Origin of the sequence: Parasynechococcus sp. (assembly GCF_045559935.1) — a bacterium.
Classification (GTDB): domain Bacteria; phylum Cyanobacteriota; class Cyanobacteriia; order PCC-6307; family Cyanobiaceae; genus Parasynechococcus.
Window position 1 is genome coordinate 166,426 of record NZ_JBJLJL010000007.1, and the last position, 57,671, is coordinate 224,096.

Sequence of the window (57,671 nt, forward strand, 5' to 3'; positions counted from 1 at the left end):
CTGTCGCAGTTCAATCAATGCCATTCCACCACCTGAGCACTGGACACAACCCCGGAGCTGAATCTAGGGAGAGCTCAGATGGCCTGGATCTGCAGCAGCAGAGCCCGGACCTGCTGATCGAATCCCGAGGCAAGACCGGTGCGGCTGAGAACAAGCAGCAGACAGATTCCGAACAGATAGAGGATCGACCAACGGAACAGCCCCTTGGCGCCGGTGAGGCTGTCGGGGTCCTGGGCCAGACGCCGCACCATCTGCAGCAGTCGACCGTTGAAGGGCAGCAGCATCAGGCCGTAGAAAATCCCACCGGTCGGCAGCACCAGAGCCCCCGCGCTGCTGAGGGCCACGGTCGCCCAGCCGTAACGACGGATGGCACGAGCCGTCACCACCGGGCCTTTCACCACAGGCAGCATGGGAATGCCGACAGCTCTGTAGTCCTCTCTCAGCAGCAGAGCGAGAGCCCAGAAATGGGCCGGGGTCCAGACCATGACCAGAGCGAATAGCCACCAGCCCCCCAGACCGATGTGGCCGGTGGCCGCGGCCGCACCCACCAGAGGCGGGATGGCTCCAGCGACGCCGCCGATCACGATGTTCTGGGTCGTGCGGGGCTTGAGCAGAGCGGTGTATAGGAGCACATAGCTGCAGAGACCGAGCAGGCTCAGCCCGGCTGCCAGACAATTGACGCCGCTCACCAGCAGCATCGCCGCCGCCAGGGTGCAGGCGATGGCACCGATGAAGGCGCTGGTGGGCGAAAGCCTCCCCGACGGCAAGGCCCGGCCGCTGGTGCGCTTCATGCGTCCATCCAGGTCCTGCTCCCAGAGGCAGTTGAGAACGCCGGCGGCGGCGGCAGCCAGCGCGCCCCCTCCCAGGGTGCAGACGAGACGGGGGGAGGAGAGCGGCCAGCCCTCGGTGAGCGCCATCCCCCCGAGGGTGGTGGCGAGGAGCAGAGGAATCAGGCGGGGCTTGGCCACCTCCAACCAGGGCGGAAGCTTGATCCGTTTCCTGGACGGAACCACCTCCTCACGCGTGGGAGTCGATGCGGTCACTGAACTAGCCATGACAGGGCTCCAGAGAGGACTCGTCGAGGACGACGGGCATGGGGGAGAACGGCACGTCAGGACGACGCACCAGAAGCGAGGCGAGCAGTGCCACCAGCAGGGCAGCCACGAGCTGATGGGCCACGGTGACCAACGGCTGGGACAGGCCCAGCCGCAGCGTCCCGACTCCAAGACCCACCTGACAGGTGACAAGAATCGCCACAGGAATCAGATAGGGCCATTGCCGGCGGCTCCAGCCACCGGCCAGAAGCGCTGAGCACACGAACAACAGCACCAGTCCGGCAGCGGGTGCGGCGGCATTGCGGTGGAGGATCAGCCAGCGGCAGCCGTCCCCGGCGGCCAGGCAACGCTGAGCGGCCCAGGAGGTGGCCATCAGAGCCCCCAGCAGGGATTGCGCCACCACTGCCAGCAGGGCCAGTCCGGCCAGTGGAGTCCACCAGACGGGAGCAGCCTCGCCACCTGGATGGAGAAGTCTCTGGGTGAGACCGCTCAGCAGAGCCACCAGGGTGAGGGCCATCGCCAGGTGAGCCGTGACGATGCCGGACGGAAGCAGGTCCAGCACGGTGAGCGCGCCGAGCCCACCCTGGAGCGCCACCAGGAGCACCAGGACGATCGCCAATGATGGGAGCCATCCCGGGAGAAGACGCCTCCTCAGGAAGGCGACGACTGCCATCACAAGCAGGGCGACGCCGACAACGAAGGCGTCAAGGCGATGGAACCATTCCAGAAAAACCTGGAGATTCATCTGGCGCCCGGGGAGGAGCGTGCCGAAGCACAGAGGCCAGTCCGGACAAGCCAGCCCTGCCTCCATCACCCGCGTTGCTCCACCGATGACGACGAGAGCGACAAGGGCGACGACGAGATGAGCCGCCAGAAATCCGAGACGCCGACGGATCGGAGACATGCAGGAAAGAGTCACCGATGAACCTCCATCCGAAACAATCACCGAGGACACATACGGACCGTAGCGATCTGTTGAAGGGCGTCACGTCTTGTGGACGACTACAACATCCCAGCCCTTCATCGATCCACTTTTGCTGACACGAAATGACCCAAACCTTTCGTTCACGTGTGCCATTGAACAATTTTCACCCACGCTTAACAATCCATCCATGGAGATACCGGTCCACCTCCATACGCTGAATGGAGTCAGGGTCCACGTGGGTGCAGATCCCTTCCGCCATCGTCACTCTTGTGATCGGCATGATCCTTGTCCTCACAGGGCTATGGATCGGACAGAGCTTCAATCTCCTGCCCGTTGAAGCGAGCGCAAACGCTCCGATCTACGACGAACTTTTTCAGGTTTTATTCACGATTGGAGCCATCCTGTTTATCGGGATCGTCGGACTTCTGGTGTTCAGTCTGATTCGCTTCAGGCGTCGTCCTGGACAACTGGGGGATGGCATTGCCATGGAAGGCAACCTGCCGCTGGAAATCTTCTGGACTGCAGTTCCTGCCATCGTCGTTCTCTTCGTCGGCCTGTACAGCTACGACATCTATGACCGGATGGGCGGCATGGTCCCGCTCGCCCACGACCACATGGCCACATCCGGTGCCGCAGCCGGCGAGGAGCGCATCTGGGGTGGGATCAGTTCCGGCTCCATCGAAGACGCGGCGACGGCACCAGCCGCGCTTCCCATCGACGTGACGGCGATGCAGTTCGCCTTCCTCTTCCACTACCCGCAGGGAGACATCATCTCCGGGGAACTTCACGTGCCTGCGGGTCGCCCGGTGACGCTGCGGATGGAAGCCAAGGATGTCATCCACGCCTTCTGGGTTCCGGAGTTCCGCCTCAAGCAGGACGTGATCCCGGGCCAGCCGACTCAGCTCAGTTTCACCGCGACACGCCCCGGCCGCTACCCGATCGTCTGCGCCGAACTGTGCGGCCCGTACCACGGAGGGATGCGTTCCACCGTGGTCGTTGAGGAAGCCGATGTCTGGGACGAGTGGTTCAGCAGCAATGCCAAACCCGAGACCGACGTCACCACACCCGTTGCCAACGCTTGACATGACTGTTGCAACCCCTTCGGACACCCTCGTCTCACCCCCACGGCTGCAGCCAACCGGCTGGCTCCGCTACCTGAGCTTCAGCGTCGACCACAAGGTGATCGGCCTGCAGTATCTGGTGTGCGGATTCCTCTTCTATCTGGTCGGTGGAGCCCTCGCTGGTGCCATCCGAACCGAGCTGGCCAGCCCTGTCTCCGACTTCATGGCACGGGATGTCTACAACCAGGTGCTGACCTTGCACGGAACGGTGATGATCTTTCTGTGGATCGTTCCCGTGGTGAACGGTGCCTTCGGTAACTACCTGATCCCCTTCTATGTGGGGGCCCGTGACATGGCCTTCCCTCGGCTGAATGCTGTGGCCTTCTGGCTCATCCCTCCAGCCGGACTGTTGCTGATCACCAGTTACTTCCTCACCGGAGCAGCCCAGTCGGGCTGGACCGCCTACCCCCCGCTGAGCATCACAACCCCGGCAACAGGCCAGATCATCTGGATCCTCAGCGTTCTGCTTCTGGGAGGCAGTTCAATCTTCGGAGGAATCAACTTCATCGCCACGATTCTGAAGCTGCGGCGACCGGGGCTGAAACTGATGCAGCTACCGATGTACTGCTGGGCCATGCTTGGAACCAGCATCCTGGTCGTTCTCTCAACGCCTGTGCTGGCAGGAACTCTGGTGCTCCTGAGCTTCGACATCGTTGCTCATACGGGATTCTTCAATCCAACGCTGGGGGGGAATGTTGTGGTTTATCAGCATCTGTTCTGGTTCTATTCACATCCCGCCGTTTACATCATGGTCCTGCCGGCTTTCGGCCTCGTGAGTGAGATCCTGCCGGTTCACGCCAGAAAGCCTTTGTTCGGCTACGTCACGATGGTGTACTCCATCATGGCGATTGTGATCCTCGGGCTGGTCGTCTGGGCCCACCACATGTTCACAAGCGGCACGCCACCGTGGATGCGCCTCTTCTTCACAATCGCCACCGCCTTCATCGCCGTTCCCACTGGCATCAAATTCTTCAACTGGCTGGCAACGCTGTGGGGGGGAAGGATCAATCTCAACAGCGCCATGCTTTTCTCCTGCGGCTTCATCGTGAACTTCGTGTTGGGCGGAATCACCGGAGTCGCCCTGGCCCAGGTTCCCTTCGACATCCACGTGCACGACACCTACTTCGTGGTTGCTCACTTCCACTACATCGTCTTCGGTGGGTCGGTGTTCGTGATCTTTGCCTCCGTTTACCACTGGTATCCGAAATTCACCGGACGCCTGCTCAATGAAGACCTTGGGCGCCTGCACTGCGCACTGACCTTCATCGGCTTCAATCTCTGCTTCGGACCGCAGCACTGGCTCGGACTCAACGGCATGCCGCGTCGTGTCGCCGAATATGACCCGCAATTCACCCTGATCAACCAGATCAGCTCGGTGGGAGCGCTGTTGATGGCCATCAGCACCCTTCCCTTCCTCTGGAATGTGATCCGCAGCGCCATCGCCGGTCCGGTTGCCGGAGACAACCCCTGGAACGCTCTCACCCCCGAGTGGCTCACCAGTTCCCCGCCACCGGTCGAGAACTGGATCGGGGAAGCACCCCTGGTGGAGGAGCCGTACGGCTACGGAGTCCCCGCCGAGCAACTTGACCTGGCCGCCACAACCGGCCGTGACCTCTGGAGCAGCGGCAAATGACCACCACCCTCCCCAGTGAAAACAGCAGCCTCGAGCAGGCGGACCACGGCCATGAGGAGCATGCGGACCACCGGATGTTCGGCCTGGCGACCTTTCTGGTGGCGGATGGCATGACCTTCGCCGGATTCTTCGCGGCCTATCTCACGTTCAAGGCCGTGAATCCCCTGCCGAGCGGAGCGATCTACGAGCTGGAGCTGCCACTGCCGATCCTCAACACGGTTCTGCTGCTCGTCAGCAGTGCCACGTTCCACAAAGCCGGGCAGGCCCTGCGCCTGAATGCCATGGCCCGTTGTCGAAGCTGGCTGCTGGTCACTGCCGGGCTGGGCTTGGCCTTCCTGGTGAGTCAGATGGTGGAGTACTTCACCCTGCCGTTCGGCCTCACCGACAACCTCTACGCGAGCACCTTCTTTGCCGCGACAGGATTTCACGGCCTGCACGTGACTCTTGGAGCTCTGATGACTCTGATCGTGTGGTGGCAAGCACGTGCGAACGGTGGACGAATCAGCCCGGAAAATCATTTCCCCCTGGAGGCGGCTGAGCTGTACTGGCACTTCGTGGACGGGATCTGGGTGATCCTGTTTGTGATCCTGTATCTGCTCTGATGCCTTGCCAGCGCTGAGAAGCACCGTCAGAATTCAATTGAATCAGTGCTTGAAATGCTGGTCGGCAAAGAACTGCTCGACAAGGCCAGATCTCTGAGCGATAGGCCAGAGAAAGAGATCGCGCTGGGATGCGGCTACGTCGGTCCCAGTGGACGTGTTCTGCAGAAAAGTTTCTGCCGTGCGCTGGTGGAAGCGAAAGCCGAGGAACAGGGCTGGACGCTGCCGAAGAGCTCCGGTCATTCCGGTGGAGCACGGGGCCGCCAGGCCGAGTTCCGCACACGAGTTCACGGCAACGGCAATCTGCTGATCGGCCACGCCTACACCCGGCGTCTCGGGCTTGAACCCGGCCAGGAATTCAAGATCGAGTTGCACCGTGATTCCGGTGCCATCTGGCTGCTGCCTCTTGAACAGAACGGCGCTGACCTCGAGCAGGACGGATCGGATCAGGTCCAGCCGTGATCGTCAAGCCAGGAGCGATCGAGCTCTGGCTCTGACGAACGGGTTCTGTTCTCTGCAACCATCGGCCCGGCCGCCAGAAGCCTTTCGGCGTAACGGGCCAGCAGATCAGCCTCCAGGTTCACCCTGTCTCCGACCGCGAGCTGCCGCAGTGTCGTGGCCCCCCAGGTGTGGGGAATCACCGCCAGGGTGAAGTGCACCCCATCCTCCGAGCAGTCCGCCACGGTGAGACTGATGCCATCGACGGCGATGCTGGCCTTCTCGCACACGTAGCGTCCGAAGCGAGGATCCTGCCAGCGCAAGGCCAGTTCCCACGATTGAGGCAAGGCCTCCACGGACGCCACCGTGCCGATGGCATCGACATGACCACTGACCATGTGCCCCCCGAGACGGTCAGTCAGGCGCAGCGCCGGCTCGAGATTCACGGCTCCCCCCCGATCCGCCTTGGCTCCGAGAGTGGTGCGGCTCAGTGTCTCTTCGCTGACATCGGCACGGAAACCATCACCGGAGAGCTCCGCCACGGTGAGACAGACCCCGTCAACCGCCACGCTGTCGCCGATCTGCAGCGGACCGAACCCGCTGCACCCCTCGATCAGCACCGCAGCGGAACGCCGCTGGATCCGACCCACCGCCTGAACAAGCCCCGTGAACATGGCTGCTCGCCCAACAGGATCCCTTGGCCATAATCGGTCAAGCCGGGGACTTCGCCATGGTGGAGATGAGCGTCGCCGGCATCGCCCTGGATGCGTCCAGTCGGACGCCGATCGTGCTTCTTCGGGATCCGAGCGGACGCCGTCAGGTCCCGATCTGGATTGATCAGGCCCAAGCCCACAACATCATGGCGGGTCTGCAGGGGGATGCGCCCCCGCGCCCCCTCAGCCACGACCTGATGGCATCACTGCTGACGGCAGGCGGTCTCGAGCTGGAACGCGTGATCGTTCACGCCATTGAGGACAGCACCTTCCACGCCGTGCTGAAACTGCGCTCCGACCAGGATCCCAGTCAGGAGGAGACGCTGGACGACGACCCTGACGACCCACTTCAGGTGGATGCGCGTCCAAGTGATGCGATTGCCCTGGCCGTCCGCACGGGCAGCAGCATCTGGATGCTGGAGGAGGTGGTGGCGGAAGCATCGATCGCCGTCGACGCCGAGGCAGATGCCGAGGATCAGAGTGCCTTCAACCGGTTCGTGGACGACCTCAGTCCGGCAGCTCTGGTGCGCCATCTGAGAAAGCGGGGGGAGCAGGACGAACCATCCGAGGAATGAGACGGCGCTTCGGGGACGGTCGCGCCATCAGCCTGTTCACCCTCGGAACGATGCGGGCTCTGGGCTCCATTGAACAGATGGAGGCCGTGCTGAAAGCAGCCGTCAGCGCCGGAATCAATCACCTGGAGACCGCACCGGCCTACGGACCCGCTGAACGGTTCCTGGGGGAAGCCATGAAGCGAAGCGGAACCGTGCCCGAAGGCGGCTGGGTGATCACCAGCAAACTTCTGCCGGGCCTGAGCTTCCAGGAGGGCCAGCAGCAGCTGGAAGCGATGCTGCGGCGCCTCGACCGTCCCCAGCTCGACAACCTCGCGGTGCATGGAATCAACCGTCCCGAGCATCTCGAGTGGGCTCTCCAGGGGGACGGCAATGCCCTGCTCGACTGGGCCGTGGACCGTGGCCTCGCACGCCAGGTCGGCTTCAGCAGCCACGGCGACACGAGGCTGATCCAAGCCGCGCTCGAATCCGGACGTTTCCGCTTCTGCAGCCTGCATCTGCACCTGCTCGACCCAACGCGGATCCCCTTGGCCCGGTGGGCTCTCGACCACGGCCTCGGCGTGATGGCGATCTCACCGGCTGACAAGGGGGGGAGGCTTCAGGCCCCGAGCCCGACCCTGATCGACGACTGCCGGCCCATTCCGCCACTGACGCTGGCTTACCGGTTCCTGCTCGCGGCCGGTGTTTCAACGCTCACGATCGGAGCGGAAGCGGCAAGGGATCTGGAGCTGGCGGCCACCCTCGCCGCGGCCGACGGCCCCTTGGACTCAGGCGAGAAGGCAGCGCTGGAGCGCCTGCAGAGCCAGAGACTCCGGCGGCTCGGCGCCGACCACTGCGGCCAGTGCCGCGCCTGTCTGCCCTGCCCCCAGCAGGTGCCGATTCCGGATCTGCTGCGATTGCGCAACCTGGCGGTCGGCCATGACCTGAGCGGCTTCTGCCAGGAGCGTTACAACCTGATCGCCCGCGCCGGGCACTGGTGGGAATCGCTGGATGCCTCCGCCTGCGAGCGCTGCGGTGACTGTCTGCCGCGCTGTCCCCATCAACTGCCGATCCCGGATCTGCTGGAGGACACGCACCGGCGCCTGAAGGCCTCTCCCCGGCGGCGCCTATGGGGCTGATTGCGTCCAGCGCTGAACCAGTTGGTTCCGCTCAGACCCGGGGACTGGCGGCAGAGACCAGCAGCGGGACCAGATCTCCGGATCCGGGAGCACCAGCTGTCTCCAGCGGCTTGGAATCGACTGTCCTGCAGGCTCGAGCTCCCGCCGGCTCAGCGGCGGCCGCCAGCCTTGACGCAGCAGGCTGCTCGCCATCGGCTCGGACCAGGCCTGCTCAACCCAGGCGCGCGGCAACGGCTCCCTGGTCTGGGCAGGACGAACCAGCAGTGTCCAGTGCAGGGGCGCTCCGGACTGCGGCAACACGGCCGTAAGCCGTGGATCCCGTCTCAGCAGAGGCATGCAGCGCTGCAGAGGCAGCACCACCAGCCGTGCCTCCCCCTTGAGCAACCAGTTGAGTGCCTGGCGGTCATCCAGGGTCAGCAGCTGCCGCCTCAGGCGCGGCAGTGGATCATCCCCATCGAGCTGATCGGCGAGGTTCATCACCCAGCGGGGACTGGCGGGCAAGACGATGCGCTGTTGGAGAGCCGGATCGAGCAGCACGTCCCAGCTGCGGCGGGCAGCCCCCAGCCAGGGCTCTCGGCGACGCGCGATCATCACCCAGGGACTGACTCCCGCCGGCAGAACCTGAGCGGCCCGTTGGGTGGGAAGGGACGCCAGAAACGCACGGGCCTTGGCATCGAGCCTCCCCTGAAGCGGAGGCGCTCCGAGAGCCTGCAGCTGATCAGCTGGAATCCTGTCCAGCCAGCCATCACTGAGCGCCAGCAGATCCGGCTGCTCCAGCTCCGCATCGGCCCAGAGATCCATGCTGGAGGTGGGGAGAAACCGCCATGGCGATGGCAGGGCCTCGCGCCACGGTCGTGGAATCCCGTCCTTGGCGGCCAGCAACCTCGGCGCCGCAGAGGTTGACCCGCAACCGGCCAGGGCCGCCAGACCGGCACCACCGAACAGCTGCAGCAGACGCCGCCGGCTGAGACCAGTGGAGCCGGTGAAGTGAGGTGTCATGGCCCTGACGTTACGGGTGGCTCCAGCAGCGCTTGCATCGCCCGGTCGCAGCTGCCCTGAAGATCCGCGGGGCTGATGCCCTGCAACTGAGCCAGCAGCAGCAGACCACCCGCACCGACTCCCTCCTTGACGTAGCCGTGCTCGTAATCCCTCAACTGCTGATGGCAGCTGTTGTGGAAGCGGACACCGCTGGAGAGGGCCACCGTGCCGACCCGGAACCGTGCCGCCAGGGCATCGATCAGACGATCGAGAGGCGGGCGGTCTTCGCCCGGGGACTGTTCCTCTGCCAGCCAGGCCGTGGTGCCGAGCATCACCCGCTCAGACAGTCGCTGACGGCCATCCTCCGATGACGCCGCCATGGCCAGCGCCAGCACCGCCGCCATCTGGCTGCCGCCGGCCAGAAGAAGCGGCTGGGAGCCATCGGCCGCCCCCACCAGCAGACCAGCTGTGAGCGCCTGGAAGGGATCACCGACCGCCGCGACGACGGCTTCCGCGGCCGGATCCGGCCCGAGGCCGGCCTGATCCAGTCCGGCAGCGACGAGCCGGCGCTTGAGCGCATGGGGCGGTTGCCGCGCACTGCCGCTGATCAGTCCGTTCACCGGCAACCCCAGGGCAGTCAGCACCGCCTGAGCCGTGGTGGTGCCTCCCGGCACGCATTCCGCCAGCACCAGAGGACGGCGCAACCGGCGCCCCAGACGCTTCCCCTGCCTCCAGAGCCGCTGCACCCGATCAGCGCTCATGGCGTGACCGGTGGAAACACAGTTCGCCGGCCCTTCAGCAGCCCCCTCGAAGCGCAGATGAGGGAAATCCGGCTCCACGGGAAGCCCCAGGGCCACGACCGAAGGGTTCAGCGGGACCCATGGGAGCACCGCATGACTCAGAAGGGCCGGCGACACACCGGCGGGCAGGGGAGGCAGAGGCCAGCGGCGGGCGACCGCCGGTCCGTCGAGCAGCAGTTCGGCATCGGCGACCGCCGTCAGACGCCGCGAAGCGGCGGTGGCGCCAGCAGCGGAGATGCCGTCCTGTTCCGCCGTGGATGTCGCTGCCAGCACCAGCAGCAGATCGAGCCGACCGATCCGGTCGCTCCAGACCCGCAGATGGTGATGAATGAGTTCCGCCGGGCAACAGTCACCCAGAACCCGGCATCCAGGTGGCAACCCGAATGCTTCAGAGCGGGTCAAGGGCCACCAGCGCATGCAGGAGACGGGGTGGTTCGGGGATCGGCGAGCGGAGCCTCGGGAAGATCCAGAAGGCCAGCGCATGCAGGGAGATCACGTAGACCACCTCCTGGACGACCACCAGTGCCAGGGCCATCAGCTGAACGGTTGAGAGATCCGGAGTGATGGGCAGATGCAGCACAGCGATCAGCCGGTCGAGCAGCGAGGCGCCGGCTCGGGTGATCACCACCCAGAGGTTTTCCCCCACCAGAAGCGACAGGACGATCACACGCACCAGGAAGCCGGCCGTGCCCAGCACCACCCCAACAGGCCAGCTGAGCCACCAGCTCAGACCACGACACCAGCACCACCCGAGCCACAACGCCAGGGAGCCGTAGGGAAAGAGAAGCAGAGGGCCCCGCACAGGCCCCATCAGAGCGGTGAGCAGCAGCACGGCCAGCAGCATTCCCTCGAGGCCGGATCGGCCCCCGCGCCGCAGCTGAAGCAACGCAATGGGCAGCGGAAGTGCCAGCCGGAACAACGCACCACCAACCGGCAGGTAGTAGAGCGCCAGCCAGATCAGCCCCGTGGTGGCGGCGAGATAGGCCCCTTCCACCAAGCGCAGGGCCTGCTGACGGCTGAGCGGCGCCGGTTCTGAGCTCATGGGCCTTCGCCGGGAACCGTCGGATCGTCCACGGCCTCGATCCTCTCGACGGAGAAGGCCACCGACGCATCCCGCAGGGCACGGGTGACCGCCTCGGCGGGAGCGGAAGGATCGGCTCCCGCCAGCCGGATCGTGACCCGGTAGGGCAGTGAAGGACGCTGCGGCGCGGCGGAGACCACCTCCGGAACGGGATCCTCCATCTGCTCAGCGGCTGTCACTGGACTCTCCGGCAGGGGATCCGGCTGTCTGGCCTGAGCCTTGTCTGCATCGTCTGCTTCGTTGTCCTCAGCAGGAGCCGGGTCCTTGGCCTCGACCGGATCCGAAGAGCGTTCAACCGCGCGCGACCCGGGCGAAGGGGGCGTCGGCGAGACGCCGTTCACCTCAGGATCAAAGCTGCGCTCGAACTGTTCCGCGAGCGGACTGCCGGCGCAGGCCTGCAACAGCACAAGAGGCAACAGCCAGAGCCAGCGAAGCATCAGCTGTCGCCCGGTTTGATCACCCGCACGGCACTGGCCCGCAGCCGACCGCTCTTGGTGGTGGCGGGGGGCTTCTTGGCCGCCGGTTTCTTCGCGGCCGGCTTCTTGGCCGTCGCTTTGGCCGCCCCTGCCTTGCGGGTGCCCTTCTTCGCTGCCGCCTTGGCCGCCAGCAGCTCCACCGCCTCCTCCAGGGTCACATCGTCCGCTCCCTTGCCCTCCGGAAGGGAGGCATTCACCTTGCCCTGCTTCACGTACAGACCGTAGGGGCCGTCATACACCTGGATGGTCTCCTCGCTGCCTTCGGGCTTGCCGAGGTCCTTGAGGGCCGTCCGCCCCCCCCGACCACGCTTCGGCATGGCCAGCAGCTCCATCGCCCGGCTGAGACCCACAGCCAGCACATCGTCCTCTCCCTTGAGGGAGCGGTAGTCCTTCTCACCCTTGCCCTTGTCCCACACCACATACGGTCCGAAACGACCGAGACCGGCCTGAACCTTGCCGCCATCGGGATGCTCCCCCAGAAGCCTGGGGAGCCGCAGCAGACCCAGCGCATCATCGAGGCTGAGATCCTCGGGCTTCTGGCCCTTCGGCAGGGATGCCCGCTTCGGCTTCGGGTTGTCGTCGCTGACCTGGCCGCGCTGCACATAGGGGCCGTACTGACCGAAGAGGAGGTAAACCAGATCGCCGGTTTCCGGATCTTCACCCAGCGCTTCCGGCCCATCAGCCTTCTGTTTCAGGATCAGTTCAGCCTGTTCCTCATCCAGATCTGCCGGCGTGATCTCCCGCGGCAGGGTGGCCTTGATGAGCTCTTCCTCCCCCTCCTCACTGACGCGCTTGGACTCCAGATAAGCCCCGAAGCGACCGATGCGGACCACACAGGAGAGTCCCTCGAGGTCCACGGTGCGGGACGCACCGGGATCGATGTCTCCCTCCCGCTGCTGAACCTGGGTCTCCAGTCCCTCATCGCCCTTGTAGAACCCCTCGAGGTACGGCAGCCACTGAACCTTGCCGTGGGAGATCTCATCCAGGGTGTTCTCCATCCTGGCGGTGAAGCTGGTGTCCACCAGATCGGGGAAGTGCTCCTCCAGCAGAGCGGTCACGGCAAAGGCCGTGAAACTCGGCGTCAGGGCATTCCCCTGCAGCGTGGCGTAACCGCGATCCACGATCGTGCCGATGATCGAGGCGTACGTGGAAGGGCGGCCGATTCCCTCCTTCTCCAGCATCTTCACCAGGGATGCTTCGCTGAACCGAGCGGGCGGCTGGGTCTGGTGTCCCAGCGGTTCCACCTGTTTCGGTGTTGGCGAATCCCCCACCGCAAGGGTCGGCAGGAGCACTTCCTGGCCTTCCAGCGCAGCATCGGGGTCATCGCTGCCTTCCACATAGGCGCGGAAGAAGCCGGGAAAGTCGATGCGCTTGCCGCTGGCCCGGAAACCGGCCTTTCCGGAACTGAGCTCCACCGACAGCATCGTGAGCCTGGCTTCCGCCATCTGGCTGGCCACGGTGCGTTTCCAGATCAGTTCGTACACCGCCAGATCGCGCCCGTCCAGACCGGTGTCTCCCGGCGTGCGGAAGCTTTCTCCCGAGGGACGGATCGCCTCATGGGCCTCCTGCGCGTTGCGGGCCTTGGTGCTGAACTGCCGCGGGCCCTTGCTCAGATACTCCTTGCCATAGAGCGACTCGACACAGCTTCGCGAGGCGCTGATCGCCTGATCCGAGAGATGCACCGAGTCGGTGCGCATGTAGGTGATGAAACCGCGCTCATACAGCCCCTGGGCGCAGCGCATCGTTTCGCGTGCGGAGAGCCTCAGCTTGCGGTTGGCCTCCTGCTGCAGCGTGCTCGTGGTGAACGGAGGCACCGGTTTGCGCACCGTGGGCTTCTCCTCGACCGCATCCACGCTCCAGGGACTCGAGCGGACCGTCTCCGCCAGAGCGCGGGCCTCCTTCTCGCTCAGCAGAAGCACATCGGAGCCGGCCTTGAGGCCACCGGTGCTCTCGTCGAAGTCGTTCCCCGTGGCGATTCTCTTGCCGCTGAGGTGGGTGAGTTTCGCCTCAAAGCCGCTGCCCCCCTGCTCCAGCTGAGCTTTGAGATCCCAGTAGCTGCCGCTGCGGAAGGCCCTGCGGGCCCGCTCCCGCTGCACCAGCAACCGCACCGCCACGGACTGCACACGACCGGCCGACAGTCCCCAGGCCACCTTCTTCCAGAGCAGGGGAGAGAGGGTGTAGCCAACGAGGCGATCGAGAATCCTCCGGGTCTCCTGGGCATGCACCAGCTCCATGTCCAGATCCCTGGTCTGGTCGAGGGCCTTGCCGATCGCCTCCTTGGTGATCTCGTGAAACACCATGCGTTTCACGGGAACCTTGGGAGCGAGCAGCTGGAGCAGGTGCCAGCTGATGCTCTCGCCTTCGCGGTCTTCGTCCGTCGCCAGCAGGAGCTGCTCGGCCCCCTTCAGCGCGTCCTTGAGCTCCTTGACGACCTTTTTCTTGTCCTTCGGCACCACGTAGAGGGGCTCGAAGTCCGACTCCGTGTTCACCCCGAGATTGGCCCACTTCTGGCCTTTGGCGGATGCAGGGATCTCGCTGGCGTTGTTGGGCAGATCCCGCACGTGGCCCATGGACGCCTCCACTTTGAACCCCTTCGGAAGAAAGCCGCGGATGGTGCGGGCTTTCGTGGGGCTCTCAACGATGACGAGGGTGTGCGCCACAGACAGGGCTTGAACCGTGCACCTTCTTTATCGCACCGTCCACCGATGTGCATGACGAACGCCTCCCGGTAGCGCCGCTAGAGTCGCCGAAACCCACTGGTTCCAGGCCCGCCATGCCCGAGATGGGTGCCTTTCTGCTCGCCACTCAGGCCATGGCCGCTCCGGGCGATCTGCTGAATCTGTCGTTGAACGCCACCGCCGTTCTCCCGGAAGGGGCGGTTCTGCTGGCGATGATCGCCACATTGCTGGTCGATCTGGCCGGAGAGCAGGCCGCGGCCCGATGGGTGCCCCCGATCTGTTACGCCGGCCTGGGAACGGCCCTGCTGCTGCTCGCTTTCCAGTGGAACGCTCCAGTTGAGAGCTCCTTCCTCGGCTCCTTCCTGGCGGACAACCTCGCCGTGGCCTTCCGGGCCGTGATCGCTCTCTCGACACTCCTGTCTCTGTTGATCAGCTGGCGTTACGCCGAGCAGAGCGGCACGCCGGTCGGGGAATATGCCGCGATTCTGCTGGCGGCCACGCTCGGAGCGATGCTGCTCTGCGGAGCCACGGATCTCGTCAGCGTTTTCGTTTCCCTTGAAACGCTGTCCGTCGCCAGCTATCTGCTGGCCGGATACATGAAACGGGATGCCCGCAGTTCGGAAGCGGCTCTCAAATACCTCCTGGTCGGTTCCGCTGCTGCAGCCGTCTTCCTTTACGGCGCCTCGCTTCTCTACGGTCTGAGCGGCAGCACCAGCCTGGAGGCCATCGGCATTGCCCTCCAGACCAGCGCGACCCCGCTGGCCGCGCTGGCTCTCGTGTTCGTCCTGGCGACCGTGGCCTTCAAGATCGCTGCGGTTCCCTTCCATCAATGGACACCCGACGTGTATGAGGGATCGCCGACTCCGGTGGTGGCCTTTCTGTCCGTGGGATCGAAAGCCGCTGGCTTTGCCCTCGCCCTGAGAATCCTGGTGGGCTGCTTCGGAGCTTTCGACGGTCAGTGGAAGCTTCTGTTCACGGTGCTGGCAGTGCTGAGCATGACCCTGGGCAACGTCGTCGCCCTGGCTCAGACCTCGATGAAACGGATGCTGGCTTACAGCTCCATCGGCCAGGCCGGCTTCGTGATGATCGGCATGGTCTGCGGCACTGAGGATGGATTCGCAGCGATGGTCCTCTACATGGCGGCCTATCTGTTCATGAATCTGGGCGCTTTCGCCTGCATCATCCTGTTCTCGATCCGCACAGGCAGCGACCGGATCTCCGACTACGCCGGGCTCTACCAGAAAGATCCTCTGATCACCCTCGGGTTGAGCCTCTGTCTCCTCTCCCTGGGAGGCATCCCCCCGATGCTGGGATTCTTCGGAAAGATTTATCTGTTCTTCGCAGGATGGGCCGATCACCAGTACCTGCTGGTGGTTGTCGGCCTGGTCACGTCCGTGGTGTCGATCTACTACTACATCTCGGTGATCAAGATGATGGTGGTGAAGGAGCCTCAGGAAGCTTCCGAGGTGGTGCAGGCCTACCCGGATGTGCGCTGGTCCCTGCTCGGGATGAAACCCTTGCGGACCGCTCTGATCGGCTGTGTCGTGGTCACTGCCGTCGGCGGAATTCTCTCCAACCCCCTCTTCCAGTGGGCGAACGCGGCCGTGAGCGGCACCCCGATGCTTCAGAACGCCATTGCCCTCGCCGGTCAGAGGGGTCTTGGCTGAGTTGTCACCGGTCGCCGAACTGATCGACGTCAGCAAGGTGTATGGATCCGGTGACCTGACGGTTCGAGCCCTTGATCAGCTCGATCTCACCGTCCACCGCGGGGACTATCTCGCCGTGATGGGAGCCAGCGGCTCCGGCAAGAGCACCGCCATGAACATCCTGGGCTGCCTGGATCGTCCCACCAGCGGCAGTTACCGGCTGAACGGCCAGGCGGTGGAGCAACTCGATGACGATGCACTGGCGGATGTACGCAACCGCTCCCTCGGATTCGTGTTCCAGCAGTTCCATCTGCTGCCTCAGGCCACCGCCATGGACAACGTGATGCTGCCGATGATTTACGCCGGAGTGCCGGCGGAGGAACGTCGGGAGAGGGCCAAGGAAGCACTCGAACGGGTCGGCCTCGCTCAACGCCTGCAAAATCGACCGAATCAACTGTCGGGTGGGCAGCAACAGCGCGTCGCCATCGCCCGGGCGATCATCAATCGCCCGGCCCTGCTGCTGGCCGATGAACCGACCGGAGCCCTGGACTCCCAGACCACCGCCGAGGTGCTGGATCTTTTCGACGAGCTGCACCGACAGGGAATCACGCTCGTGATGGTGACCCATGAAGATGACGTGGCGGCCCGTGCCCGGCAGGTGGCCCGTTTCCAGGACGGCAGGGTGCTGAGTTCCTCTCCAGCGCTCCACGGATCACAATGAATCGATAAGGGGCCGGAATCGAGCTGTTGGCACGACAACTAAGCATTGCTGTGGTGGAGGACAACCCTCATATCCGCCAACTGCTGCAGGACGAGATTCACGATGAAGGTCATCGGATGATCGGATTCAGCAGTGCCGAAGACTTCCTGGCGGCCTATGGAGATGAGCCCATCGATCTGATCCTGCTTGATCTGATGCTTCCGGGCATGGATGGCCTCAGCTGTCTGCAACGGCTCAGGATCAATCCGTCCAAGGACGGGTGTCCACGGGTGGTGATCGTGACAGCCCTGGACGACGCGGAGAAACGCAGGATCGCTCTGGACAACGGAGCGGAGGAGTACATCCTCAAGCCCGATCTGTTTCTCCGGCTGCCGGACCTGCTGCAGTCCGGAACGAGCGTGACGGAGGAAGCAGGACGTCATCCATGAGCATGCCTAAGGTGGCCGCAAATGTTGGGGACTCCATGGCGCCCGAGTCGGTCACCCGCCTGCGTGTCCTGGTGGTTGACGACGAAAAGCGACTGACCGACCTGCTGCGACTCGAGCTGGATGTGGAGGGCTATGACGTCGACGTGGAACAGGATGGCGCCGGGGGGTTGATCCGCAGCCGCACCGATCCCACCCCGGATCTGATCATTCTCGATTGGAATCTTCCCGATTTCAGTGGAATCGACATCTGTCAGCGCATCCGCGCCGGGGGAGTCACCATCCCGATCCTGATGCTCACGGGCCACGATGAAATCACGGATCGGGTGAAGGCCCTTGATGCCGGCGTCGACGATTACCTGATCAAACCGTTCTCCATCGACGAACTGATGGCCCGGCTGCGGGCCATGCACCGACGGGCGGAAACCTTCTCAGGTGCCAGCGGCAGTGCCGAGAACGCTGAAACCCTCCAGGTTTCCGACCTCACCTTGAACACGCGCACCCGGGATGTGTCCCGAGGCGATCGGGCCATTCACCTCTCGGTCAAGGAATACGACCTGCTGAACTTCCTGATGCGCGGAGCCGGGTCCGTTCTGGAACGGCAAGACATCATGCGTGGCGTCTGGGGCGAGAACTTCTTCGGCGACGACAACCTTCTGGATGTCTACATCCGCTACCTGCGCCAGAAGGTCGAACAGCCTGATGCACCGACGCTGATCCACACGGTGCGCGGAGTCGGCTTCATCCTGCGGGACGAGACGAGCTGAGAGCGGAGCCGGGCCGCTCCAGGGTCTTCAGAACCTGCGCCATCAACGTCGAAACGGCGTCTTCGTTGCGGGGGGCTTCCGGCTCCAGGGAGGGCCGGAGGCCATCCAACTGAGTCGGATCCACGGCGATCCAACCGCTCCCGGACGGTTGTCGCAACTCGAAGTGGAGATGGGGACCGGTGCTCAGACCGGTGCTGCCGACACGACCGATCACCTCCCCCTGTCGCACACGCTGACCGGGACGGACATAGATCTCCGACAGATGGCCGTACAAGGTCCGGCGACGGGGATTGGAATGCTCCAGTTCCACTGCAATGCCGTATCCGCCGGCCAGGCCGCTGCTGAGCACTGAGCCGCTCAATGCCGCCACCACCGGTGCCCCCTCCGGTGCCGCGAAATCACGACCGGCATGCATGCGCCAGATGCCCAGCACCGGGTGCAGACGCCAGCCGAAACCACTGCTGGAGAAGGCCTCACCCAGCACCGGAAACAGGAGACTGCGATCGCCATTGCCCTGGGCTGCCGAAGGGCGAGGGGTCACAGCGAAAACCGATTCGAGGCGGAACGAGGCCTTGGAGCCGGCGTTCAGCGACGTGACGGGGACGGTGAGCGGCGTCGAGCTCGGGGGCTGCGAGCGGCCCGTCCTTGACGCTGTCTCATCATTGGCCGCCTCGCGTCCGTTGATCCGAACGCGCACCGTTCCCCGGCGGGATCGGGATGGCTGCAGCAAGCCTGATGTGCACTCCTTCCAGGAGAGGGCACCTTCGCGGCAGGCGGCATCAAGCTTTGGTGCCGCAACCGGGGGAAGATCAGCAGGAACCGTGAGCGTCTCGGTCTCAAGGCTGTCCCGCTCCTCTCTGGTGATCACCCGATTCCGCTCGAGCTGTTCCAGATCCTGCGGTGGAGTGAGGGGTTGCGCGCTGATCACCTCCGGGCTCTCCGGCAGAGCCGCGGGCTCCGTTGGAAGCGGTTCTGGCAGCTCTGTGGGCAGAGCGATCAACCAGGCGAGTGCGAACCAGCGCAGCACCGATCGTTACAGGTCACGACAACACAACTTAAGAAAGTGATCCCGGACCACTGGACCAACGGGTCCAGTCCTTGGTCTGTGCGCCGCGTCGCAGGCGCAACGCCCCGTTGGGGGCCAGACCGGAGATGGACCAGATCAGGCCATCATCCGGATCGCGCACCCGATCACTCCAGAGCCTCCGTTCAGCCTCCGGCACACACCAGCGCAGATCAACGGAGTCCTCCATGCACCGGTCCAGGACCTGCAGCAACTCGGCGCACCAGAGACATGGTGAGCCCCCGGCAGGTCCCAACACCTGACGCAGCGCCACTCCGTGGGAGGGGATCCGGTTCTCCACATTCAGACCGACACCGATGCGCACGAGGCGAAGAGTGGAGCCGCGCTGAACCAGACGCGGAAGCAGACCCGCGAGCTTGCGGCCATTGACGAGAAGATCATTGGGCCACTTGATCGCCACCTCCAGTCCGCGCCGCTCCAGACGCTCTGCCAGACCCGTCGCGACGGCGAGCCCGATCAGCATCGCGCTGGCGGGTGGCCTGCCCTGCCAGGGCAACGCGGCACTGATCCAGAGCCCACCCCGAGGGGACATCCATGGGCGTCCCCACTGACCTGTGGCCCTGATCTGACGACCAGCGATCACGGCCCGGGGGTGGTCCAGCTGAGGCGCGTCCCGCAGCCAGCGCCCCAGCAGCGGCTCGGTGCTGCTGCAGACCGGTACCCAGCGAAGATGCCATGGCCGGGCATCGGCAGCGGCACTGCGCCGGTAGAGGGCCAGAGCTCCTCCACATCCCCGGGAGGGTTCAGTCCAGGGCGGCAAGGGCTTCCGCAAGGCGATCGACGGCCAACTGGAGCTCCTCGACGGGCCTGACCAGAGCCATACGCAGCCAGCCGCTCCCCTGGGATCCGAAACCGGATCCAGGCGTCAGGGCCACGCCACTGCGACGAAGCAGGTCCGAGGCGACCTGTTCGTCAGACCAGCCGCGCTCCAATGCCCTTGAGGGCAGAGGCATCCAGAGGTACATGCCCATCTCAGGACAGGGAACACCCCATTTCCGTTCGGCCAGAGCGGCCAGAACGCCGTCCCGTCGGGAGCGGTAGGTGGTGCGCAAACGCTGCGGCCAGTCGGCACATTGCGTCAACGCTGTGATGCCGCCCCGCTGGAGCGCGAGGGACTGATTGAAATCCACCACCGCCTTCACCTGACCCAGGGCCTCGATCAGGGGCGGGGCACCGACCGCGAAAGCGAGGCGGAAGCCCCCGAGCCCCCAGCCTTTGGAGAGCGAGAAGAATTCGATCCCCCAGGAACGCCAGCCAGGACTGCACAGCAGGCTTGGTGCCTCCCCCTCCAGTGCCAGATCGACATAGGGATTGTCATGGGCGATCACCAGCTCGTGCCGCACCCCCTTCGCCATCACCTGATCGAGAAGATCCTGATCTCCAACCCGGGCGGTCGGATTGTGGGGGTAACCGAGAACGAACAGGCGGAGGCGATCCCAGGCACTGCCGGGGAGGGACTCCAGATCGGGACGCCAATCGTCGGCCTCGCGGAGGGGGAGGGCTTGAATGTCGGCGTCGGCCAGGATCAGGCCTCCCCGGTGGGAGGGGTAGCAGGGATCCAGCAGCAGGGCTGCATCTCCGGGATCCAGCACGGCAAGAGGCAGGTGCGCCGTTCCCTCCTGCGAACCGATGAGCAGCTGAACCTCGCGATCCGGATCAACGGTCACGCCGAAACGGCGGTGGCACCATGCGGCGACGGCTGAGCGAAACGGCGCTGTTCCGGCCTGCAGGCAGTAGGCCGAACTTGAAGGCGACGGCAGAGCAGCCGCCATGGCCTCCAGCACCGGTTGTGGAGGGGGCAGATCCGAGGATCCCAGCGAGAGGTCGATCAGTGGAAGCGCCTCACCCCTCTCCGCGAGCGCGCGATGAACCAGCTTCTGCCGATCACAGCGAGCGAAAGTGCCGTTACCAAGGGCCGCGAGGCGCCTAGAGGTTGGCATCCAGGAAAGCCTGAAGCTGTGGCTTGGCGATGGCCCCTTCGTGTCGGGCGATGACCTGACCGTCGCGGAACAGCATGAGCGTGGGAATTCCCTGCACCTGATAGGAGTCGCGGATTCCGGGGTTGCCATCCACCTCAAGCTTGCCCACGGTCAGACGGTCGCCGTAGGTCTCGGCAGCCCAGTCCATCAATGGCGCCATCAGCCGGCAGGGTCCGCACCAGGGAGCCCAGAAGTCAACCAGCACCGTGCCACTGACGCTGAGAACGTCAGCCTCGAAAGCTGCATCAGTGAAATCGGCGACTGCAGAGGACACGGCGTAGGGCAGGAGAGATCTGAATCCTATGCAGGTTCCGGGACCGGAGGAACGCCGGATCAGAGCTTGTCGATGGAGCGCTTGAGCTCCTCGAGATCAGCGTCGACCTGCTCCACCTTGACCGGCTGAACAGCGGGCTGGCTCTCGGCCGCTGGCAGGGCAACCGCTTCGGGGCCGCCTTTCAGCTGCTGGCGCAGTGCAGCCAGTTCGTCATCGACATCATCTCCGCTTTCCAGAGCAGCGAACTGACTCTCCAGATCGGCCCCGGCGAGCTCGGCCGCTGCCTGACCTGTGGCCTCCATCTGCTCGACCTTGTCCTCCATCCGCTCGAACGCCGCCATGGCGGAGTTGGTGCCGAGATTGCCCACGGCGCTCTGCAGCTGCTGCTGAGCCTTCGCCGCCTCGGCCCGGGCCTTGAGCATGTCCTTCTTCGTCTTGGCCTGAGCGATCTTTCCCTCGAGCGCCACCAGGCTCTTCTTCAGGGTCTCCACCTGTCCGTCCTGTGCCTGGATCTGGGTATTCAGGGATGTGGCGGTCTCCTGAAAGGTCTTGCGACGGCTCAGAGCCTCACGGGCCAGGTCCTCCTCGCCTTTCTTCAGTGCCAGCTCGGCACGTTCGTACCAGGTTTTCGACTGCGTCTCGGCCTGTTCAGCCTGGTTGCGCAGCCGCTTCTGGCTGGCGATCGCCATGGCCACCGCCTGACGCAGCTTCACCAGGTCCGACTGCATGTCGGCGACGGATTGATCGAGGATCTTGGCTGGATCCTCCAGGCCGCTGACGGCGGCGTTGGCGTTGGCGCGCACCAGTCGGCTCAGGCGGTCGAAGAAGCCCATGGAGGTATCCGGATCCGGGCTGAGGTTAGCCAGATCCGGCAGAAACCCTCCTAATGTCAGTCAATGGCCGTGGCTCCTGACTCTCAACGCCGTCGACTGAGAGGGCTCGAGCTGCTGCAGGCGCCCCAGCCGACTCCGGCAGCCCCTCTCCAGGACTGCCTTGAGGATCTCAAACGCGACTGGCATCGCGAGGGCAGCCTGGCGGCCCTCTGGCAGGACTGGCCCCGCATCGCCGGAGCTCATCTGGCCCCTCACTGCCAGCCCCTCAGTCTTCAACGCGGCATCCTCACCATCGGTGCCAGCCATCCCCAGTGGCGTCAGGCCCTGCAGTACAGCCGTTCTCAGCTTCTGGCCTCCCTGCGGGCCGCTGGCCACACCATCCAGGACCTGCGCATCCAACAGCACCATCCGGCGACGACGCGCGATCGCGACAGCGAGGCCAGCATCTGGGCCCGCCATCCCAGTCGGGCCGACGTCCACGGCATGGGGAGCTGCCCGCGCTGCGGCCGACCGGCTCCCAAGGGGGAGGTCTCACTCTGGGGATGTTGTGGCTTCTGCCACCGGGAACGGCTGACCCTTTAATCGATCAGAACCGCTCGGGCCTCGGATCGCGCCAGTCGGCATCGACCCCCTCCTGCATCAGGGCAGCAGCCCGCTGATCCAGCCGGCTCCGATCGAGACGCCAGACCTCATAGATGCCGTAGCTGCCGAGCAGCTGCGGATTCAGACCGCGCCAGTGCTCCTGACGCGCGGTGCCACGGTCGATCACCAGAAGCAGGGTGTCGGAAGCCTGCGGTGAACCCAGGGGATGTCCCTGCCAACCGCGCCGGCGCTCATGGCTGAGTCGATCGGCCAGGTTCACCAGAGCCCCATCCGAGCGTCCCTCAAACAGGATCACCCGTCCTGTGTAGAAGTGCAGCGACGGCTTCATCGCGCCCACCATCGCCAGCGGTTCCCGCTCTTGACGGGACTCGCTCATCCGTGCGGCGGCCTGCCGCACGGGCTGCTGACGCAGCTGATCCGCCAGCTCAGCGATCGGGACGAGAGCGGTCAGGTGGAACAGCACCAGGGCCCCCTGCATCCCGAGCAGAGCCACCAGGGCGTCGCGTCGATGCAACAGCACTCCGATCAGGCCGGCAGCCGTGAACCAGCCCGCAGCCCTCAGCACGAAACCACTGGCCAGCAGGTCGGGAGCCAGGGTGGGCATCTCCGGATCGCTGATCAGGGGAACCCAGATCGGTGAACTCCAGAAGCCGGCGGCGAGCAGCAGAGCCAGAGCAGCCGTGCTCAGCCAGGCCGCCCGAACGGGCCAGCCCGGCCGGGCGGCGATCAAGGCGATCAGGAGTGCAGCCGCCGGGGTGGCAGGCAACCAGTAACTGGGAAGCTTTGTGGCCGCTGTGGTGAACAGCAGAAGCACGGCCAGGAGCCAGGCGCTGCTGAACTGCTGAAGGGAATCCGGTGGCTCGGGGCGACCGCGCAGCCCCTGAGCCAGACCAACCAGCAGCAGGGGTGTGAAGGGAAGAGCCGCCACCAGCATCACCGGACCGAAGAACCACCAGGGCTGCAGATGGTCATTCACCACCGAGGTGAAGCGCTGGAGGTTGTGGTAGCCGAAGAAGCTGTCCCAGAACGGCTGGCCTTCCACCAGCAGTTCGGCGGCATACCAGGGCAGGCTGACGGAGGCTGTGATCAGCAGTCCCTGCAGGGGACGCAAGCGCTGCCAGGGCGTCACCGGATCTCGCCGCAGCGCCGCGAAGATCAGCAGGGTCAGACCGGTGAGGACCACGGCCACGGGACCCTTGGCGAGAACCGCCAGGCCGAGAACCACCCAGGCGGGCCACCAGCGAACCGACTCGGGGCAGGCGAAACGGCGCCACTGCAGAAGCAGGCTGAGGCCCAGCAGGGCACAGAGCAGAGCGTCACTCACCGCCGTGCGGGTCCACACGAGCACCAGCGGTGAGAGGGCGAAGGCGAGAGCTGCGGCAACGGCCGTCCTCCCAGGACGGCTGCTGCCTGGCTGAGGCCAGCGCAGCAGGGTGTCGGACAGGCCGAGCATCATCGCCACGGTCGCCAGAGCGGATGGCAGACGGGCTGCCCAGCTGCCGAGCGGATCCCACGTTTCACGGCCCGGCAGGGCGTTGAAGCCCCCCATGAGCCAGTACACAAGCGGTGGTTTGTCGTACCGCGGCAAGCCGTTGACACGGGGAGTCAGCCAGTCGCCGGTGTCGGCCATCGCCCGACCGGCCGCCGCGAAGAGAGGCGGCGTCTCATCCATCAGCCCCGTGCTGCCGAGTCGCCAAAGAGCGATCAGAACAGCCAGGACCATGACCAGCCCCAGCACCCGTCTTCGCTGTCTGTCCGACACCACCACCAACGCCGGCCCCTCAGTGCTGCGCGCCGATGCTGGCATCCTCCACGAGCCCATCCCTGATCCAGCGCTCCACGCGACCGCTGAACACCGCCCGGGTGGCGTTGTCCTCCACCCAGGAGCGGCAGCAGCGACGATCGATCTGCCCCACCCGATCGAGAGCCTCCACAAGGGCCTGGCGATCGTCCGGAGGCACCAGCCAGCCGGTCTCCCCGGAGCGGATCAGCTCCCCTGGCCCGCCCCGGTCGTAGGCGACCACCGGGACCCCGCAGGCCAGGGCCTCGACCACGACATTGCCGTAGGCCTCATTCCACTTCGGCGTGTTGATCAGTGCCCGGCAACGCCCCAGATCCCTCTGCAGCTCGTGCGTCGGCAGAAACCCTCTCCAGTCGATGGTGCCGGCCGGGACGCCAGCCTCCACGGCCTCTGCATAGGACGGATCCTCTCTCAGGCCCCACACCAACAGGCGCTCTCCAAGTGCAGCAGCCGCGGCCGCAGCATCTTCCAGCCCCTTCTCCGGAGCGATGCGGCCGGCCCATCCGAGGGGTCCGTCCGTCGCGAGCCGCAGCTCATAGCGACCCAGGTCAAAGCCATTTCCCACCACACGCGCTGGTGACGGCAGCTGGAAATCAGCGGCCTGCCGGCGGGTGTGAAAGGCCAGACGCCGCTGGTCCCACCGCGCCAGAGACTCGATCGCGTCGCGCATCACAGCCGCGACATCCCCCATGCTGATCAGATGAAACAGGGGGACCGAGACCCAGGGCGTGGTCCACAGAGGCAGCCAGTCGTAGCCGAAGTTGAGAACGGCGTCGGCGGCAGGGGCGCGTTTGAGGGCTTCAGCCAGCATCGACGGCAGCAGGCCGTTTCTCGGGATCACCACAGGGGCATCCTCAGCGGCGTGCTGCCAGCTGGGCTGATCCGCGCCCGGCAGCATGACCAGATCAACCGCTTCGCATCCAGCCGGCAGGCAGGAACCGTCAGCGGCGATCAGGGTCAGACGATGCCCCCGCTCGGCCAGCCCCTGCATCAAAGAGGTGAGGGTGAGTTCCACCCCGCCGCCGCGGCCGCTGCCAAGGGCGCCGATCGGGGTGCTCAGCAGCACCAGATCCAGTGGAAGCTCGCTCATGCCGCTTGAGACTCCGCAGGCTCCCAGAGGCGTCTTCGCTGACTGACGCAGAGCACGGACAACAGCACCAGAAACACCCCGAACCATTGCAGCGGCGCCAGTCGCTCGCCCAGGAACCAGCCACCGGTGGCCAGGGCGAACACCGGTGTGAGAAATCCAAGACTGCTGAAACCGGTGAGATCCCGCCGGCTGGCGAACCAGAAGAACAGGCCGTAGGCCAGGGCACTGCCCAGGAGGCTGGCGAAGGCCATGCGTGTCCAGTCGAAACCGCTCCAGGCAGGGGGCGCGAACCCACGCTCAAGACAGGAGAGAAGCAGAAGCGGGAGGCTGCCCAGAAGCATGTGCCAGCCGGTGGTGACCACCGGATCACTGTGACGCGAAGCGAAGCGGATCAGCACAGTGCCAAACGCCATCGCCAGAGCGGCCAGCAGCATCCAGGCCTCTCCGGCCTGCAGCAGGTCCTGCATCGCGGGCCGCTCCGCCAGCAGCCACCAGTGACGCAACAGGTCAGCAGGCACCCCCAGACAGAGAACGCCAGCCAGGCCGAGGCCCAGCCCCAGCCAGCCCACAGGATTGATCGACTCGGCGAACAGAGCCCTGGCGAGCAGCGCGACCATCAGAGGCTGAGAGTCGATCAGCACCGAGCCGAGACCCGCTCCGGTCTGCTCCAGACCGCGGACCAGCACGGCCTGAAACAGGCAGGCATCCACCAGGGTGAAGAGGCCGAACCAGCCCAGGTCCCTCGAATCGATGCGCAGGGAGCGCCCCGAGGCACGCACCCACAGGAGCACCGCGATTCCGGCAGGAAGCAGGCGGAGACTGGCCACGAGCCAGGGGCCGCCCGTCGGGATCAGCGGGGCCATCGCCGTCATCGCCGTGCCCCACAACGCGAATGGAAGCACCATCAGCAGCCAGCGGGCGGAGGTTGGCATCGGGATGGGGGGTTGAGGGCCTTTTTAAGATCCGGAAGGAAGCAGCTGTGAGACATGGCCTGGCCGTGGCGTCGTAAATCCCGCCGGAAGATGGCCCGAGTCGTTCTCGACGGACCCATCACAGGCGCCACCCGGTTGCGGGTGCTCAAGGCCTTGAGGGAGGTCGGCGAGCGGGAATTCCCTGCCCTGTTGCTGCGGATCGACAGCCCAGGGGGCACCGTCGGTGACAGCCAGGAGATTCACGCCGCCCTGATGAGGCTGCGGGACAAGGGCTGCAAGGTGGTGGCCAGCTTCGGCAACATCTCCGCCTCCGGCGGTGTGTATGTGGGGGTGGCCGCCGAGACGATCGTCGCGAATCCCGGCACGATCACCGGCTCCATCGGGGTGATCCTGCGTGGCAACGATCTCTCGCGAGTGTTCGAGCGGATCGGAATCCGCTTCGACACGGTGAAGAGCGGACCGTTCAAGGACATCCTCTCGCCGGATCGCCCGCTCAGCGACGCGGAACGGGCTCTGCTTCAGGAGCTCATCGACAGCAGCTACGACCAGTTCGTCGGCGTCGTCGCGGACGGTCGCGGCATGAGCCGTGAGGCCGTCAAGGCCTTCGCCGACGGTCGGGTGTTCAGCGGTGCTCAGGCCAAGGAACTCGGTCTGGTCGATGAGCTCGGGGATGAGGAACATGCCCGTCGACTCGCGGCCCGACTGGCGGAGCTGGATGAGGAGCTGCGTCCGGTGACACTCGGCAAGAGTCGCCGCAAACTCACCGGCCTCCTGCCGGGGTCTCAGCTGATCCAGCAACTTCAGAACCGTCTCTGCATCGAGCTCATGGGGAGCGGTCAGGTTCTCTGGCTGTATCGACCATGAGCGGCACCCTCCTGCAGCTGATCGGTCTGCGCGGAGCCACCACCTGTCCAGAGAACAGCTCAGACGCGATCCAGAAGGCCGTTGCCGACCTGATCGATGCCCTGGTCGATCGCAACGACCTCAGCGCGGACCGGATTGTGTCGGTGACCTTCTCCGTCACCGGGGATCTGAACGCCTGCTTTCCCGCTGCCGTCGCCCGCAGTCGCCGCGGCTGGGACCGGGTGGCGCTTCTGGACTGCCAGCAGATGGCCGTCGCGGGGGATCTGGAACGTTGCATCCGTGTTCTGGCCCTGGCGTGGCTGCCGGAAGGGCAGCTGCCGGTTCACCCGTATCTCGAAGGTGCCCGGATGCTCCGGCCGGACAGATCCGGTCACAACTGACAGCTCAGGCGCCGGCCCAGAGCCTCTCCTTCCTGGCTTGGGTCTCAGGAGAATCCCTTCATTCGAGTGGGTGCCATGCTCCGCAACCTGTTTCTCCGTCTGCTGCCGGCGGGGACGATCGCCGGCCTCGTGCTGGCCCCGGCATTGATCGCACCTCAGTCCGCGCCGGTCCGAGCCCAGGGCACGCCTGGTCTGATGGAGTTCCGCTGGGACACCGACCGGGACTACCGGAAGCTGTATTACTACCTGACCTCAACCCTGCCGGACGAACGCGCCACCTGGTATCTGACCCTGCGGGCCAAGGACCGCAAGACCGCCATCCTCAAGCTGACGGTGACCGTTCCCGATTACTTCGACTCGAAGTTGAAGACGGAACGCATGGCGGTCTGCCGCATGAGCAAGGGCGGAATGATGCACCGCACCAAATGCATCGAGGAGATTCCAGCCACCATCGAGATCAACAAGCAGCAGACCGCCATCGAGGTGTTCCCGGACAAGCCGATTCCGGTGGAGGGTGATTACGCCTTGCGGATCAAGCTGTTCAACCCGGAAGGCAAGCGGATGTACCAGCTCAACGCGCTGATTCAGGCCCCCGGCGACGTGCCCATGTCCGGCTACGTCGGCAGCTGGCTGATCGACATGGACTGACTGATAGGTTTACGAGTTCTGATCGGCCGGAAGCCAGACCACTGAGATGACCAAACGCACCCTGGGAGGAACAAGCCGCAAACGCAAGCGGGTGTCCGGTTTCCGCGTCCGCATGCGTTCCCACACGGGCCGTCGCGTGATCCGCACCCGCAGGAAACGGGGGCGTTCGCGACTGGCGGTCTGACGCACCTGTCCCGCAGTCGGGCCCATGGCACTCCCCGCGTCCATGCGTCTCAGGGGACACCGCTGCTTCAACCGCCTGCACCGCACCGGTCGTCGCCATCACGGGCAATTGCTGGTGCTGAGGGTGGTGCAGGCGGAGGTGCGTCTGCTCCGGCCTGAACTCCGTCGTCAGCCCGACGTGAGTTGCCGATGTGCCTTGGTGATCAGCAGCAAGGTGAGCAAACGCGCCGTGAAGCGCAACCGGCTGAGACGGCGGCTGCATGACCATCTGCGCCAGCGACTGGAATCCCGGCAGGACCTGGCCGGACTGTGGCTGCTCTTCAGTCTGCGTCCGGAGGCTGGGGAGGTGGATCCGTCGCAACTGCTCAAAGAATGCGACAGTCTTCTGAGAGATGCCGGGCTGGAAGGATGACCACCACCAATGAGCAGATCCACTACGAGGGTGGACCTGCCAGAGGAGATCTGATCTTCAACCTGCTGCTGGGGATCACCCTGATCGGCCTCCCCTTCACCATCGGAGCGGTGGTCAGGTCCCTGTGGCTGCGCTTCCGGATCACCAACCGGCGCGTCTCCGTCAGCGGCGGCTGGATGGGACGGGACAAGACCCAGGTTGTGTATTCCCAGATCAAGGAGGTCCGCAGCGTTCCCCGGGGCTTGGGTGCCTGGGGAGACATGGTGCTGGTGCTCAGTGACGGTTCCCGTCTCGAACTCCGCTCAATGCCCAACTTCCGCGAGACGGAGGCCTACATCCTCGAGCGGATGGCCGAACGCCGATCGTCGCCACAAGCCGGCCAGGCGGTCGAGGGATTCGCCGCCTGATCCGGTGGTACTGCACACTGGCATCACAATGATTTCTCCCACGGGACCTTCAACGTGATCGGGTACATCTCCGACAACCTGCTGATCCCGATCCTGGATTTTTTCTACGGATTGGTCCCCAGTTACGGACTGGCGATCGTGGCTCTGACGCTGGTCATCCGCATCGCTCTTTACCCGCTCAGCGCCGGCTCCATCCGCAGTGCCAGACGCATGCGGATCGCCCAGCCCGTCATGCAGAAGCGTCAGGCGGACATCAAGAGTCGCTACGCCGATAACCCCCAGAAGCAACAGGAAGAACTGGGCAAGGTGATGAAGGAGTTCGGCAGTCCACTGGCGGGCTGCCTGCCCCTGCTGGTGCAGATGCCGATCCTGTTCGCCCTCTTCGCCACCCTGCGGGGATCACCCTTTGCCGACGTTCCCTACACGGTGAACATCAAGGTGCTGCCGTCGGAACAGATCGCCGCGGTTGAACCGAAGCCCTTCAACAGCGCCAGCCACTCGATCTTCATCGGCGAGAGGGATCACGTTCCGGTGATCGCCAGCCTGCCCCGCGGCACCAAGATCGGTGTCGGAGACTCCGCCGACATCAACCTCCACACCAAAGACGGCCGTCCCTTCTCCGATGTCCTCAAGGGACTCGAGAACCCCGAACGTTTCCTGCCGAGCTGGAGCGTCACCAAGGGGGAGGGCGTGGTGAGCATCAGCCCTGATGGCAGCGTGACAGCGCTGACCCCTGGGGACGCCACCGTGGAAGCCAAGATTCCCGGCCTGGCCGCCCGCAGCGGCTTCCTGTTCATCAAGGCACTCGGGCAGGTCGGCTTCTACGCCGACGGTGCGATCAACTGGGATATCGCGATCCTCGTGGGTGGATTCGGCGTGACGCTGTTCCTGTCACAGCTGCTGTCCGGCATGGGGATGCCCGCCAATCCTCAGCAGTCGACAGCCAACAAGATCACACCGGTGATGATCACCGGGATGTTCCTGTTCTTCCCCCTTCCCGCCGGTGTTCTGCTCTACATGCTGATCGCCAATATCTTCCAGGGCCTGCAGACCTTCATCCTCGCCAAGGAACCGCTGCCGGAGAATCTCCAGAAGATCCTCGAGCAGCAGATGTCCCAGCAGACCGTTGCGGTCACCGCCACCTCCGGTGGCTCGGCTGCCAGCGATGCGCGGCTTCCCTTTGAACCCAAGGGCGGCAAGTGATCCAGGGGCTGGAGCCCGTGGCCCTGCAGGAGCTCCGCGCTCTGGGAGCTCCCCGGAACTGGCCCGTCGAAGGCCATCTGAAGGCCATGCCATCCCTAACACCGGTCCGAGGGCATCTGACGGCAGAGCATCGCGGCAATGTGCTGGCGGTGGACGCGGAACTCGCCACCATCGTCACCCTGACCTGTGACCGCTGCCTGGGGCAGTTCAATCAGCAGCTGAGCTGCAGCCCTTCCGAACTGATCTGGCTCGGTGATGCTCCACCGTCGGAGCAGGAGCTGGAGGCGTCGGAAGACGTCGCCAGCATGGAGGGATTGGTGGAATGCCTGGACCCGCGGGGTCACTTCGACCCTGAGCAATGGGTGTTCGAGCAGCTTCATCTGCAGAGACCGGTGGTCAACCGCTGTGGGGATCACTGTCCTGGGGCTCCCGGTCTGAATCAAGACCATGACGGGGCCGTCCAGGACCCCCGCTGGGAGGCTCTCCGCCAGCTTCGGAACCGATGAGCAGCGCTGCCTGGAGCGACCAGCTCGATCTGCTGATCCGTGCCCGCACGCCCTTGATCTGGATCCGCAGCCATGAGGAAGGCCGGGTTCAGGACCTGCTGGCCCAGGCGACCCAACGCCTGCAACGGCGGCTCGCCTGCTGGGATTTCATCGAGGGACTCAGCGGGGTGCTGAATTCCGATGGACTCGGCAGCCGTCAGCCGATGGCGATTCTCCAGTGGCTTCAGCAGTTGGAGGCCAGCAGTCCAACCCTGCTGATGGTCAAGGACTTCCATCGCTTCTGCGACGATCCCGGCGTGGCAAGGATGCTGCGGAACCTGAACGGCTCCCTGCGCAGCACACCCCACACCCTGGTGCTGTGCTGCGGTGCATGGACCCCTCCTCAGGACCTTGAGGAGACCTTGACGCTGCTGGATCTTCCCCTTCCGGACGGAGAGGATCTGCGTCAGCTGATCACCAGCATCAGCGTCAGCAGCGGTGAACCGCTTGCACCGCCGGCTCTTGAGGAGCTCACCCGGGCCTGCAGCGGTCTGAGCGAGATGCGTGTGCGTCAGGTGGCGGCTCGCGCCCTGGCCCGACGCGGCCAGCTCGGGGCGGAGGACCTTGCCGAAGTGCTGGAAGAGAAGCGTCAGACGATCGCCCGCAGTGAGGTGCTGGAGTTCTGCAGCAGTGATCTCGGCACGGAGGCGATCGGCGGCCTCGAAGCCCTGAAGGTCTGGCTGCAGCAACGTCATCGCGCCTTCTCCGAAGAAGCCCGACGTTTCGGACTGCCTCTGCCGAGGGGAGTGCTGCTGGTGGGTCCCCAGGGGACCGGCAAATCGATGACGGCGAAGGCCATCGCCCGCAGCTGGTCGATGCCTTTGCTGCGTCTGGATGTGGGTCGACTGTTTGCCGGTCTGGTGGGTGCCAGCGAGGCACGCACCAGGGAAACCATTCAACGGGCCGAAGCGATGGCCCCCTGCGTGCTCTGGATCGATGAGATCGACAAGGGATTCGGTGGCGATGGTCGCAGCGACGGCGGCACCAGCCAGCGGGTGCTGGCCAGCGTGCTGACCTGGATGGCGGAGAAACGATCAGCGGTTTTTGTCGTGGCGACGGCGAACGGGGTCGAGCAGTTGCCTCCGGAACTGCTGCGCAAGGGACGTTTCGACGAGATCTTCCTGCTCAACCTCCCCAGCAGCGAGGAGCGGCGGAGAATTCTGGAGCTGCATCTGGAGCGCCGGCGCCCGGGACTGGGTCTTCCACTGGCCACGGTGGTCAGTCGCAGTGATGGATTCTCAGGTGCCGAACTGGAGCAGACGGTGATTGAAGCGATGCATCTGGCCTTCGCCGACGCTCGGGAACTGAGCGAGACGGATCTGATCCGGGCCGCGTCCCAGCTGGTCCCTCTCTCCCGGACCGCCAGCGAACAACTGGAAGCGCTGAAGCAATGGGCCTCAGGGGGCCGGGCCCGCCCCGCCTCCATTGCGACACGTAACGAACCCTGACGTGGCGTAAAGAAGGCGGCGGTTCATGAAGGCGGGGTTAAGCCATCTCCCTACGGTCCAAGCAATTGCATCAGCACCTTGGAGCGCCAGAACGATCTCACCTCACAGCTCGCCGTGGCCTGCCTCGGTGCCGGTGTGATCACAACCGTGGCCGTGGCGCAGGGTCAGAACCCCCTCACCGCGCTGGGCATCACGCTCTTTTCCGCCGTCGCCGCTGTCATGGTCGGCCAGGTGCTCTGATCGGCCTGCCATAGGCTGCCCGCGCCCTCGCCGCAGGACCCGTGCTCGACCAGCGCCTTGTGCGTGACAATCCCGAACAGATCGCCAATGAACTGGGGCGTCGGGGCAAGGCTGTCGATCTGACGCGACTGCAGGTGATCGCCCAGCAGCAGCGGAAGCTTGAGGAGGAACGCAGCGGTCTGCAGGCGGAGGGCAACCGCATCGGCAAAGAGGTCGGCCAGAAGATCAAGAGCGGCGCCGATCCGAAAGGGGACGAGGTGGCTGAACTGCGGCATCAGGGCAACGCCATCAAGCAGAAGGTGGCCGTGCTGGAAGAGGAGGAAAAGCACCTCTCCTCTCAGCTGAAGGAGCAGCTGCTCACGTATCCGAATCTTCCCTCTCCTGACTGCCCCGACGGCAGGGATGAATCCGACAACATTGAACTGCGGCGATGGGGAACGCCTCGAAAGGAGGAGGGCCTCGAGGAGCACTGGCAGATCGCCGAACGTCTGAACCTGTTCGACACCGAGCGCTCGGTGCGCATCGCCCAGAGCCGCTTCGTCACCCTGATGGGTCAGGGAGCCAGGCTGGAGCGGGGCCTGATCAACTTCATGCTGGATCTCCACACCAGCAAGGGTTACCGGGAGGTGCTTCCTCCGGTGCTGGTGAACAGCGCCAGCCTCACAGGCTCAGGTCAGCTGCCCAAATTCGCTGACGACTGTTTCCGCTGCTCCGACGATGACCTCTGGCTGACCCCCACAGCCGAGGTTCCTGTGACCTCCCTGCATCGCGATGAGATCATCCCGGCGGATCAGCTTCCCCTCCGCTATGCCGCCTACAGCCCATGCTTCCGGCGCGAGGCGGGAAGCTACGGCCGTGACACCCGTGGACTGATCCGTCTCCATCAGTTCAACAAGGTTGAGCTGTACTGGTTCGCGCATCCGGATCACTCCGAGGAGGCCCACCAGCAGATCACCGCCGATGCCGAAGCGGTGCTGCAGGCTCTGGAACTGCCTTACCGGGTGCTCGATCTCTGCACCGGCGACATCGGCTTCTCGGCCCGCAGGACCTACGACCTGGAGGTGTGGCTGCCGGGAGCCGGCGCGTACCGGGAAATCTCCAGCTGCAGCGTCTGCGGCGATTTCCAGGCCAGGCGCTCCTCCATCCGCACCAAGGAAGGCAAGAACACCAAGTTGGTCCACACCCTGAACGGCAGTGGACTGGCGGTGGGTCGCACGATGGCGGCCCTGCTGGAGAACGGCCAGCAGCCGGACGGCAGCATCCGGATGCCCGACGCCCTTGTTCCCTACGTCGGCCGCGAACGACTGCAGCCAGAATGAGCCGAATGCGGGGTTGACGGCTGAATGAATGTGTTTGCAGCGATGGCAGTCCTGGCTCTGCTGATCGCAGTGCATGAAGCCGGCCACTTCCTGGCGGCCACGCTGCTGGGAATGCGTGTCAGCGGCTTCTCGATCGGTTTTGGCCCTGCCCTGATCAAACGCCAGCGCCGCGGCGTTACCTATGCGATCCGCATGCTGCCGCTGGGCGGCTTCGTCGCCTTTCCCGATGAGGATGAGAACAGCTCCATTCCGGCTGATGACCCGGATCTGAAACGCAACCGTCCGTTGTCCCAGCAGGCCCTTGTGGTGTCGGCTGGAATTCTGGCCAACCTGCTGCTGGCACTTCTGGTCTTGTTCGGACAGTTCGCTGTGATCGGTTTGCCCGCGGATCCCGAGCCGGGCGTGCTGGTGGTGAACGTTCAGCCCGGGGGAGCGGCGGACACGGCGGGGCTGCGTCCTGGAGACCGCATCCTCTCCATCGATGACGCGGGACTTGCCGCCGGCCAGGACGGTGTCCAGTCCATGGTGCGGCAAATCAAGGCTGCTCCGCAGCAGACCCTTTCGCTGACCCGCGAACGCCAGGACAGCAGTGACGTGATCCTCCTGCGTCCTGACGAGCAACAGGGTGAAGGGCGGATCGGAGCTCAACTGCAGGTGAATCTCAGCGCAGCCAGTCGTCCGGTGAGCGGGCCTGTCGAACTGATTCGATACACCGTGTCGGAGTTCCTGCAGCTGATTCAGCAGACCGTGCGTGGCTTCGGCGGACTGATCACCAATTTCCAATCCACGGCCGGGCAACTCAGCGGACCGGTGAAGATCGTCGAGATGGGAGCGCAGCTGAGTGAACAGGGGGGAGGCGGCCTGGCCCTGTTCACCGCCCTGATCTCCATCAACCTCGCTGTGCTGAACGCCTTTCCGGTGCCCCTGCTGGATGGATGGCAGATGCTGATGCTGGGAATCGAAGCCGTCGCGGGACGCCCGGTGCCGGAACGGCTCCAGCTGGCGTTTGCGCAGTCGGGTTTTCTGCTGCTGACGGGACTGACTCTTGTCCTCATCGTGCGGGACACAAGCCAGCTGCCTGCCGTGCAGCAGTTAATGGCTCGCTGATCGGATCAACCACGACCTAGTAACATTCGAGATTCGTCTGTCTGTACCAGTCAGCTGCATGGCCAAGAAGTCGATGATCGCCCGCGACGTGAAGCGCAAGAAGATGGCCGAGCGCTACGCCGCAAAGCGTGCAGCGCTGATGGCGGCGTTCAACGCAGCTGCTGATCCGATGGATCGCCTGGAAATTCATCGCAAGATCCAGGCCCTGCCGCGGAACAGTGCCCGCAACCGCATCCGCAACCGTTGCTGGGCCACCGGCAAGCCCCGCGGCGTCTACAGAGATTTCGGTCTGTGCCGCAATCAGCTGCGCGAGCGGGCCCACAAAGGCGAACTGCCCGGTGTCGTCAAATCCAGCTGGTAGATCCTCACGAACGGATCAACGTTTCGAAGAGCACAACAAAGGGGGGACCAGTCTCGGCATCCCCCCTTCGTTGTGAGCGGAAACCGCGAAGTGTAAGGATGAGACATGAAAGAGGACATAAACAGTCGTGCAAGGACAAACCCAGTCGATCTCATTTGACGGACGTGAGATACGACTGACCACCGGACGATTCGCGCCGCAAGCAGGCGGATCAGTTCTTGTCGAGTGCGGAGACACCGCCGTACTCGTCACCGCCACACGCTCCACAGGCCGCGAAGGAATCGACTTCCTTCCCCTCATCTGCGACTACGAGGAACGTCTCTACGCAGCGGGGCGCATCCCAGGCAGCTACATGCGCCGGGAAGGTCGGCCCCCTGAACGAGCCACCCTGATCGCCCGACTGATCGACCGGCCGATGCGGCCGCTGTTCCCATCCTGGCTGCGGGACGACCTCCAGGTGGTGGCCACCTGCCTGTCCCTGGACGAACGTGTTCCTGCCGATGTGCTGGCCGTGACGGGCGCATCGATCGCGACGCTGCTCGCCGGGATTCCCTTCAACGGTCCGATGGCGGCTGTCCGCGTCGGCCTGCTGGGGGATGACTTCGTGCTGAACCCCAGCTACCGGGAAATCGAACGTGGCGATCTCGACCTCATCGTTGCCGGAACTCCCGACGGTGTGGTGATGGTGGAAGCCGGAGCGAATCAGCTGCCGGAAGGGGATGTGATCGAGGCGATCGACTTCGGCTACGAAGCGATCTGCGAACTGATCAAGGCACAGCAGGGCCTGCTGAAGGATCTCGGCATCGAACAGGTGAAACCGGAGGCTCCGGAGGAGGACACGACGGTGCCCGCCTACCTGAAGAAGCAGTGCACCAAAGCCATCAGTGAGGTGCTCAAGAAGTTTGAGCAGACCAAGGAGGAGCGGGATCAGGCGCTCGATGCCGTGAAAGCAGAGGTCACGGAAGCGATCGCAGCGCTGAAAGACGACGATGCCGTCCGCAAGGCAGTGGCCACGAGCTCAAAACTGCTCCCCAACAGCTTCAAGGCGCTCACCAAGGCCCTGATGCGGGAGCAGATCTTGAAGGACGGCAAGCGCGTGGACGGTCGGACCCTCGATCAGGTGCGCACCATCAGCGCCATGGCAGGGGTTCTGCCACGGCGGGTGCATGGATCAGGCCTCTTCCAGCGTGGCCTCACCCAGGTGCTGTCCACCGCAACTCTCGGCACCCCCAGTGATGCACAGGAGATGGATGACCTCCATCCCAACACCGAGAAGCTGTACCTGCATCACTACAACTTCCCCCCTTACTCCGTCGGTGAGACCCGACCGATGCGTTCCCCCGGCCGACGCGAAATCGGCCACGGCGCCCTGGCGGAACGCGCGATCATCCCCGTGTTACCGGCGAAGGACACCTTCCCTTACGTGGTGCGTGTGGTGAGCGAGGTGCTCAGCTCCAACGGCTCCACCTCCATGGGTTCCGTCTGCGGAAGCACCCTCTCCCTGATGGACGCCGGCGTTCCTCTCAAGGCTCCCGTCAGTGGAGCCGCGATGGGGCTGATCAAGGAGGGAGACGAGGTTCGGATCCTCACGGACATCCAGGGAATCGAGGATTTCCTCGGAGACATGGACTTCAAGGTGGCCGGCACCGAGAAGGGCATCACCGCCCTGCAGATGGACATGAAGATCACGGGTCTGGCCGTGAAGACCATCGCCGAAGCGGTCAACCAGGCACGTCCAGCCCGGCTGCACATCCTCGAGAAGATGCTCGAGGCCATCGATACTCCGAGAGAGGGACTGTCCCCTCACGCTCCCCGTCTGCTCAGCTTCCGCATCGATCCAGAACTGATCGGCACGGTGATCGGCCCAGGCGGCCGCACGATCAAAGGCATCACCGAGCGCACCAACACGAAGATCGACATCGAGGACAGCGGCATCGTCACCATCGCCTCCCACGACGGGGCAGCCGCTGAAGAGGCTCAGAAGATCATCGAAGGGCTGACCCGCAAGGTGAACGAGGGCGAAGTGTTCCATGGTTCGATCACCCGCATCATTCCGATCGGGGCCTTCGTGGAGATTCTTCCTGGCAAGGAAGGCATGATTCACATCTCCCAACTCTCGGAAGCCCGTGTCGAGAAGGTGGAGGATGTGGTGAAGGTGGGCGACGAGGTCACCGTGCGCGTCCGCGAGATCGATAACCGTGGCCGCATCAACCTCACCCTGCGGGGTGTGCCCCAGAACGGGGAGGGAGGGGAGCCGGAGCCGGTGCCGACACCGGTGGCCCCCCTCGTCTGAATCAGACCGCAAAGCCGGGATCAATCTCCGCCATGGCCCGCGTCGCCCGTTCACCGAGCGCGACGTGGGCTTTCCCATGGCTGGCGATGAGACAACCGGCCTGACGCACGTCGCCGGTGTTGTACGTGAGATCGGTCAGATCCGCATGGGTGAAGCGGCCGCCGGCCGCCAGCAGCACGGCCTCCGGCGCCGCCATATCCCAGTCCTTGGGGGCACTGCGGCCGGAGAGCGACACATAGAGGTCGGTCTCCCCACGCAGGATCGTGGCCACTTTGCAGCCGACGCTTCCCACGGCTTTCGAACCGCCGAGTTCCAGAGCGGCAATCAACTGCTCCAGGCGGTCATCCCGATGGCTGCGACTGGCCACGAGGATCAGGTCCGCCAGGTCGGAGCGCTCACTGAAGCGCACGGGAGAGCGACCACCCTGACGGTCTTCACACCAGGCCCCCTCTCCCACCACACCGATCCAGAGCTCATCGGCCTCCGGCAGCAGCACCACACCGAGCACCGGCCTCCGACCGCGAACCAGAGCCAGATGCACGGCGTATTCACCGGTGCCCTTCAGAAAATCCTTGGTGCCATCAAGTGGATCGAGGATCCACAGCCACTCACCAGGTAAAGGCTGCCCCTGCGTGAGCTGCTCCTTGGCGGTCTCCTCACTGAGGAGCGTCCAGTCGACATCCGGGAAGGACTCGGCCAAGCCATCCAGCAGCCAACGGTTCACCGCCAGGTCCGCTGCAGAAACCGGTCCCTCGCCGCCGTCCTCCACGCTGAGAGCGGATGGGAAGCCATAGGGGGGCTGTTCACCACGGGCATAGGCCCGGAGGATGTCGGCCGACCCCCAGCTGAGCCGCCGAAGTTCCGTCAGCAGACCATCCAGGTCGACACCGGCGGGAAGAACAGCTGGGCTGGGCATCAGAATCAGATGGGGAGGGGCCATTGTGATGCAGCGACAGGAGCCGGCCGCCGGAACGCTCTATCTGGTGGGTACACCGATCGGCCATCTCGGAGACCTCTCACCACGGGCACGCGACCTCCTGGCTGCCGTCGACGTGATCGCCTGCGAGGACACCCGCCACAGCGGTCAGCTCCTCAGCGGTCTTGCGGCTCGCGGCCGCCGTCTGTCGTTTCATCAGCACAACATCCGCACACGATTGCCACAGCTGATGGAGTTGCTGGCGGAGCCGCTGAGTCTCGCGGTGATCAGCGACGCCGGACTTCCCGGAATCAGCGACCCTGGTGAAGAGCTTGTGGCGGAAGCACGCCGCCGCGGACATGAAGTGATCTGCATTCCAGGGCCCTGTGCCGCCACAACGGCTCTGGTCAGCAGTGGGCTGCCCAGCGACCGGTTTTGCTTCGAAGGCTTCCTGCCCGCCAAGGGCCGGGAACGCCGCGAGCGCGTGGCCCGGATCGCCGGCGAATCACGCACCAGCGTGATCTACGAAGCACCACATCGATTGCTCACCCTGCTGGAAGAACTTGAACAGCACTGCGGTGCGGAGCGGCCTCTGCAGGTGGCCAGGGAGCTGACCAAACGCCATGAACAGCAGGTGGGCCCCAGCGTGGGAGCTGCACTGGAACACTTCCGTCAGACCACTCCACAAGGCGAATGCACCGTGGTTCTGGGCGGGGCTCCGATTGCTGTCGATCCGGAACCGGACGACACGGAGCTGAAGCAACGCCTTCAGATCAAGATCCAGGCCGGCTCCAGCGCCAGTGAAGCAGCACGCCAGCTCGCCGCGGAAACCGGGCTGCCCAAACGTCGTCTGTACACCCTGCTGCATCAAGAGGGCTCCCAGGCAGACTGAGTTCATTGATGGTTAGAGAGTTGCTGCTGCGCCTGCGCCTGCTGTCGCTGAGCTTCGGAGCAGGTCTGCTGCTTTTGGTGGTGCTGTGTCTGGGGGCCCAGAACGGACGTGACCGGCAGGAAATCCAGCTGGGGGCGACCCGTTCGGTTCCGCTGCCGAGTGGTTTTCTTGTTGGTCTGTCTCTCGTGGTGGGGATTGTCAGTGGAGGGTGTGCCTGCGCCGTTCTCATGCCGGAACAGCGCAGGGACTGAAGGGATCAGGCGTTGACATCCAGGGCGATCAGGCTGCCTTCCATCACAAGCCTGGTGATGCCGCGCGCCAGAAGGTAGGAGCTGGTGCGCTCGAAGACGGCTGTATCCGGAACCTTGATCACGCGTTGACTACGCCCACACTGACGCTTGGCCGTCCGCGGACTGGAGAACAGACAGAGTCCATGACGCTCCAGCTCGGTGTCGGCCAGCGGGCCCAGCTCAGGGAACTCCTTGAGAGGTCGGGCATCCAGCTCGACGACCTTGTCCACAAGCATGTAGACACTGCTTGGAAGCAGACCGGACGTCAGTGGCTTCGGCTCCAGCCGGGAAGGATCGCCAAGGTCGCCGACATTCGCCAAAGGCACCAGTTCCCGGAACGGGTCGGCATCATCAGCTTGAGCATCCTCATCAACGTCCTCGGAATCGGGCTCGTCGTTGAAGTCATCGGCGTCGTCCAGAGCCAGCGTGCTGCCGTCCTCCTCACTGGAGACCACATCCTCATCCGATGAAGGCTGGTGCGGTGCAGACGTTTCCTCGGAGCTGATCACCGGAACAGCATCGGTCGACGGCGGCGACGTTCTTGGCTGACTGTGCTGGCGACTTGCCTTGAGAGACGCATAGTCAGCCGGTGACAGCAGACTTCTGACGGTACGGCTGACGGTGTTGACACTGCAGTCATAGGCCTCAGCCAGAACTGAGGTGGCTTCTCCGGCTCGATAACGAGCGACAAGCTCTTGCTTCTCGCTGTCGCTGAGGCGACGTGCGGCCATCCGTGCATGCCCTGCAGTTCTTAACCCTAGAGGCTTCAGGCCTGGCTGAACAACAGAGTGCGTCCCATGAGCAGGCTGGCACAATGAAACGAAGAGCTCCCTTAGCTCAGCTGGATAGAGCAACTGCCTTCTAAGCAGTCGGTCGATGGTTCGAATCCATCAGGGGGCGTTGCTTGAACCATCACCCGATTGGGGGAGCAAACACGACGGGTCAGCCCCCCGAACGGGGGATGCAAGACGGGAGCAGCAGTTCGAGACTGAGTGAACAGCAAGAAGCCTTATGGAGTATTTGAAAGTTTTACTCACTCAACGGCATGAAGAACTGGAACAGATTCTGATGAACCCAACAGCAATTCCGATCACAGAACGAGCCAGCATCAATGCAGAGTTGAAACATATCAACAATGCACTGGATGAACTAATGGTGGTTGTGAACTAAACGGCAGGCCGTGAATGTGACCAATCAACCTCAAGCAAAAGGGATGGCTGAGACTGCGGGGATGAAGGAATGGCGTCAGATAGAACGAAGCCATTGCGCAAACAGATGCCGTGCAGTTCTTTCGTCTGTCAGCTCACCATCGACTGAAGCGAGCACTGCACCTGGGTGTTTCCGCTCCATCTCCTGGCATGCCTCGTAGGCATCCATCGCCATGACGGGTTCAATTCCAGCCCTTCCCTCAGGCTGCTCGCTGTAAAAAACCTGATAGCGATGCATGGATATGCGGCGACTGACACAGGACTAGCCAGAGCAGAGCAAAGGTGGGGTTCTGCCACTGATTCCTCAAGGCTTTTGTTCCAGATGAATCGGAAGCTGGACAAGGCTGAACCGTGGAAAAGCCACCGTTAATCGACAGAATTAAAACCTGAGGAATCCGATAGTTTGGTCAATCAGACAGAAATGTTGACATCAAGAATCACATTTACTACAGGCCGCTACGGAATTTCATGTAACAATTAACTGAAATCGAAAAACTCGAAAAGCTGCGATACAGCCCTAACCTCGCAACCACCAGGAACACGAATCATGCGTTCCTACAACGGCAGCACTGGCAGCGTGAACCAGTCACATCATTCATGGTTGATTGCCGAAAACAGGTCTTAGCCAAGAGAATGGACTGTCTGGCGGTACTGACAAAAACCATAAAAGCAATCGACTCAACCGAGCACTTAACTCCACCTATGGTCACGACCAATGATGCAACTATTGAGAAAAAAGATTGAGGCCACGAACTGAATCAAGCCTGTCAACGCTTCAGGTGGTACCGACGGAGGGGTGATCCATGGGTGAGCTAGAGGCCACCGAGTCTCAAGCAGACTTCCAGAGCACCCAAACCAAACAAGAACGTTCCTCCGAGCAGAGCAAGCTCCTTCGAATTCTGAGCCATCGGGAGAAGGGCAGAGCCCACGAGCAACGCACCGAAGAATCTAAAGGGAATCTGTAGCTCCAGCATGTCGGAGAATTACGCTTTTCAAGCCTGACACACCGTCTTTACTCAAATTCATGAAACGTGCTTAATAATCGCTGAAATGGAGGGTTGACGCAACACAACGAAATAGCACTGTGGAAGAAATAATCCCGGGAAAGCAGAAGGACGCGCCTGACGAAACCAAGCCGAGGGATGAACCGGAAAGCCAGCTCAAGACCGAGACGAAACAGGAGACAACTCGTGCACGAGCAGCAAAGAAGAGAGTCCTGTTACCTGACCTGACCAAACGCTGGACATCACTGGCTGGGAAAGCTCAGAAGAACACAAGCAAATGCAGATAGACAAGAGAGAAACCGGTAATGGATACAAAAGCAGGCCAGGGGAAGCGTGCTAGCAAGGAAAAGCAACCAGGATGGTTGAGGCAGATCAGACATGCGAAAAATGAGAATATCAATCATGACGACAGTCATGGCCCTGGTTCTTAACGGAATCGGACCGGAGAGATCGGCAGCAGAGATCGTCAAGGCGTACTGCACGTTGACCTGGGAGGAATACAAACCCGGGGAGAAAGGAGACTGTGATTTCAGACAAGCATTCGGCAACGTGCAAGTCTGGATGGGACAACGCTGGCTCTTTGACTTCCCTGACAGTGAGCGTGGAAGAAGTTATCTACGAGAAAACACAAAAACTGGGATCATATTCACGCGAAAAGGTCAGTACACACTGAAAGTGAACCAAAGCGGAAGACCTACAAATTAAACAATTAGACCAGAAAAGCGAACAATGATAAACTTTTAGGCCAGGCAAGAAGGAAAGCAAACCCAGAGAAGTAGGCATAGTGAAATAATATTTAGTAGCAAATTTTACAAATCAAAGCATTAAGCCAAGAAGCAAAACATGAAACCCTAAGAGCCTTTTTGGCAGGGGAGGAACAGAACTGTGAACAAATGAAAAGCGTGGTCAGCCACCCTTGACTGGAGCCCATAAAAGTGAGAAGAAAACAAAAAAGCAGACAGCTATAAATAGAATTAGAGAACTGTCGCTTGACCTCCCCATGTCGATAATCAAGCTGGAGAATCTGCTGGGCAGCGAAAATTGGACGGAATGGTTTGAGGGGCTGGCCCCAGAGGAAGCCACCAAATTCCTGTCCTTGGGCGAAGAGGCCTGGAAAAAACTGGACAGCATCGGCACTGATGATCTTCTGTCTTGGCAGATCCTGTACGAACTAGACGACGGACAATGGGAAGCGCTGCAGTCGATGGGACTGGCACAAAGCGAGTACAACGGCAGCTATCAGGAGGCTGTTCTAAATCTCATTGGCGACAATAAATACACATCTCTATATGAAACTGCAAACTGGTCAAGTCAACCGTTGAGCTCATTGCTCGAGGGGGTAGCAGGGCTGATAGAAACAATCAAGGAAAGCATTGAAACAAGTATTAGCACAGCAGGTGCGTTGGCTCAGTTCCTTGATGACAATGAGCTGGAGGCGCTCACAGAAGACTACATCAGTCCTTTCATTGATTTCCAGAGCGAACTGCAAGAACTAATTGAATCAGTAGAGTTAATGCCTTCGCAGGTCGCAAATGAGTTACAAACAATACTGAATGAAACAATTAACGAGCCACTTGGCCTAAACGAAAGCGATGAAAGCAGCGTCACCATAACTTCAACACTACCTACTATAACAGAAATAGCAAATGGACTCGACAATCCAAAACGTGAGCTGGTCATTGATTTTGGTGGGGCAAAGCTAAAAAGTACAATTGAATTACCGCTGAAAGAATTTCTAGGTACATCACTAGGGATAGATTTAGAGGTTCTAAATGATCTTCCAGAAATTGAAGTCAACCTTGAAGCAGAGCTGCAAGGCGGGATACGGCTCGAAATAGATTTGGATGCCGAAGATTCAGGTGATATCGTCAAAATTGATACACATGGAATCAATCCGGATCGAAACCACTCTCAAGACTTATCTGTCCTGTTTGAAGGGAATGTCGTCAGTGGAACAACCGAGATTCCAACATGGCTGGGTATTAGCCAAAGCGATATCGAAAATCTACTGGTCGTCGGTGGAAGTGCAAATTTGGATCTTCAGACAACCAAGGAAAACCCATCGTATGAAAAAGGGTTGGTCGCCTTACAAGATATCGGGGAAGGAATGACCTATGAAACAAGCTCGGATGTTTATATCAAGTTAAACACAGATGTCTCATCAAGTATTGTAGAAAACATAGGCAAGGCAGTTGAAGATCGAATCACTGCGCTGAGTGACGCCTTTGATGTTGGTACCGACTTGGCATCATGGGTGAACTTGATCAACGAGGTCAGCGATTTAGTCGGTAATATTGCAGAGGCATCTGAAAGCATTGGGGAACTGCCGGACTGGGTTCCAGAAAGTGCAAAAAAAACATACACAGAATTCAGCAGCGGTCTAGGAAGCGCCGCAGAAGGGATCTCCGCATTAAAAAATGAAATCTTTGATTCTGAAGAATTTATTGAACTCATCAATGATGAACTGAACAGACATGAAACGGGATTAAGCCTCAATTTACTGGCGAAGCCGTCGAGCGATAAAAGGCCAACGGAAACGCAAGAATACATAGGGAGCCCACAGATTCTGAACTTCAGCACACTCGCGACAGACAGCACCAATGATCAACAGCCATTCGCAGAGTCCGGAGAATTCCAAGTAAGTGAGGATGCAGATTGGTCAACGACATCCGAAGAACAAAGCTTCAAGATTCTACAACTAGAGGAAAATATATTAAGAGATACCAATGGTATAGCTATCACCTCATTTATCAATGAGCAAGCGGTGTACATCTCTGGGCTGACATACAAACTTGACCTTGCTAGCAAAAATATAGATTTTAATCGAAGCAGTATTTCTGAGAACGAAATAGTTGTTGTCATCGGTGAGCAAACAATCATTCCTGAAAGCGTTGATCTGGTATCCAATGAAAATGGAGAAAAATCTCTTTTGATAACGCTACAAGAAAACACCATATTCGAAGATCAAAATGGTGTACTCACATTACCAGTTGATTTTGAGGAAGCAAACGGCAAATGGGCAGCAAGTGAAACCACAAGGGAGCTCTTTGAATCCGACTTAATTAAAGGATTCGAATATTCAGAGAAAGCTACTGAAGAAAATAGCTTGAAACTTCAGACTCTATCCGTCAATACAAGCCGGCCACTCCACTACAAACTCGAAGTCGAGAAGGTAGATGCACAAGGGGAGGAAACTCAAACAGTCACTGTGATCGTAGACAAAGAAAATGGCGTAGAAGCTCACTATCTGGGCAACAACCCACCAACGGGTCTTCAATACATTTATGCTAAAGGTATCGAAACTGGTCAAGCACTAACAAGAAAACACCTGGAACAACAGAGCGTTCAAAGTGAAACTGGAAGTGACCATCACGTAGCGACTGATGAAAATAATACAGAAGCATTATGGCGAGATGTCACCGAGACAAAGAGAGAATACTTTGAAACATTTCACGAGTATGGCAAAAAACTGGAAGAAGGAATCGTAGTTAAAAAAATAGAAATGAACACGGAAAATACACTCAATTATCAGCTAACACTATTAGACATCAACCAAGAAAATAAAAATGGCAACAAGGAAACAACGGAAATTATCGTCAATATCGATTGGAAAAACGGTATAGAAACACATGAGATCGGATCAGAGACTGTGTATACGCGAAACATTGATCTAAACACACGTGCTATTGAGGAAGAAACAGGTGAGCCCGTTATCGACATTCATTTGAAAAGCCAACCTAGTACATTGGACATTGAACCAGCAACGACAAATATAATCCCAAAGCAAATTGCCATCTCCTATGCAAATCCTGCATCCACAGTAATGGTTGATAGAGGTGATGGAAATGGTTATACAGAAATCCAAAGTGAAGAAGTCTTTGTAGGCACGAAGAATGGAGATGGCACTGGAACATGGAAACTGAAAGATAGCTCCTTCAAATTAAATGAGGCAATAGACAGCAACGCAGTTTTAACCACCTCAGTATTTGATAATTTTATAGAGAATGGCTTTGAAATTAATCCAATTCAACTCAGTCGACGAATGCCGGAAATACTTCCATTTGCTTCCTTGGGAGATGGGCAAAGACAAGTTGCCATTGTCGCATCAACCAGTGCAGAGTCATTAACAGAATCGACTACAGAAGAGATCCTAGAACGCATGTCTGAAATCGAAGGCTCTGCCCAAGGATCAATCGATAATAAAATCTGGAAGTTACTCAATTATGCATCAGTTAATGAAGACAATCTGAAAGATGCTGCGAATCATGATCTCGCGAAGTTACGAGCTTATTCGGCGTTACAAATATTGCTAGAAACTGGAGTGATTAACGAGACGGCACTCGATCAAACATTGGCAAGAACAGAAAATAGCAATAATAGTCTTGTAAATGAGTTGGCTGATTCAACCCAACCAGGCTTAAGTATCAGGCTAGATCCAGAGGGTACGATTAATGGAGACGATATATCAGGGGTTTCAATCGATCTAGGTTTTCACCGTGAAGGAGAGGTTGACCTGATCATCAAACCAGGAACATCGTCTGAGACATCGCTCTATGTCTTTGAATTAAGTTATCACGAAGGAAGTGAACTGAATGGAAGATACGAGTTCTCGAAAGATGAGCTTTTAACTCTCGCAAAATCTGGACACAAGTCCTTGGCAGATGGGCTGGATTCTGTATTTGAGGCCATCAGTGCAGACATCAACGCAGCCATTGATCTTGAGATGGATCTCGATGGAAGAATCGTCTTTGCCTACGACTTTTTTGCTCCAGTAACCAATGCATTTAGCTTCGACCCGAGCGGCCTTGATGAAGAAATCAACGATTGGCCGGAAGGAAGCAATGGGGATCAACACACGTTAGGACTGACACTGGGTGATGAAACATCACCGACAAACAGTGAAATCACAGCGTCACTTGGCATCGAACTGGCAAACCTTGAACTCAATACAGATATAACAAACGAAGAGGGAGAAGTAATTGAGTCAACGCTGGAAGACCCGGAGAAATCATTCTCACTGACTCTGGGTACCGCTATAGACGTGAATCGCACCGAAAACGATGAGTTGGAAATAGATGCTGGAATGAATCTAGACCTCAATCTAGATTTAAATCCGGTATTCGAAGTAGCGAAGGATTTTGGAGCACAACTAGGTGAAGCCTTTCTCGATGAGGTCAACGATCTCGTCAGTGACCTCGACTTTGACCTTGATTCTGCGGAACTACGATGCTGGCGCACACTGATTCCAGCAATTGCCAACTTGCTTGATGAAGTATCCAATCGATTCAACAAGGGAGCAGAACTGCTCGATCGATTGCCTAGCAATTTGAGCGGCAATCCAGTTCAATTAATCAGTAGTATTAGTGAGGAACTAGACGATATCAGCAACGCGATGATGCGTTTTCAGGATTCGGTCATGAATCCAGAGGCACTCGTCAAAAACATCAACAGTATGTTGATCGCAGCCTCCGTTCCGATGAGAATGGAACACAACAGCGGAATTGAGCTGATTAATGGCGTTGAAAGAGAAGTTGACCAATACGCCTTGATCCCAAGCAATGAATTGAGCCTCACCCAAACATTAAGCCTGGAGGGTGGTGACTTTGCGGAGATGCTCGAGGAGCGGGGTCTCAAAGGCGGGGCCATGCTCGTGGATATAGCCTCCACACTATTTGCTGACATCAGTGCAACGTTCGACTTTAATTTGGAATCAGCAGGCAGTTTGACACTTAAAGAGTATTGCGATGAGTCGGGATCAGTATTCGAACTAGTCAATACTAAAACAGAAGGACTTGATGGATACTGGCCGGATATTAGCGAAAATAACGTAGAAGAGGCTTTCTTTGAAAAACGATTGGATAATAACAGCCAAGTGAATTTATCAGAACAAGAACTTGCTATTGCAGCTGGGTTTGAACTCAGCCAACTGAACATCAGTATTCCACTACTAAAAAACAATGATGGAAGCACAAGAGTCTTTGAGCTGACACCGGAGGAAGCCTATGAAACGATGAGTTTAAGAATAGGCATGGGAGTGGATGCAATCGATGAAGAAGAGGCCACGAAAAAACTGACTGATGCACTGAAAGAAACAGAATTAGAAGGTGGTGTTCGGCTGAATCTCACTGAGAAACACCTTGTACAACTAGGCAATGATATCCAACAAGAAGTCAAAGAAGCAGGCCTTGCACTCGTGGATGATGTGCAGAAATTGATTGATTCCTTCAGTTCACTCACGATGCCAGAGTGTGCCGGAGGTTGGTTTGGCTTTCTTGATCAATTTATCACTACGATGGACGATATGTCGGATCAGTTGGTGGATCAACTGGCGGTCTTGAAAGATCAAACGGAAGAACTGCCGGATTGGATGCCAAGCGATTGGCTTAACGATGCAGAAAAGCTGGCCCAGGGATTTGCAGCTGTAGGCGATGAACTATCAGAGTTCAGAGACCAATGGTTAACGACAGAAAGTTTTATTCAAAAAGTCAATACAATATTCAGAGATAATGATCTCGACATTCATCTCAGGCAACTTGCAGGCCCTGAAAGCATGGAAGCTGAGTGCAACGATAAAGAGATCGGAGTACCCAGTGCAATGCGACTCAGCAAAGGAGATATTCTGTTGGAATCGAATGGCGAAGATCATGTTGCCGCTACATTTTTACTGAGCAAAGAGCAGGAAGCCCAGTTCGCCGCTGTTGAAAAAGACGGGCTGAATGTAGAAGGACATCGGGAAGAAACAATACAGATGTCAGATTTTATCGATATCGAAGATGAAGGAAATAAACAGTCCGTACTGACATTGCCGTTGAATACATTTGGCTTACCGCCGACTGAGGATAAAAGACTCGAGATCACACTCACTGATGCTGATGGAAGTGCACTGACAAGCGCCAACATCCAAACTGCAGAGGGCACAGGTATCGATACAAATATAGTCTATATCGAATGGAGTGAAGAGCACCAAGGGTATGCAATCTTCAATGGCAGATCAGAAGAAGCGAAACGAATCATCATTGCAGGGACAAACGATGGAGCGGAGAGCATTAAATTAAAAGTCAGTCATAGTGATCTCTATGCACACAAGGCTGTGAATATCCAGGCAATGAATCTTGAACAAGTACTCCGCACCAGTAAGGGAGAAGAAGTTGAAGGTCTGTATGCGTATACATTCACACCGAGCACCACAAACAGCCAAGCAAAAATACAATTAAAAACAAGTAATGACAGTGACTCTACAGACCTAGAAATACATAATGATGCTTCGGCGTATTTTGATGATTTACAACTTGATGCCGGTGTCGTCCTATCCACACATACACCGTTCAGCAGCGAAGCACAGATTTATCTGTATGAACTAAGCACAACCGGAAATACAGAACACATACTCGATTTATCGCACTTCAAGGAAGTAACAACCCATCATGAAGATGGCACTGAAGATAATGAATGGGTGCTTGCGTTACCCGAAAAAAGCTTCGGTGAACTCACAGAGGGCAGTAACAGATATCAACTGACGCTGTCCGAAACAGATGGAAGCTCACTCAGCAGTATGGTACTGGAAAAAGACAATCTCGAGGTGCACAACTCAGAAGAAATATATCTTGAATGGGAACAGAGCAGAAAAGGATTTGCACTCTACGACAAATCGGCAGGGGGATATCGACTCACTCCGATGATCGATGATCAAGGAGAAGATACGCTGCTACTCACAAATCCCAATGGTCTTGGAGGGTCATACACGTTTGGAGACTCTCTCAGTCTCAAAGCGGAGCAATTCATCGATCTGCTACCAGATGCTGTCACATCAAGCCCTATTGCCCAGGCCTTGGCCAATGTGGCGGATGGATATGAGGCGGATCTGTCGTACGGACTTGAATTTAATGCGGGAATGATCTTCGGCTATGACGCCGGTGCCACAGAGTTGGGTAGTTTCTTCTATCTTGATCCACGTGCAGCGCGTCCAATCGGTGACTATTGGCCGGAGGGAGATGATGACTCCCTATGGAGCTACAACACAACCGGAGAAGACTACACAGCAAGTATGGCAGAAATACTCCTGCAGTTTGGAGCAGGTGTCGATCGCCTGCAAAGACCAGACCGTTTCCTGATAAGCAATGAAGACGTAGTTTATAACAGTACAGACAATTCAGTAAGTTTCCCCTTGGGAGACAAGAAGTTTGGCTCGATCTATACAAGCAAAGAGAAAAAAGACGAAGATCGGCCCGACAGCATCACAGTATCATTTGAGCAGTATATCAGCAGTGAACATCTGTTTGTAGTCGATACAGAAAAGAAAGAAACTGAAGAGGCAATAACAGAGGTGGCCATAACAACACCGATCGAGATGGAACTCACGCTGGATGCTGCAGCAGGAGTGTACAAGGCAGGTCTGCCAGCAGGGGTCAAAGTGAGAGGCGACCTTAACTCTGTAGATGGAAATCCAAAAATCACCCTACGAACAACCGCCTATGTCGAATTCGCTGACGTACGAGATGCCCTGGGAATGGATGCGGCAATCGCGTTGGACTGGTATAACGACGACACTTCTGTCAGCCAGGAAACAGAACAAAGACTAGACCTTTTATCCAATATCGATGTCGTGAATGGTGGCGCAAATGCCGCAGCAGCATTCAATTTCAAAGCTACAGATATCGGTGATTTCGTATTAGCCGGTAATCCATTAGGTGCCACTGCAGATACCGTATCAAATGCAATTAATGCCGTACAGGATGCTGTGGATGAAGCATTGTGCGGGCTCAATGATGGAAACTTCTCACCAGCGAACTGGCTGGCCATGCTGACAGGTCTGGCAGACCGAATTGAAGACTTAGGCAAAACACTGAGTGGAGGCCTTGGTGGTGACCCGGTTATTAAGGGATTTGCCGATGAATTTGAATTCTCCTTCGCATCCGTGGAGACGGGATTCAACACGATTGCCGCAGAGGTGCGCAAATACACGGATTATGTACTTCCCCCTGAGGAATGGGTCGTCGCATTCAACGAAGGAATGGATGACATCGGAATGGGTGAGGTAACTCTGAAGTTGGTCGAAGTACCAAGCGTTGACGTCTTTGATGGGGAGTGCCCAGATCCAGAATCGGATGATCCGATCCGCTACACATTTTTGCTCGACTTTGGTGATTCGCTGGATTGGTCGGCAGGTGAAACCACAGACATTATCGAAGAGGCAATTGAGTTGTTTAAGTTTGAAAAACCAGATTTTGCCGACAGTTTTAAACTGATGTCGACATGGGATGTCGGTGTAGATGTGAACGCAGCACTCGGCTTCGGATTGAATCTGGATGCAACATCACCTGGTGATGTCTTCTTCTTTGATCCAGAACCAGCAGGCCTAGAGAGATTTGACATCCCTGATGTCCTTGATGAAGATAAATTTGCGAATTTAAATCTTGATGCAACAGAGATACAAGCAAGCGCCTGGTTCTCCGTATCAGGTCTTGAATTCATCGTTGAAAATAAGAACACTGGAGAAGTCATCGTCTCGGCAACACCAGATGATCCCAACGCATCGCTGATTGCCGCAGGAGCTGCAGCAGGAATTGATCAGCAGGGTGCGGGTGGTTTTTCTGATCTGTCCTTCGAAACAGCTTTTGATTTTAGAACAGAACAACAACCAGAAATACTTTACGAAATGGCCGAACAGACCGGTCAGCAAATAATGAATACCTTCAAGGCATTTGAAGACGCCTACGCAGATGGTGTTCAAGCGGTGGATGACATCGGCGATTTACTGAACTGCAGTGGGTTTGGCCTGTCCCAGGTTCTGTTCATCCTCGCCAAGATCGAAGAAACGATTGACAATGTGCAGACGAGCATTGAAGAAGGCATAGCAGACAATCCACTGATGCGACTATTTGCCCCCGATGCAGGCGATACCATTAAAGAGTTCACTGTTCATTTTGACACAGCAGAAGAAGCGATAGCTAGCGTCAGAGAAAAAGGAGAAGAGCTACAACCTTGGAATCTGATTCCAACACTCAACGAAGCCCTCTCAGGTGTTGAGTTCCTCTCGCTGAATCTCGATCCTCGACCCAATTTCGAAGCTTACTTCTGCGTAGACGGTAAAACGGAACCGGTCAATAAAAAAATATCCTTGGACACAAGTGCTCGATACACGAGCATGACAGATTACGCCATCACGTACGAAGTACCAGATTTTGGCACAGATAGCATCGGAGCCGAAGAAGACTTATACACACACATCATATTGAAAGAAAGCAAAGCCTTCGTGAATGGAAAGGAAAGAGAAAATGACATCCTGATACTTCCCGCCGGGTATCAGAAGATAGACCTTAACGATTCCGAGCTAGACAAAGAGTATGTCTTATTGCGAAAGACTGATGACAAAACCAAGCATGATCACTTGATCATTCTGCAAACACTGCAGCCAACAGATGCAACCAAGCTCCGAGAAAAAATTAGAACCATTAAGAAGGATACAAACGAAGAAACTATTTATGACCTAAGCAATACAGATGCTCGAGGACTGGATGGGTTTGAAAGACTGAGAGGATCAAATCTAAAACAGTTCAAGGAAGGATACCTGAAAGACATGAGTGCTGCGAACAACCAGGGCACCATGGCAGGAGACATGCCTGACTACTACCGTTTTGATTTAAGCCTTGATGGATTTGAATACAAAACACCGCTTAATTTTGACATCAGTCTGGCTGATGATCTGATAAATCTTGGAGGAGGATTTGATCTGAATCTCTTTGCAGGTGGATCCGTCGGATTTGCCTTCGATGCCAACCCGACAGATCTTAAATCGGCATTTCTGATTGATACAGAAGCAGGTGTGTCCTCAATGAGTGACATGCCAGAAGACATGAAGCTTCTGAGAGATAATATCAAGGGGGGAGAAGAAGGAAATGCAGAAATTGTTGCGGGCGCCTATCTGGAGAGCACGAAACCTTTAGAAGGATCAATTGCATTCCTTGAGCTTACAGCATCAAGTTCAGACGAAAATACCCTGGGATTAGGTGCTCCAAACAAAAAACCAGCTGTAGGTGAAAAAAATGTCAACACAACAGATCCCGAAAAACAATTCTCAACGAAAACGATTAAACCTGAAGAGGATCCTTTCTTAAGTGGATTTGTCACCGTTGAGCTGGACCTACAAGATGGTGATGGTGGCAGCGGATTAGTCCCTCTGGCAGATATCAGCCAACTGGATATTGAGGCCAATCTGCTTGGAGGATTTGAACTTGATCCAACGATCAGTGCATCGCTGGGAGATGTGATCTCAATCGATGGGGATATGTTGTATGGCGGTCATTTCTCGGGTGGAAGTTCAGGTGGTCTGTCATTTGAACAGACACCATTCCTGCTAAGCCCAGGAGATATCACCGTCAGCCTGGGTGACCAACTCGCGGCAGCCAGCGGACCATTTGTAAAGATCTCAGACTTCCTGAATGATTATTTTCTGGATCCTATGGAGCCAGTTGTAGACATCCTGGAAACCGAATTCTCAATTGCAGGCTTAAATCTACTTGGAGCAGGCAGACTTCACAATATCATCGATCTTGGCCGAGAAGGCACACCTAACGGATCGGTAACCAAGTGGGTCAATCTCTACAACGGGATCAACAGTGTTGTAGATACTGTCGCCTCGATTAGTGATTCAGGTGAAATCAGTGTGCCAACCACACTGTTCCTTGAAGACAAAACGTGGACAACCGGGAAAATCAAGCCAAAACAAGATGATTTGTTTAATTTCAAATATGCAACAGAAACTGAAGTTTCAAAACGTAGAACAGATCAGGGTGCTGCCAATGAGGGGCAGGGGTCAGAGTCGAGCGCGATCGACGATGCTCTTGGAGCCATCAATCTAGGTAGCGGACCGGTTGAAAAAACCAAATCACAAAAACCAGATATTGGCAAAACTGCTGTAACATTTCCGTTCCTTGATTTCGGATATACAGCTTCAAAGCTCAAGGATTTGATGATGGGATCAGATCCCGACAGTCGCTATGAACTCGACCTCATCCGGCTGCAAATACAAGGCTTCACAACAAGTTGGGACTTCTACAAGTCCATACCAATCTATTCACCACCGACAGTCAGCCTGAATGTTGGAGCAGAGCTAACACCATACATCCGACCAACCATCCTCGGTTATGACTTAACTGGGCTTGGGGGATTGATTGAAACAGGTGAGCTGAGCTCGTTGGCAGACGGATTCTATGTATTAGCAGAAGAACCTGGCTTCTCACTGTCGCCGAATGGGCCTCAATACGAAGGGGCTGGTGCAGAAATCCGCATGGAAGTCGGCGGTGGCGTCAGCGTTTCCATCGGACCCCTCGGAATTTATGGAGATGCTGCAATCATCGGAGATCTGGAGATAGAGCTGAATGATCCCAATGACGATGGTCGTGTTCGATTCCAGGAACTGTTCGACAACTTCTCATACAACCCGCTGGCAATCTTTGATGCCTCCTTAAGAGTGGCATTGCAGGCAGAAATTGGTGTGAAGCTTGACCTCTTGTTCTTCACGAAGAAGTTTGCACTCTATAGAACTCCGGAATTTGAATTGTTCAGGCTCGACATCGAAGGAGGTGCACCACCACAGCCATATTATGCAAGTGCACCAGATGGAGGTTCAACACTTCTGTTGAATATCGGTGCGAGAGCGGATCAGAGAAATCTAGATCCGAACGACAACGGCGAAGTCTTCACTCTGCAGGGTGGATCAAATATGAATGTACGAGGTCCAGGTGGACAATCAGAAGGATTTTCTGGTATCACCTTGATCACAGGAGATAGTGGTGAAGGTAATGATTACGTGGATGGCTCTGGCTCCAGTATCCGCCTCGAACTGAGTGGTGGGGAAGGATCAGATTCGTTGGTTGGTGGCTCAGCTGATGATCAACTGCTGGGAGATGTTGGAAATGATTCCCTGGTTGGTCATTCAGGCGGAGATGAACTGCAAGGTGGTGAAGGCGATGACAGCCTCGTTGGAGGAGCGGGTAGGGATCTCCTCTCCGGCGATGAAGGAGACGACCAGATCAGTGGTGGTGGCGATGGCGACACGATCCTGGGAGGTGCCGGTCAAGACAAGCTGACGGGAGATGCAGGTCGTGATCTGATCGATGGCGGGCTTGGAGATGACACCATCTCTGGTGGCAGCTCAGATGACACGGTTGTGGGTGATCTGGGTGACGATCACATCAGTGGCAATGAGGGTGCCGATCATCTGTCGGGTGGTAAAGGAGATGATCAGATCGAGAGTGGCACAGGTAACGACACGGTGCTGGGCGAAGGCGGAGCCGATGTGATCGATGGTGGTGAGGGTGATGATGTTCTGATTGCAGGTTCCATCTCAAAAGGGAGTGATCTTCCAATCTCAGAACTGAGAGCAGGAAGCAGCACCGCCATCCTTGGATTCGATGCTGATGTGGTCTCAGGTGATGACGGAAATGACCTGATCGGTGGTAGTGCAGGAGACAACAAACTGTCGGGAGGTGACGGTAGTGACACCATTGCTGCTGGTGCAGGTGAAGACGTCGTCTCAGCGGGCGAAGGACGCGATCTGATCTATGGAGAAGCTGGCGACGATCAGATCAAGGGAGACGACGGCAAAGACACTGTGTATGGGGGTGAAGGAGATGATCTGATCGAGGGCGGAGGCGATAGCGATTTGGTGTACGGAGACAGTGGGGATGACGTCGTTCACGGTGGAACCGGTGGAGATGTGCTGATCGGTGGAACCGGTCTTGATCACCTCATGGGCGAAGAGGGTGAAGACACCATGCAAGGTGGTGAAGACGATGATCTCTTGGTTGGTGGATCAGGAGCTGACAGTCTGCTTGGAGAAGCAGGCAATGATGTACTTCAAGGTGAAGCGGATGAAGACCGCCTGTACGGAGGGTCAGGGCATGACCTAATGCAAGGGGGCAGTGAGGATGACTATCTCCTCGGAGAAGGTGGAAATGACACCTTGCAGGGTGATACAGGCAATGATTTACTAATCGCCGGTACCGGGAACGACCTGATTGAAGGGGGAGCCGACAACGACACACTTGAGGGAAATGATGGTGACGATGTACTCAAAGGGGAAGGCGGAAACGACTGGCTGCAAGGACAATTCGGCCTGGACACATTGCATGGTGGTGCAGGTCAGGATGAACTGGAAGGTGCAGAGGGTCGAGACCTTCTGACTGGTGGATACGACCCAGACATTCTGGAAGGCCACGAAGGTGAAGACCGTTTATTTGGAGATGAAGGAGCCGATCAGTTGGATGGTGGCTCAGAAGATGATTTGCTCGTTGGTGGTGCAGGCGTCGATGTTCTATGGGGAGTGACAGGTGACGACCGATTGGAAGGAGGAAGTGAAGATGATGAACTTTATGGAGAGGAAGGAGACGATCAACTATCCGGATCTGAAGGTGCTGATTTACTCTATGGCGATAAAGGTAAAGACGTTTTAATCGGAGGTTCAGGTAAAGATCAAATTCTTGGTGGTACAGAAAGCGACTGGCTGTTTGGAGATCGCTTCAATCTCAAAGCTTCGGAAAGCACCTTCGACCAATACAATGACTTTGTGCTTAGCGTCATGCTGCCTGAGGTGCAGAAATATCTGATCAACGATTATACCGAAAACCCAGAAACACTGAATCTATATTTCAAAAGGGAAGAGGTTAAGAATGAAATCATGAAATTCGAGGGAGAAGAAGATATCAGCGCACTCATTGAAGAAACTGTACCGATCAAAAACAGGCTTGGAAAAATCGTCGACATGCGGAGCCTACTGGAGGTGGCATTCGGATCTGCCATCACAACGAGGGACAAGGGTGCTGAAAACGACGGTGATAGCACGACAGATTGGAGTGGGATCACTCCTGCTCAATGGGAGTTGCTGCGGCTACTAGCTGATGATCCGTCAGATGTCTATGGCGACGAAGACCGACTACAAGGGGAAGAAGGAGATGATTGGCTCCTAGGCGGACACGGTCCGGATCTTCTAGAGGGTGGAGTTGGCTCAGATGTTCTTCTGGGAGGTACAGGCAATGACATCCTGAAGGGGTACGCAGCCACCATGAATCTGGTGGAACAATTCCTGGATGGGAATGATGCTCTAGAGGGAGGTAAAGGTAACGATGAACTTTGGGGTGCTATCGGTGATGACCTGTTAGCTGGTGGTGATGGCAACGACAAATTAGTGGGCGATGACTCCGATGATCCGATGCTGCTCACGATGGCCAGCCCAGGGCAGACTTATGCAGGACGAGATGTGCTGGCTGGTGGGTATGGAAGTGACACTGCCTTTGGTGCTCTTGGAGAAGATATTCTCTACGCCGGTGAGGGGGGTGATTATGCAGACAGAGTTACAGAAGGAGCCATACCCGAAATAAAAGATCTGGTAGGTGACATAGCAATGCCGTACGCGGCAAGCGCCACCTTGACGACACGTGAGCGTATTGAGGAGATTAAAGAGTATGTGTTCAAATTGATCAATCTACCAACTGATATTCGCAGCCTGGGATTTGACAGACTCGTTGGTGGCATCAACTCTGATGTTCTGGTTGGACATCGCCTCAGACCAGTGAATGCAGAGGATCTGAAGAATGATCTGAACAAACTTCT

Annotated in this window: 47 protein-coding genes, 1 tRNA gene and 1 pseudogene (2 of these 49 only partly in view); 29 read left to right on the forward strand and 20 right to left on the reverse strand. The window is 59.3% G+C overall.

Annotation, left to right across the window (positions count from 1 at the left end):
- The 3 genes in view from ACJ0G7_RS04195 to ACJ0G7_RS04205 are tightly spaced (at most 50 nt apart) and all read right to left on the reverse strand, a layout consistent with a single transcriptional unit that may run on beyond the window.
- On the reverse strand, positions 1-24 hold the start of the coding sequence (locus ACJ0G7_RS04195) for an ATP-binding cassette domain-containing protein (RefSeq protein ID WP_043695405.1). The gene continues 987 nt to the left of window position 1, outside the view; the window shows 24 of its 1,011 coding nt (coding positions 1-24); its start codon is at positions 22-24; its stop codon lies beyond the left edge, outside the window.
- A gap of 50 nt (positions 25-74) precedes the next feature.
- The gene (locus ACJ0G7_RS04200; RefSeq protein WP_043695402.1) at positions 75-1,055 is read right to left on the reverse strand and encodes a heme o synthase; all 981 of its coding nucleotides are present in this window, start codon (positions 1,053-1,055) and stop codon (positions 75-77) included.
- On the reverse strand, positions 1,048-1,959 hold the full coding sequence (locus ACJ0G7_RS04205; protein WP_156957185.1) for a heme A synthase: 912 nt from the start codon (positions 1,957-1,959) through the stop codon (positions 1,048-1,050). The genes ACJ0G7_RS04200 and ACJ0G7_RS04205 overlap by 8 nt, the downstream gene beginning before the upstream one ends.
- A 260-nt stretch (positions 1,960-2,219) precedes the next feature.
- Here ACJ0G7_RS04205 and ACJ0G7_RS04210 point away from each other — a divergent pair, with 260 nt between their 5' ends.
- From ACJ0G7_RS04210 to ACJ0G7_RS04225, 4 genes are read left to right on the forward strand one after another with little or no spacing between them, the layout of a single operon-like run.
- On the forward strand, positions 2,220-3,062 hold the full coding sequence (locus tag ACJ0G7_RS04210) for a cytochrome c oxidase subunit II (RefSeq protein ID WP_407395264.1): 843 nt from the start codon (positions 2,220-2,222) through the stop codon (positions 3,060-3,062).
- A 1-nt stretch (position 3,063) separates the two neighbouring features.
- Positions 3,064-4,734: a cytochrome c oxidase subunit I gene (ctaD, locus tag ACJ0G7_RS04215; protein ID WP_043695395.1), complete on the forward strand. Its 1,671-nt coding sequence runs from the start codon at positions 3,064-3,066 to the stop codon at positions 4,732-4,734.
- Complete coding sequence (locus ACJ0G7_RS04220) at positions 4,731-5,336, forward strand: cytochrome c oxidase subunit 3 (RefSeq protein ID WP_043695392.1); 606 nt, start codon at positions 4,731-4,733, stop codon at positions 5,334-5,336. The genes ctaD and ACJ0G7_RS04220 overlap by 4 nt, the downstream gene beginning before the upstream one ends.
- Positions 5,337-5,390: 54 nt before the next feature.
- Positions 5,391-5,795 (forward strand): AbrB family transcriptional regulator, encoded by a 405-nt coding sequence (locus ACJ0G7_RS04225; RefSeq protein ID WP_052378245.1) that lies wholly within the window; start codon positions 5,391-5,393, stop codon positions 5,793-5,795.
- Here the strand turns inward: ACJ0G7_RS04225 and ACJ0G7_RS04230 are convergent.
- Complete coding sequence (locus ACJ0G7_RS04230; protein WP_043695389.1) at positions 5,780-6,445, reverse strand: riboflavin synthase; 666 nt, start codon at positions 6,443-6,445, stop codon at positions 5,780-5,782. The two genes, ACJ0G7_RS04225 and ACJ0G7_RS04230, sit on opposite strands and share 16 nt — an antisense overlap.
- A gap of 56 nt (positions 6,446-6,501) precedes the next feature.
- Between ACJ0G7_RS04230 and ACJ0G7_RS04235 the strand changes: the two genes are divergently transcribed.
- Together ACJ0G7_RS04235 and ACJ0G7_RS04240 are read left to right on the forward strand one after the other, a co-directional pair.
- Positions 6,502-7,059 (forward strand): bifunctional nuclease family protein, encoded by a 558-nt coding sequence (locus ACJ0G7_RS04235; protein WP_043695387.1) that lies wholly within the window; start codon positions 6,502-6,504, stop codon positions 7,057-7,059.
- Entirely contained in the window at positions 7,056-8,174 is a 1,119-nt protein-coding gene (locus ACJ0G7_RS04240; RefSeq protein ID WP_407395265.1) for an aldo/keto reductase, read from the forward strand. The genes ACJ0G7_RS04235 and ACJ0G7_RS04240 overlap by 4 nt, the downstream gene beginning before the upstream one ends.
- Here ACJ0G7_RS04240 and ACJ0G7_RS04245 read toward each other — a convergent pair.
- From ACJ0G7_RS04245 to topA, 5 genes are read right to left on the reverse strand one after another with little or no spacing between them, the layout of a single operon-like run.
- Positions 8,163-9,173 carry an ABC transporter substrate-binding protein gene (locus ACJ0G7_RS04245; RefSeq protein WP_407395266.1) on the reverse strand — a complete coding sequence of 337 codons (1,011 nt, stop codon included), beginning with the start codon at positions 9,171-9,173 and terminating at the stop codon, positions 8,163-8,165. The two genes, ACJ0G7_RS04240 and ACJ0G7_RS04245, sit on opposite strands and share 12 nt — an antisense overlap.
- Entirely contained in the window at positions 9,170-10,369 is a 1,200-nt protein-coding gene (locus ACJ0G7_RS04250; RefSeq protein WP_043695380.1) for a nicotinate-nucleotide--dimethylbenzimidazole phosphoribosyltransferase, read from the reverse strand. Before ACJ0G7_RS04250 ends, ACJ0G7_RS04245 begins: the two co-directional genes overlap by 4 nt.
- Entirely contained in the window at positions 10,341-10,994 is a 654-nt protein-coding gene (locus ACJ0G7_RS04255) for a DUF2232 domain-containing protein (protein ID WP_043697402.1), read from the reverse strand. The genes ACJ0G7_RS04250 and ACJ0G7_RS04255 overlap by 29 nt, the downstream gene beginning before the upstream one ends.
- On the reverse strand, positions 10,991-11,470 hold the full coding sequence (locus ACJ0G7_RS04260; RefSeq protein WP_407395267.1) for a hypothetical protein: 480 nt from the start codon (positions 11,468-11,470) through the stop codon (positions 10,991-10,993). The genes ACJ0G7_RS04255 and ACJ0G7_RS04260 overlap by 4 nt, the downstream gene beginning before the upstream one ends.
- Positions 11,470-14,169, reverse strand: coding sequence for a type I DNA topoisomerase (gene topA, locus ACJ0G7_RS04265; protein WP_043695374.1), 2,700 nt, complete (start codon positions 14,167-14,169; stop codon positions 11,470-11,472). Before topA ends, ACJ0G7_RS04260 begins: the two co-directional genes overlap by 1 nt.
- 113 nt (positions 14,170-14,282) lie before the next feature.
- Between topA and ACJ0G7_RS04270 the strand changes: the two genes are divergently transcribed.
- Genes ACJ0G7_RS04270 through ACJ0G7_RS04285 form a run of 4 tightly spaced genes read left to right on the forward strand, consistent with a single transcriptional unit; the run spans position 14,283 to position 17,746 of the window.
- Positions 14,283-15,854, forward strand: a complete 1,572-nt coding sequence (locus ACJ0G7_RS04270; RefSeq protein WP_043695371.1) for an NAD(P)H-quinone oxidoreductase subunit N — start codon at positions 14,283-14,285, stop codon at positions 15,852-15,854.
- A complete protein-coding gene (locus ACJ0G7_RS04275) occupies positions 15,847-16,554 on the forward strand; it encodes an ABC transporter ATP-binding protein (RefSeq protein ID WP_043695369.1) in 708 nt (235 codons plus the stop codon). Before ACJ0G7_RS04270 ends, ACJ0G7_RS04275 begins: the two co-directional genes overlap by 8 nt.
- Positions 16,555-16,580: 26 nt before the next feature.
- On the forward strand, positions 16,581-16,982 hold the full coding sequence (locus tag ACJ0G7_RS04280) for a PleD family two-component system response regulator (RefSeq protein ID WP_253912757.1): 402 nt from the start codon (positions 16,581-16,583) through the stop codon (positions 16,980-16,982).
- A 35-nt stretch (positions 16,983-17,017) separates the two neighbouring features.
- The gene (locus tag ACJ0G7_RS04285) at positions 17,018-17,746 is read left to right on the forward strand and encodes a response regulator transcription factor (protein WP_407395268.1); all 729 of its coding nucleotides are present in this window, start codon (positions 17,018-17,020) and stop codon (positions 17,744-17,746) included.
- Here ACJ0G7_RS04285 and ACJ0G7_RS04290 read toward each other — a convergent pair.
- Genes ACJ0G7_RS04290 through ACJ0G7_RS04310 form a run of 5 tightly spaced genes read right to left on the reverse strand, consistent with a single transcriptional unit; the run spans position 17,721 to position 21,916 of the window.
- Positions 17,721-18,773 (reverse strand): M23 family metallopeptidase, encoded by a 1,053-nt coding sequence (locus tag ACJ0G7_RS04290; protein WP_043695362.1) that lies wholly within the window; start codon positions 18,771-18,773, stop codon positions 17,721-17,723. The two genes, ACJ0G7_RS04285 and ACJ0G7_RS04290, sit on opposite strands and share 26 nt — an antisense overlap.
- 28 nt (positions 18,774-18,801) lie before the next feature.
- Positions 18,802-19,590 carry a biotin--[acetyl-CoA-carboxylase] ligase gene (locus tag ACJ0G7_RS04295; protein WP_407395269.1) on the reverse strand — a complete coding sequence of 263 codons (789 nt, stop codon included), beginning with the start codon at positions 19,588-19,590 and terminating at the stop codon, positions 18,802-18,804.
- Complete coding sequence (locus ACJ0G7_RS04300) at positions 19,574-20,770, reverse strand: aminotransferase class I/II-fold pyridoxal phosphate-dependent enzyme (RefSeq protein WP_043695360.1); 1,197 nt, start codon at positions 20,768-20,770, stop codon at positions 19,574-19,576. The genes ACJ0G7_RS04295 and ACJ0G7_RS04300 overlap by 17 nt, the downstream gene beginning before the upstream one ends.
- On the reverse strand, positions 20,757-21,083 hold the full coding sequence (gene trxA, locus ACJ0G7_RS04305) for a thioredoxin (RefSeq protein WP_043695358.1): 327 nt from the start codon (positions 21,081-21,083) through the stop codon (positions 20,757-20,759). Before trxA ends, ACJ0G7_RS04300 begins: the two co-directional genes overlap by 14 nt.
- A 59-nt stretch (positions 21,084-21,142) precedes the next feature.
- The gene (locus ACJ0G7_RS04310; RefSeq protein ID WP_043695356.1) at positions 21,143-21,916 is read right to left on the reverse strand and encodes a PspA/IM30 family protein; all 774 of its coding nucleotides are present in this window, start codon (positions 21,914-21,916) and stop codon (positions 21,143-21,145) included.
- A gap of 63 nt (positions 21,917-21,979) precedes the next feature.
- Between ACJ0G7_RS04310 and ACJ0G7_RS04315 the strand changes: the two genes are divergently transcribed.
- The gene (locus ACJ0G7_RS04315) at positions 21,980-22,498 is read left to right on the forward strand and encodes a DUF721 domain-containing protein (RefSeq protein WP_043695354.1); all 519 of its coding nucleotides are present in this window, start codon (positions 21,980-21,982) and stop codon (positions 22,496-22,498) included.
- 4 nt (positions 22,499-22,502) lie between these two features.
- On the opposite strand, the gene ACJ0G7_RS04320 is transcribed toward ACJ0G7_RS04315, so the two are convergent.
- Genes ACJ0G7_RS04320 through ACJ0G7_RS04330 form a run of 3 tightly spaced genes read right to left on the reverse strand, consistent with a single transcriptional unit; the run spans position 22,503 to position 26,342 of the window.
- A complete protein-coding gene (locus ACJ0G7_RS04320) occupies positions 22,503-24,326 on the reverse strand; it encodes an ArnT family glycosyltransferase (protein ID WP_407395270.1) in 1,824 nt (607 codons plus the stop codon).
- The gene (locus ACJ0G7_RS04325) at positions 24,301-25,410 is read right to left on the reverse strand and encodes a glycosyltransferase (RefSeq protein WP_043695349.1); all 1,110 of its coding nucleotides are present in this window, start codon (positions 25,408-25,410) and stop codon (positions 24,301-24,303) included. The genes ACJ0G7_RS04320 and ACJ0G7_RS04325 overlap by 26 nt, the downstream gene beginning before the upstream one ends.
- Positions 25,407-26,342, reverse strand: coding sequence for a DMT family transporter (locus ACJ0G7_RS04330; protein WP_043695346.1), 936 nt, complete (start codon positions 26,340-26,342; stop codon positions 25,407-25,409). Before ACJ0G7_RS04330 ends, ACJ0G7_RS04325 begins: the two co-directional genes overlap by 4 nt.
- A gap of 54 nt (positions 26,343-26,396) precedes the next feature.
- On the opposite strand from ACJ0G7_RS04330, the gene sppA reads away from it, so the two are divergent.
- From sppA to ACJ0G7_RS04400, 14 genes are all read left to right on the forward strand, one after another.
- Positions 26,397-27,206, forward strand: coding sequence for a signal peptide peptidase SppA (gene sppA / locus ACJ0G7_RS04335; RefSeq protein ID WP_043695345.1), 810 nt, complete (start codon positions 26,397-26,399; stop codon positions 27,204-27,206).
- The gene (aroH, locus tag ACJ0G7_RS04340; protein ID WP_043695342.1) at positions 27,203-27,586 is read left to right on the forward strand and encodes a chorismate mutase; all 384 of its coding nucleotides are present in this window, start codon (positions 27,203-27,205) and stop codon (positions 27,584-27,586) included. Before sppA ends, aroH begins: the two co-directional genes overlap by 4 nt.
- Before the next feature lie 75 nt (positions 27,587-27,661).
- Entirely contained in the window at positions 27,662-28,234 is a 573-nt protein-coding gene (locus ACJ0G7_RS04345) for a DUF2808 domain-containing protein (protein WP_043695339.1), read from the forward strand.
- 46 nt (positions 28,235-28,280) lie between these two features.
- On the forward strand, positions 28,281-28,418 hold the full coding sequence (gene rpmH, locus ACJ0G7_RS04350) for a 50S ribosomal protein L34 (RefSeq protein WP_011128745.1): 138 nt from the start codon (positions 28,281-28,283) through the stop codon (positions 28,416-28,418).
- A gap of 24 nt (positions 28,419-28,442) precedes the next feature.
- Positions 28,443-28,829, forward strand: coding sequence for a ribonuclease P protein component (gene rnpA, locus ACJ0G7_RS04355; RefSeq protein WP_043695333.1), 387 nt, complete (start codon positions 28,443-28,445; stop codon positions 28,827-28,829).
- Positions 28,826-29,236: a PH domain-containing protein gene (locus ACJ0G7_RS04360; protein ID WP_043695329.1), complete on the forward strand. Its 411-nt coding sequence runs from the start codon at positions 28,826-28,828 to the stop codon at positions 29,234-29,236. Before rnpA ends, ACJ0G7_RS04360 begins: the two co-directional genes overlap by 4 nt.
- 54 nt (positions 29,237-29,290) lie before the next feature.
- Entirely contained in the window at positions 29,291-30,439 is a 1,149-nt protein-coding gene (gene yidC / locus ACJ0G7_RS04365; protein ID WP_407395271.1) for a membrane protein insertase YidC, read from the forward strand.
- The gene (locus ACJ0G7_RS04370) at positions 30,436-30,945 is read left to right on the forward strand and encodes a YceD family protein (RefSeq protein WP_407395272.1); all 510 of its coding nucleotides are present in this window, start codon (positions 30,436-30,438) and stop codon (positions 30,943-30,945) included. The genes yidC and ACJ0G7_RS04370 overlap by 4 nt, the downstream gene beginning before the upstream one ends.
- Positions 30,942-32,432 carry an AAA family ATPase gene (locus ACJ0G7_RS04375; RefSeq protein WP_407395273.1) on the forward strand — a complete coding sequence of 497 codons (1,491 nt, stop codon included), beginning with the start codon at positions 30,942-30,944 and terminating at the stop codon, positions 32,430-32,432. Before ACJ0G7_RS04370 ends, ACJ0G7_RS04375 begins: the two co-directional genes overlap by 4 nt.
- A gap of 78 nt (positions 32,433-32,510) precedes the next feature.
- Positions 32,511-32,672 (forward strand): hypothetical protein, encoded by a 162-nt coding sequence (locus ACJ0G7_RS04380; RefSeq protein ID WP_173402149.1) that lies wholly within the window; start codon positions 32,511-32,513, stop codon positions 32,670-32,672.
- A gap of 41 nt (positions 32,673-32,713) precedes the next feature.
- Positions 32,714-33,991: a serine--tRNA ligase gene (serS, locus tag ACJ0G7_RS04385; protein ID WP_407395274.1), complete on the forward strand. Its 1,278-nt coding sequence runs from the start codon at positions 32,714-32,716 to the stop codon at positions 33,989-33,991.
- Between the two features lie 24 nt (positions 33,992-34,015).
- Positions 34,016-35,098, forward strand: a complete 1,083-nt coding sequence (gene rseP / locus ACJ0G7_RS04390) for an RIP metalloprotease RseP (protein WP_407395275.1) — start codon at positions 34,016-34,018, stop codon at positions 35,096-35,098.
- A gap of 58 nt (positions 35,099-35,156) precedes the next feature.
- Positions 35,157-35,459: a 30S ribosomal protein S14 gene (gene rpsN, locus ACJ0G7_RS04395; protein ID WP_407395276.1), complete on the forward strand. Its 303-nt coding sequence runs from the start codon at positions 35,157-35,159 to the stop codon at positions 35,457-35,459.
- Between the two features lie 127 nt (positions 35,460-35,586).
- The gene (locus tag ACJ0G7_RS04400; RefSeq protein ID WP_407395277.1) at positions 35,587-37,752 is read left to right on the forward strand and encodes a polyribonucleotide nucleotidyltransferase; all 2,166 of its coding nucleotides are present in this window, start codon (positions 35,587-35,589) and stop codon (positions 37,750-37,752) included.
- A gap of 1 nt (position 37,753) precedes the next feature.
- Here ACJ0G7_RS04400 and ACJ0G7_RS04405 read toward each other — a convergent pair whose 3' ends face one another.
- Entirely contained in the window at positions 37,754-38,668 is a 915-nt protein-coding gene (locus ACJ0G7_RS04405) for a 3'(2'),5'-bisphosphate nucleotidase CysQ (protein ID WP_370594012.1), read from the reverse strand.
- A 28-nt stretch (positions 38,669-38,696) separates the two neighbouring features.
- On the opposite strand from ACJ0G7_RS04405, the gene rsmI reads away from it, so the two are divergent.
- Both rsmI and ACJ0G7_RS04415 read left to right on the forward strand, forming a co-directional pair.
- Positions 38,697-39,560, forward strand: coding sequence for a 16S rRNA (cytidine(1402)-2'-O)-methyltransferase (gene rsmI, locus ACJ0G7_RS04410; RefSeq protein ID WP_407395278.1), 864 nt, complete (start codon positions 38,697-38,699; stop codon positions 39,558-39,560).
- Positions 39,561-39,580: 20 nt separating this feature from the next.
- On the forward strand, positions 39,581-39,811 hold the full coding sequence (locus ACJ0G7_RS04415; RefSeq protein ID WP_043695306.1) for a hypothetical protein: 231 nt from the start codon (positions 39,581-39,583) through the stop codon (positions 39,809-39,811).
- A 5-nt stretch (positions 39,812-39,816) separates the two neighbouring features.
- Here the strand turns inward: ACJ0G7_RS04415 and ACJ0G7_RS04420 are convergent, their stop codons facing one another.
- Positions 39,817-40,581: a helix-turn-helix domain-containing protein gene (locus tag ACJ0G7_RS04420; RefSeq protein WP_407395279.1), complete on the reverse strand. Its 765-nt coding sequence runs from the start codon at positions 40,579-40,581 to the stop codon at positions 39,817-39,819.
- 95 nt (positions 40,582-40,676) lie between these two features.
- Between ACJ0G7_RS04420 and ACJ0G7_RS04425 the strand changes: the two genes are divergently transcribed.
- Positions 40,677-40,750 (forward strand) — tRNA-Arg (locus ACJ0G7_RS04425).
- 345 nt (positions 40,751-41,095) lie between these two features.
- On the opposite strand, the gene ACJ0G7_RS04430 is transcribed toward ACJ0G7_RS04425, so the two are convergent.
- Positions 41,096-41,296, reverse strand: coding sequence for a hypothetical protein (locus ACJ0G7_RS04430; protein WP_407395280.1), 201 nt, complete (start codon positions 41,294-41,296; stop codon positions 41,096-41,098).
- Positions 41,297-43,062: 1,766 nt separating this feature from the next.
- Here ACJ0G7_RS04430 and ACJ0G7_RS04435 point away from each other — a divergent pair.
- A pseudogene (locus ACJ0G7_RS04435) lies at positions 43,063-57,671 on the forward strand (hypothetical protein) (its annotated part continues 1,576 nt past the right edge of the window); the annotation flags it as partial.

Coding starts and splice junctions, on each gene's coding strand:
- ACJ0G7_RS04200 (WP_043695402.1), bottom strand. CDS start 1,055: ATGGCTAGTTCAGTGACCGCATCGACTCCCACGCGTGAGGAGGTGGTT.
- ACJ0G7_RS04205 (WP_156957185.1), bottom strand. CDS start 1,959: ATGTCTCCGATCCGTCGGCGTCTCGGATTTCTGGCGGCTCATCTCGTC.
- ctaD (WP_043695395.1), top strand. CDS start 3,064: ATGACTGTTGCAACCCCTTCGGACACCCTCGTCTCACCCCCACGGCTG.
- ACJ0G7_RS04220 (WP_043695392.1), top strand. CDS start 4,731: ATGACCACCACCCTCCCCAGTGAAAACAGCAGCCTCGAGCAGGCGGAC.
- ACJ0G7_RS04225 (WP_052378245.1), top strand. CDS start 5,391: ATGCTGGTCGGCAAAGAACTGCTCGACAAGGCCAGATCTCTGAGCGAT.
- ACJ0G7_RS04230 (WP_043695389.1), bottom strand. CDS start 6,445: ATGTTCACGGGGCTTGTTCAGGCGGTGGGTCGGATCCAGCGGCGTTCC.
- ACJ0G7_RS04235 (WP_043695387.1), top strand. CDS start 6,502: ATGGTGGAGATGAGCGTCGCCGGCATCGCCCTGGATGCGTCCAGTCGG.
- ACJ0G7_RS04240 (WP_407395265.1), top strand. CDS start 7,056: ATGAGACGGCGCTTCGGGGACGGTCGCGCCATCAGCCTGTTCACCCTC.
- ACJ0G7_RS04245 (WP_407395266.1), bottom strand. CDS start 9,173: ATGACACCTCACTTCACCGGCTCCACTGGTCTCAGCCGGCGGCGTCTG.
- ACJ0G7_RS04250 (WP_043695380.1), bottom strand. CDS start 10,369: ATGCGCTGGTGGCCCTTGACCCGCTCTGAAGCATTCGGGTTGCCACCT.
- ACJ0G7_RS04255 (WP_043697402.1), bottom strand. CDS start 10,994: ATGAGCTCAGAACCGGCGCCGCTCAGCCGTCAGCAGGCCCTGCGCTTG.
- ACJ0G7_RS04260 (WP_407395267.1), bottom strand. CDS start 11,470: ATGCTTCGCTGGCTCTGGCTGTTGCCTCTTGTGCTGTTGCAGGCCTGC.
- ACJ0G7_RS04270 (WP_043695371.1), top strand. CDS start 14,283: ATGCCCGAGATGGGTGCCTTTCTGCTCGCCACTCAGGCCATGGCCGCT.
- ACJ0G7_RS04285 (WP_407395268.1), top strand. CDS start 17,018: ATGGCGCCCGAGTCGGTCACCCGCCTGCGTGTCCTGGTGGTTGACGAC.
- ACJ0G7_RS04300 (WP_043695360.1), bottom strand. CDS start 20,770: ATGCCAACCTCTAGGCGCCTCGCGGCCCTTGGTAACGGCACTTTCGCT.
- ACJ0G7_RS04310 (WP_043695356.1), bottom strand. CDS start 21,916: ATGGGCTTCTTCGACCGCCTGAGCCGACTGGTGCGCGCCAACGCCAAC.
- ACJ0G7_RS04315 (WP_043695354.1), top strand. CDS start 21,980: ATGGCCGTGGCTCCTGACTCTCAACGCCGTCGACTGAGAGGGCTCGAG.
- ACJ0G7_RS04320 (WP_407395270.1), bottom strand. CDS start 24,326: ATGCCAGCATCGGCGCGCAGCACTGAGGGGCCGGCGTTGGTGGTGGTG.
- ACJ0G7_RS04325 (WP_043695349.1), bottom strand. CDS start 25,410: ATGAGCGAGCTTCCACTGGATCTGGTGCTGCTGAGCACCCCGATCGGC.
- ACJ0G7_RS04330 (WP_043695346.1), bottom strand. CDS start 26,342: ATGCCAACCTCCGCCCGCTGGCTGCTGATGGTGCTTCCATTCGCGTTG.
- sppA (WP_043695345.1), top strand. CDS start 26,397: ATGGCCTGGCCGTGGCGTCGTAAATCCCGCCGGAAGATGGCCCGAGTC.
- aroH (WP_043695342.1), top strand. CDS start 27,203: ATGAGCGGCACCCTCCTGCAGCTGATCGGTCTGCGCGGAGCCACCACC.
- ACJ0G7_RS04345 (WP_043695339.1), top strand. CDS start 27,662: ATGCTCCGCAACCTGTTTCTCCGTCTGCTGCCGGCGGGGACGATCGCC.
- rpmH (WP_011128745.1), top strand. CDS start 28,281: ATGACCAAACGCACCCTGGGAGGAACAAGCCGCAAACGCAAGCGGGTG.
- rnpA (WP_043695333.1), top strand. CDS start 28,443: ATGGCACTCCCCGCGTCCATGCGTCTCAGGGGACACCGCTGCTTCAAC.
- ACJ0G7_RS04360 (WP_043695329.1), top strand. CDS start 28,826: ATGACCACCACCAATGAGCAGATCCACTACGAGGGTGGACCTGCCAGA.
- ACJ0G7_RS04375 (WP_407395273.1), top strand. CDS start 30,942: ATGAGCAGCGCTGCCTGGAGCGACCAGCTCGATCTGCTGATCCGTGCC.
- rseP (WP_407395275.1), top strand. CDS start 34,016: ATGAATGTGTTTGCAGCGATGGCAGTCCTGGCTCTGCTGATCGCAGTG.
- rpsN (WP_407395276.1), top strand. CDS start 35,157: ATGGCCAAGAAGTCGATGATCGCCCGCGACGTGAAGCGCAAGAAGATG.
- ACJ0G7_RS04405 (WP_370594012.1), bottom strand. CDS start 38,668: ATGCCCAGCCCAGCTGTTCTTCCCGCCGGTGTCGACCTGGATGGTCTG.
- rsmI (WP_407395278.1), top strand. CDS start 38,697: ATGCAGCGACAGGAGCCGGCCGCCGGAACGCTCTATCTGGTGGGTACA.
- ACJ0G7_RS04420 (WP_407395279.1), bottom strand. CDS start 40,581: ATGGCCGCACGTCGCCTCAGCGACAGCGAGAAGCAAGAGCTTGTCGCT.
- ACJ0G7_RS04430 (WP_407395280.1), bottom strand. CDS start 41,296: ATGCATCGCTATCAGGTTTTTTACAGCGAGCAGCCTGAGGGAAGGGCT.